Genomic DNA, 57,671 nt, shown 5'->3' on the forward strand with positions numbered 1-57,671 from the left:
ATCGCTCAACGGATAAAAGGTACGCCGGGGATAACAGGCTGATGACTCCCAAGAGTCCATATCGACGGAGTCGTTTGGCACCTCGATGTCGGCTCATCACATCCTGGGGCTGGAGCAGGTCCCAAGGGTTCGGCTGTTCGCCGATTAAAGTGGTACGTGAGCTGGGTTTAGAACGTCGTGAGACAGTTCGGTCCCTATCTGCCGTGGGTGTCGGAGTTTTGCGAGGATCTGTCCCTAGTACGAGAGGACCGGGATGGACATACCTCTGGTGCACCGGTTGTCACGCCAGTGGCATGGCCGGGTAGCTAAGTATGGACGGGATAACCGCTGAAAGCATCTAAGCGGGAAACCCACCTCTAAACCAGAGCTCCCTTGAGAGCCGTGACAGACCATCACGTCGATAGGAGGCATGTGGACGGGCAGCAATGTCTGAAGCTAAGCCTTACTAATCGCTCGATCGGCTTGATCTCGACCCCACATTACCGCGCCATGCGCAGCAGCAAGCCTGCTTGACGCACACACCGCAGTTCGATACATCCTCAATCACTTGCACGACAGCGAACGCGCTTCGGATTAGCGTCGGTCTTGAGCCTTGGTGACCTGGTGGTCATGGCGAGGTGTCAAACACCCGATCCCATCCCGAACTCGGCCGTGAAAAGCCTCCGCGCCAATGGTACTGCGTCTTAAGACGTGGGAGAGTAGGTCGCCGCCAGGTCACTCAGGCTCAAGAGACGCTAAACTCGAAGCACATACGCTGGCATCTTCCCACACATCAGAAACGCCCCGGTTCGCATGAACCGGGGCGTTTCGGTGTTTGAACCGCTTTCTTCAGATTTCCCGCTTGCTCATCCGGTCATCGATGTGGCGCAGAGGCTTCGCGGCTGCCATTCGCCTCGTCGCTACCGCGCAGGCAAAATGATGAATGGCAACATGCCCTAGTGCCGCCGATGCCGGCGCGGGTTGGTGCGTTTTCCGGCGGCTTTCTGTGGCGGTGCCGGGTCTGTGGGTGCAGCAAGGGCGTCGGCCTCTTCGGAGCGCCCGAGCGACCGCAGCGCCAGGGCCAGGGTGTCGCGTGCGGCGGGATGTGCCGGGTCGATGCGGACGGCATGGCGCAGCGGCGCCAGGGCGGCGTCGGTGCGGTTGGTGGCGGCCAGCGCGATGCCCAGGTTCAGAGCCGCCGACAGGAAATCGGGCACCAGCGCCAGGGCGTTGCGGAAGGCGGTCACCGAATCCGCCCGCAGCCCGGCGGCGAACAGGGCGTTACCTAGCAGGAAGGCGATGTCGGCGTCCTGCGGATCGAGGGCCGCGGCGCGGATCAGGTCGGCCAGCGCCGGCGTCACCTGTCCGGTCTCCAGCCGCAGCCGGCCGCGCGCGTGCAGCAAGCCGACTAGCTTCTCCCGTGCCGGGTCCAGCGCCGGCTCGATCCGCAGTGCGCGTTCGAGCAGGTCCGCGGCGATATCGACGGCACCGGCGTCGCCCCGGCCATGGCGGGCGAAGGCGCGGTCGGTCCAGGCCTCCGCGAAATCGGGGCGCAGGGCCAGAGCGCGGCGGTAGCCGGCCTCCGCTTCGTCCAGCCGATCCAGGCCGCGCAGCAGGTTGGCCCGGTTGGCGTGGATGTCCGCCGCCTCGGGGCGCAGGGCGACGGCCTTGTCGATCAGGGGCAGGCCGAAATCGCCGCGGCCGATCTGTCCGGCCAGCACGCCCAGGTAATGCAGCGCGTCCGGCTGCTCCGGCTCGGCATCGAGAATGCGGGTGTACAGCTCCTGCGCTTCGCCGAAGCGGCCGGCGAGATGCAGGTCGAGCGCGAGCGTAAGGGCTTCGAGGATGGTGGCCATGGGAAACGCTTTAGGACGGCGGGCGGCATGGCCGCAAGTCCGCGGAACGGCAACCCCGAAATCCGACACGAATACTCCCGTATTGGGTATTGCCCTTTCGCCAATCGGGTTGGTTTCGCAAACTCAAATAAGAGTAAAGAAAGCCTTTACGCGGTGCCGGGATTACGGTAATTTAATGTCCGATTATCACAGATTCGGATAAGCCGGTCATGAACGTGGCATCCGCCACATCGACGGCCTCACGGCCGTTCGCCTTCATGACGCCCCGCGGCAGCGATGCCGTCGATGGTGGGGCAGGCTCCCGGATTCCGGCCACCACCACCGGCAGGACCAGCGGTGCGGAGGCGGCGGAGCCTCTCGTCAACCGCTTCCCGACCATCGCCTACAGCTACGACACCGATGCTTCGCGGCTGGTGATGCTGTACCGCGACCCGGCGAACGGAAAGACCGTCTCGCAGATCCCGACCGAAGCGGCCTTGAAGCAGTACAAGGAAGCCCAGCAGCAGGAAAAGAACGCGGAACGCGCCGCCCTGCTCAAACTGACGGTCGGTGGAGGCCAAGGCGCCGGATCGCAGGGCGCTGCGGAGAGCGGCGGGGCCGGTGGCAAGGGTTCGGCGGCTTCGGCGACGCCCGGCTTCGGAGGCGCGGGCAGCTCCGTCGGCAGCGGCAAATGGCTCAGCGGCGTCGCCGGGTCGGCGGGCGGCGTTGACGCTTCCGCCGCGTCGGCATCTGTGTCACAGTCGGCGACGGCCACCGTCGTTTCCGCCGGCACGTCCGCCGCGCGGGTCAATGTGGTGATCTAAAGGGCTTCCAGGGGTTTCCGCCATGGGCATGGACATCACCTCTTCGACCGCGGGTGCGGCGATCGCTCTCAAGCAGGCGCAGGGGCAGATGAGTTTCGGCGTCAAGGCGCTGAACCAAGTTGCCGAGCAGCAGCAGGCGACGGTGGAAGCGCTCGTTCAGGGCGGCTCCGGGGGTGGCCCCGGCGGTGGCAACGTCACGGCGACGCGCGGTCAGAACCTGAACATCGCCGTCTGAGCGGTCCTCAGACCTTCGAATCCAGCAGCGATTTCAGCATTTCGTCCTGGGTGCGGACCACGGCGACGTTGGCCCCATAGGCCCGGCTGGCCGCCATCTGGTTGACGCGCTCCCGCGCCAGATCGACGTTCGGCGCCGCGACCATGCCGTCGGCGTTGGCGGCGCTGTCGTCGGGCGCATATTCCTGCAGATAGGCCGGAGTGATCGGCGTGAAGGTCGCCCGCGTGCCGGGATTGGCATCGGTCTGGGCCACCGCCAGCGGCTGGTAGGCAGCGCGTTGGTCGCCCGTCGTTCCATCCGCCGCCGGGACGGCGCCGGTCGAGCGGACATTGGCGACGTTGGATGCGGACGCGTCAAGCCGGCGCGTCTGCGCAGTCATCCCGCTGAGCGCGATGCCGATGCTGCCGACCATGGCGATCCATCCTCCGTCCGACGCCTGTTCCGAGCAACAGTAGCACATCGGTGTCGCAAGACCAGATGGGCGAAACCGGCGGATCGGTCGCCCGGCTGCACAGGTTCCGCAAGCGGACTATCTCCGGGCGCAATCGTTCGGCCCCGCCAATCGCCGCTGTATCTTTTCAAGTGCCTGCGCCATTATCGGGCGAACGGCCGAGCTCCGGTCCCGACGGAGCCGGTCCCAATGAAGCCGGTCCAGGAATTCGATCCACCCCCATGGATCCTGACGTTCGCGAGACGGGAGCCGCCGCCTGAATGCCCAACACCGCCTTTGTCCTGACCGCCGCCGGGCTGACCGACGTCGGGCGCACCCGGTCCCGCAACGAGGATGCCTTCCACGTCGATGCGGCCGGTGAATTCGCGATCGTCTGCGACGGGATGGGCGGCCATGCCGGCGGCGACGTCGCCAGCCGCCGGGCGGTGGAGGAGATTGCCGGCTTCCTGCAGGATAGCATGCGGTCGGAGCCGATCACCGTGGTCGAGCGCGACGACATCGACCGGACCCAGACCGATCCGGCGGTGGCGGAGCCGGCCGTGGGACGCGCCCTGTCGGCGGCGCGGTCGGCGGTGCAGCAGGCCAACCGGTCGATCCACGAGCTTAACCTCGCCCGCGGCTTCGCCCAGGGTCGGGGCATGGGCACCACGGTGGCCGGGCTCTGGCGGGTTCCGGGCACGGCGCAGATGGTGACCTTCCATGCCGGGGACAGCCGCGTCTACCGCCTGCGCGACGGGGAAATGCGCACGCTGACCCGCGACCACAGCCTGTACCAGATCTGGCTCGACAATGGCGGGCGGGGGACGCCGCCGCAGCGGAACATCATCGTCCGGGCGCTCGGCACCGGCGAAGAGGTGGAGCCGGAGGTCGCCGTCCATTCGCTTCTGCCCGACGACGTCGTCATGATCTGTTCCGACGGCCTGAACGGCATGGTGCCGGACGGCATGATCGCCCGCGTCCTGACGCAGGAACGCGACCCGGCGCGTGCCGCCGCCGTCCTGGTCGATGCCGCCAACGCCGCGGGCGGACAAGACAATGTGACGGTGGTGGTCGGGCGTTTCACCGCCGGCCCGTGACGGGCGCGGTCACGGCCCAGTGGTGATGAAGCTGGCGGCGGCCAGCGCAGCCGGCGCGTCATCCGGCACGGCCGCCAGCGCTTCCGCCAGGGCGGACAGATAGTCGGCCGCCGGTTCCTGCTCCGGCCGCGGGGTCGGGAACAGCGGCTCCGCCGTGGCGATGGTCAGAAGCAGTTCGGTGCCGTAGGGCGGGCCGATGGTCCAATGACGCCCGCCGTCCGCCCGGTCCCCCAGCCGGCGCAAATCCCCCGCCGCCAGCGCCGTGCCGCCGTCCGACGGGTTGGGCAGCAGATGGATGACGGTGCCGTCGATGGTGAAGTAATCGACCTGAAGCCGCACCGGCCGCGCCGGGGCCCGGATTTCCAGAAGCAGGGCGTCGTCGGCGTGCAGCAGCGGCAGGCCCCCCTCCGCCGCCGTTTCCATGGCGGTCCCAATGGCCGTCTCAGCTTCCGCCAGGGTCGCCGTCAGCGGTTCGGCCAGTCCGCGGTTGGCGTCCAGCGCCGCGGCGACGCCGGCAAGCGGGGCGCAGAAGCGCGCATCGGCGGTGGCGAGATCGAAGCCGTGGTCCCAGCCGGCCGCCGCCGCGTCCACCGCCTCGCGCACCGCGGTTTCCGCCCGCTCCCCCGCTGCCGTGCCCGAGACGAGCAGGCGCCCGCCGGTTTCCTCCACCGTCACCAGCGCGCAGGGGACCGAGCGCAACGCCTGCGCCACCGCCGCGACCGGCGGCCGCCGCGGCATAGCGGGCTGCGGTACTGCGGGCTGCGGCATAGTGGTTTGTGGTACGGCGGGTGTCTCCGGCGCGGGTTCCGGTTCGGGAGGAGACGGCAGGACCGCCGCCGGAGCGGCCATGGGGGCAGCCGCCGCCGTGGTGGGCGGAGGGAGAGTGGGCGGGGGCGAGGTCGGCGCCGGACGGTTCGTCAGGATCGCCCCCGTCGTCAGCCCTCCCGCCAGCACCATTCCGCCGAGCCACAGCGGCCAGCGGCGCACGGGCCTCGGCTTTGCCGTGGAGACGGGCAGGGGTGTTCCGGTCAGGCCGGCGACGGCGCGCCGAAGCGATGCGGCATCCGGGAAGGAGGTACCGCCGCGCTCCCGCACCTGTTCCAGCAGTGCCGCCACCGCCGGGCAGTCGGCATGGCCGGACAGCAGTCGCTCGATCAACCGGCCGGCGGCGGCGAGATCGTCGTCGGCGCTCGCCCGGGCTGCGGTCAGCGCCGCCCGCCCGAAGCCGGTGACCATGGCGGCGTTCCCGGCAAGGCGGATTGCCTGGGCCGTCAGCCCGCCATGGACGATCCCGGCCCGATGCGCGGCCTCCAGCGCGCCCAGCATGCGGTCCAGCGTCGCGACGCCGTCTTCCAGGCTCAGGGGGCCATCGGCGAGCCGGTCGGCGAGCGTCGGCCCCTCGGCAAGCGCGGTGGCGACGAAGGCGGTGCCGGCATGCTCGCCGGAGGCCAGGACGGCGGGAATGGCGGGGTGGGACAGCCGGGCGGCGGCGGTCGCGGTGCGCCGGAAGCGCTCCAGCGCCGCGGCATCGCCGCACAGCCGCGCCAGCGGGATGGTCCACAGCGCCACCGCCTGCCCGTTGGCGTCCAGCGCCCGGTGCAGCCGGGCGTCGCCGTCACGGTCGATCAGCTCGCCCAGCCGGAAGCGGCCGAGCCGCCGCTCCGCATCGGCCGTCACCGTCGCCGTCCCCCTGCCGCGCTGCATGTCCGCTCCCCTATAGGAAGCGCTGGTATAGCCGCAGTGCGGCGAACCGGCCAAGCCCCCGGACACCCGGCCGCAAGATCCTGTCCGTCCGGCCGACCTGTGCGAAAGGTGCAGCCCTGTGACCACGATCGGCCGGTAACCTTTCGTTAGCCATGGCAGGGGGAAGCTTGGGTGTGGACCGGCCGTAGCCATGCCGGGATCGCCAACCCCGGCGCGGAGCCTGCTGCCTTGACCAACTCCATCACCCTGTCCCAGTCGTCCGGCCCGAACATCTCCTGGCTGAACGGGGCGGCGCTGTACCAGATCTATCCGCTCAGCTTCCGCGACCGCGGCGGCGACGGCTGGGGTGACCTCGACGGCGTGATCGAGGGGCTGGACCATGTCGCCTCCCTGGGGGTGGACGGGGTGTGGATCAGCCCCTTCTACCCGTCGCCGCGCACCGACTTCGGCTATGACGTCGCCGACCACCGGGCGGTCGATCCCCGCATGGGCAACCTCGCCGTCTTCGACCGGCTGGTCGAGCGCGCCCATGGGCTGGGGCTGAAGGTGCTGGTCGATCTGGTCTGCGGCCACACCTCCGACGCCCATCCCTGGTTCGTCGACAGCCGGCGGTCGCGCGACGGGGAGATGGCCGACTGGTATGTCTGGGCCGACGCCAAGCCCGACGGCACCGCGCCCAACAACTGGCTGTCGGTGTTCGGCGGTGCCGCCTGGACCTGGGAACCGCGGCGGCGGCAGTATTACCTGCACCATTTCCTGTCCAGCCAGCCGGCGCTGAACCTGCACCATCCCGCAGTGATGGACGCCCTGTGCGAGACGGCGGAATTCTGGATGGAGCGCGGCGTCGACGGCTTCCGCATCGATGCCGTCGATTTCTTCGCCCATGACCCGCAGCTGCGTTCCAACCCCGCCGCCCTCTGGCGCGAGCCGCTGCCGCCGCTGAAGCCCTTCGCCCTGCAGCAGCATGTCTACGACATGATGCACCCGGCCATCGGCGGCATCCTGGCCCGCCTGCGCGAGACGGTGGAGCGCTATCCCGGCCGCGTCCTGCTGGGCGAACTGTCGAGCCAGCCCGGCGCCGGCCAGCGCATCGCCGCCTACTGCACGTCGCAGGGGCTTCACGCCGCCTACAGCCTGTCGCTGGCCAAGCAGCCCTTCAGCGCCAAGGGCTTCGCCCAGGCCCTGACCGCGGTGCCGCGGCCGGAGTCGATCTGCTGGAGCCTGTCCAACCACGATGTGGAGCGCGCCGCCAGCCGCTGGCTGCCGGAGGGCGCCGATCCGCAGTCCTTCAACGCCCTGCTGGCGGTGCTGGCCGCGACATTGCCCGGCACCGTCTGCCTCTATCAGGGGGAAGAGCTGGGGCTGCCCAACGCCGTGCTGGACCTCCACCAGCTGCGCGATCCCTTCGGCATCACCTACTGGCCCGACTTCCAGGGGCGCGACGGCAGCCGCACCCCCATGCCCTGGCGCGCCGACGAGCCCAACGCCGGCTTCACCGCCGGCGAGCCCTGGCTGCCGGTGCCGGACGCCCATCTGGAACTGGCTGTCGACCGGCAGGAACGGACCGCCGGCAGCCGGCTGGCGGTTTGGCGGGCCGCGCTGTCCCTGCGCCGCGACCTGGAGGCGCTGCGCACCGGTGCGGTGGCGGCGGTGGAGGAGCATGGCGACCTGCTGTCCTTCGAGCGCGTCTCGGGAGGAGAGCGTCTGCTGGCGGTCTTCAACATGGCCGACCGCCCGGCCGAATTCGCCCTGCGCGGCCGCGGCGAGCTGGAAGCCCTGCCGGTGCCGCGCGCGCCGGGCGCCCTGCCGCCGGAGCCGACCGCCGACGGCCGGACGCTGGTGATGCCGCCGCTGTCGGTCTTCCTGGGGCGCCTGCGGCTGCCGTCCTGACCCTGCCGGATCGGCCGTTCGGGGGTGCCGGCCGCACCCTCGAAAGGCAGGCATGCACATTTATGCGATGCGGGGCGCCGCTTCGGATGATTTGTTACACTCTCGCCTAAGCCGCTGAAATTCCCTGATTCACCGCGGGTCACGGAAATTGTCAGCAATAGCAATAATCTTGCGGAGTAGCGGGAGTGGAAAGAAGAGCGTTTCTCACCAAGGCCGGTGTCGGTGCCGTTTCGACCGTCGCCGCCTCGACCCTCGCGGCCCCGGCCATCGCCCAGACCCAGCCGGCCATCCAGTGGCGTCTGGCGTCGAGCTTCCCGAAGAGCACCGACATCCTCCTCGGCACCTCCGAACTGATCGCCAAGCGCGTGTCGGAGGCGACTGACGGGAAGTTCCAGATCCGCGTGCATGCCGCCGGTGAGATCGTGCCCGGCCTGCAGGTTCTGGACGCCGTGCAGAACGGCACCGTCCAGTGCGGCCACACCTGCGGCTATTATTATGTCGGCAAGGATCCGACCTTCGCCTTCGACACCGCGATCCCCTTCGGCCCGAACGCCCGCCAGCAGAATGCCTGGTTCCAGTATGGCGGCGGCCAGGAGGTGATGCGCGCCTTCTTCGCCAAGCACGGCATCGTGCAGTTCCCGGCCGGCAACACCGGCGCCCAGATGGGCGGCTGGTACCGCAAGGAGATCAAGTCGCTGGCCGACTTCAACGGCCTGAAGATCCGCATCGCCGGCATCACCGGCCAGATCATGGCCAAGCTGGGCGCCGCCCCGACCCAGATCGCCGGCAGCGACATCTACCCGGCGCTGGAAAAGGGCACCATCGACGCGGTCGAGTTCGTCGGTCCCTACGACGACGAGAAGCTGGGCTTCGTCCAGGTCGCCAAATACTATTACTATCCGGGCTGGTGGGAAGGCGGGCCGCAGGTCTCGCTCTACATCAACCAGAAGGAATGGGAGGCGCTGCCCAAGTCCTATCAGGCGATCCTGACGGCGGCCTGCGCCGAGGCGAACAGCGCGATGACCGCCCGCTACGACGCGGAGAACGCCAAGGCGCTGAAGCGTCTGGTCGCCAAGGGCGCCCTGCTGCGCCCCTATCCGCGCGACCTGATGGAGGCCGCCCACAAGATCGCCTACGAGCTGTACGACGATCTCGCCAAGACCAACCCGGACTTCAAGGCGGTCTACGACAGCTGGAAGCCCTTCCTGGACGAGGTGCAGCTGTGGTTCCGCGTGGCGGAACTGCCCTACGACAACTTCATGCAGTCGGCCGGCCGTTCGAAGTGACGGTTCCGGAGTTCCGAGGGGAATGGGGGCGGCCAAGTCGGCCGCCCCTTTTCGTTCAGGCCAGATAGTTCAGCAGCGACAGCTTCTGTGTCTGGCCGGCGACGGTGTAGGTCGCCTGCTGCACGTTCATCGCACTGCTCAGCCTTGCGGCCACCTCGGTCTGGTCGATGCCCTCGATCTTGGCGATGCGGTCGGTCAGAGTGGCGACGGACTCGGTGTGCGAGTCCTTGATGTTCTCCAGCGTGGCGCCGTCGGATGCGACCTTGGCATGGATCGAGCGGATCTGATCGGTGGCCTGGGTCAGCATCTCCCGCGCCTGGGTGCTGTACTCGGTCCATTTGCCGGGATTGGCCGCCGCCGTGCGCACCAGTTGCATCGCCTTGACCAGGGTCTGGAACGCCTTGTCGTCGGCGCTGACTCCGTAGGCGATGTTCAGGTTGTCGTCGATGGTCACCTGGGACTTGCGGTAGGCCTCGGCGTTCTTGCCCTTGGTCAGGTATTCGGCGTCGTAGAAGGGCAGGTCGGGCGGATCGGCGTAGGGGACATTGATCAGGCTGTCCTGCTCCGGCGGCAGGGTTCCGACCGTGATGGTGTTCTCCAGCGACCCGTTCGTCACCTTGGCGGAGGTGGAGAACAGCGACGTGCGGTTGGGATGGTTGGGGTCGGCGTTGGCCGTGCTGGTCAGCGCGATGCCGGGGCCGTTGCCCACCGCGTCGATGGTCACCGGCGGTGCCGGGTTCAGCGTGGCGAACTTCTGGCGCAGCCTGTCGGCGACCTGGCCGACATTGTTGACGCCGGCGGCGTAATCGGTGTCGCTGACCGTGTAGCTCACCTTGTAGGTCTGGTAGGGCGGCAGGTCGCGCGGCGCGGTCGGATTCCGGGTGTAGTAGTTCTGGTTGTAGGGATCGTCCGGATCGCCGACCGCGACGGTGAATTCGAAGGTGTCGCCGATATCGACCGCGGCGCCGTTCAGGGTGAAGCGGTCGATCTGCGGCAGGGCGGCCGTCGGCGCCTGGGTGGTGGAGGGCGTGTCGACGCTGTTCTCCACGGTGGCGGAGTTCACGACGCGCGCGGACAGGTCGAATTTCTGGCCCGGATCCTGGCCGACCAGCGTGATGATGCCGTTGGAGGTCGACACCGTCATCGGCAGCGCCGGGTTGGCGGCATTGATCTGGGAGGTCAGGGTCTGGGCGACGAAGGTCAGCGTCTTCGGATCGGCCGCCTGGACCTGATAGCCGAAGGTCTTGCCGCTGACCGTCACCTCGAAGTAATCGTCGGCGTTCACGACCGCGCCGTTCAACGTGATCTTGCTGGTCTGCTTGGTCGCCAGCAGGTCGGTGACCGGCTCCGTCCCGAAGCGCGATCCGGCGAACAGGTAGCGGTCGCCGAAGCGCTGGTTCAGCAGCGCCTGGATGTCGCGCATCGCGCCCTCGGCGCGGTCCTTCACCTGATCGGCCTGCGGGAAGGAGACGTTGAAGCTGCTGCTGGCGGACGCCTTCAGCGTGTCGAAGGTGATGTTCAGCATGGCGCCCTCGCCGGGGCCGCCGGAGATGTTGAAGTTGTAGCCCTTGCCGTCGTTGGGCGGGGTGGTGCCCAGGTTGATGGCGCGGGTGGTCTTGCCGCCCAGCCCGTCGGTCACAGTCACGTCGAAGGTGCCGTTCGGCCCCTGCTGCGACGGCACGGCGGTGACGGTGTATTTGGCGCCCACCGTCAGCTTCGACTTGGCGGGGTCGATCGTCAGCTTCATCCCTTCGGGATTGGTGTTGATCGGCGAGGTGACGCTGGCGGTTCCGGGCTGGAAGGGGAAGGTCGTGCTGGAGGTCCAGCTCGACACGATCGACTCCAGGGAGGTCAGCACCTTGTCCGTCGCCTGGATGCGCGGGGCCGCGGTGTTGATGCTCTGGATGTAGTTGTCCTTCTTCGCCATCTCCGCCCGCAGATCCAGGAGCTTCTGCACCTCCGGACCATAGGCATTGAGATCGACCGACTTCTTGCCCGTGGTCAGCTGTTCGGACAGCCGGTTGATGTCGTTCTGGCCCCCGGACAGGTTCCGGACAAGGCTCAGATATTTCGAGTAGCTGCTGACTCCCGTTATCGAGCTCATCGGACCACCGCCTCCAGCGCATCAAACATTGCATTGGCCACTTGCATGACCCGTGCCGAAGCCTGGTAGGAGGTCTGGAGCTGTTGCAGCTGGGCGATTTCCTCGTCGATGTTGACGCCGGTCTGGGACTGGTAGCGTTCGGTCAGCAGCTGCATCGACGCCCTGTTGGACTCGCTGGCGGTGTTGGCGGTCTTGGCCGCGGCCATCCAGGTGCCGGTGATGGCGCTGCCCATGGCGCTGTAGCTGGTGTCCTTCATCTGCAGGCCGTCGGCGTTGAAGTTGCGGCCGGCGGCGTTGATCGCCGTGACCATGCCCTCGATGGCCGCCTGCTTCACCTTCGCGGTGTTGTCCAGCAGCTTGGCGTTCACGGCGATGGTGAAACGGTCGTTTCCGGTGAAGAACTGGTTGATCTGCTCGCCGTCGGCGGCCGGGGCGGACTCGTCGTAGGCGTCGGCGAAGCTGGTGGGCTCCCCGGGCCGGGTCGGGCCGGTGAAGGCCTTGGCGAACTCGTCCAGCTGCGAGCGCAGCTTGCGGATGATCTCCGTCGTCGGGTCGCCGCTGGCCGGGGTCGGCGGCTCGGTCGTCGAGCCGTCCTTGCGCATCTGGATCAGCGAGCCGAGCTTGCCGGAGGTCAGGTGGTTGTTGATCGAGGTGACTTGATTGCCGACCTGTAGGTTGATGTTGCCGCCGTCATAGGAAAGATTTGCCGGCTGGGCATCGACCAGAGCCACGCCCGACGGGGTGAAGATCGCCAGACGGCCGTCCGGCCGTTCCACGGTGCGCACGGGCATATAGGTGCTCAACTCGCGGATCAGGCCGTCGCGCTTGTCGGCGACGGCGTTGGCGGCCGACCCCTGCCCCAGCAGCGACACCGTGTCGTTGTTGATCTGGTTGATCTGCTTCAACAGGTCGTTGACCGTGTCGACCGACTTGGTGATATCCGTCTTCATGTCGCGGTCGAGCTGTTCCACGCCTTCGGAGACGCGGCGGATCTCGCGCGAGAAATTCTCGGCCGCCTGGACCAGCTGGTACTGCGCGGTCTCGTTTTCCGGCGAGGTGGCGAGCGTCTTCACCGCGGCCTGGAACTTGTCGGCATAGTCGTTCAGCAGGGGCGTGCCGTTCGTCGTCCGCAGCAGGTCGCCCAACTGCTGCATATAGGTCGCCGTCGCCTGCGACCCGCCATCGCGCGCCGTCAGGTCCATCACCTGCGCCATCAGGGCCTTGTCGACTTCCCGGCGATAGGTCGTGCTGATGACCTGGCCGCTGGCGTCCACCGACTGCTGGGCGGTGTGGCGCGTGCGGTTCGGATCGTTGGCCTGCGCGATGTTGTCCGATATCAGCTTGACGTTGGTCTGGACGGTGCGCAGCCCGGCCGTGGCGCTGTTCAAGGCTGCGAAGAGGGACATGGCAGGGGACCTTTCGCGGATCGGAGGATCGGGGCGGTACCGGGATGGCCGCCGCCCCCCATGCGATCAGGGAAATTGGGCGATCGGGGAAACGGACGAAGGATTGAAAGCGGTCAGGACGTCAGAGGGCGGGGGCCGCGGCTTAGCGCTTCAGCCCCAGCACTTCCTGCAGCATCTCGTCGGAGGTGGTGACGATCTTCGCGTTGGCGGAATAGCTCCGCTGGGTGACGATCATCTTGGTAAACTCGTCGGCGATGTCGACGTTGGAGCTTTCCACGCTGTTCGCCACCACCGCACCGGCGCCGTTCGTCTCCGGATCGTTGAAGTTCGGCTTCCCGGCCTCCTCGCTCTCGACGAAGACGCCGCCGGATTCGCGCTGCAGGGCGTTGGGGTTGTTGAAGGTGATGATCGGCACCTTCGCGATCATCTTCGACCGTCCGTTGTCGTAGTTGACCATCACGGTGCCGTTGTCGCCGAAGACCACGTCCTTGAACTGTCCGCGCGGGGCGCCGTTCTGGACCAGCTGGGTGACGTTGATCTCCTCGCCGGCATATTGGGTCAGGCCGCCCGGCTTCTGGTACTTGCCGAGGTTCAGTGTGACCTGCTGCGGGCCGAAGCCGTAATCGACCGTGAAGGTGACGGTGGCGCCGGCACCGGCGGACTGGTTGGCGGAGCTGACCGCCGTTCCGGTCCCGACCAGGGCGGTGGAGATGTTGGTCAGCGTGCCGACCGTCTCAGGCGTCTTGCCGAAGGTCAGCCCGATATGGGCCGGCGTCTGGCCGGCGACCGCGCTCTGGTCCAGGGTAAACTGGGCTGCGGGGGCGTCGGTCACGCTGGTGGTGGCGGCGGCATCGCCGGTCGCCAGAGTGGTACCGGCCGCGTTGACGGTTGCGGTTCCGCCGTCGGCAACGATTTCCGCCGCGAAATAGGCCAGCACCTTGGCCGGAGTGTCATAGGTCCCGTAGTTGGCGTTGGTGATCGCCAGGCTGTAAGGCTGGCCGTTCACCGTCATGCTGTAGGTGTCGCCGACATCGACCGTCGAGCCGCCGAAGGTGAGATTGCCGGCGCCGTCGTTGGTCAGCGTGTTGGGGCCGGACGGGCTGGCGGCGGTCTTGGCGGTGACGGTGATGACGCCGCCCTGCGCGCTGGCGGTTACCGGCAGCGAGGTGTTGGCGTTGATCTTGTTCGCCAGCGCCGCGGTGATGTCCTCCATCGTCATTTCTTCGCCGGTGGTGCTGTAGGTCACCGCCGTGCCGTTGATGCTCAACGTGTATTGCGTGCCGATGTCGCCCGGCGTGCCGGTCAGGGTCACCGTGCGGCTCTGGCGCACGCCGGCCACGCTGGCGACCGACGGCAGCGAACTCATCGTGTTCACCGCGGGAGCGGAGTTGGTGGCGGTCGCGGAGCTGGTGACGTTGGTGTTCGCCGCGTTCGCCTGGATCGACAGGATGTTGCCGGCCGACGAGGCGGTCACGGTCGACCCCAGCTGCTGGTTGATCCTGCCGGCCAGCTGGGACACGACGTCGCTGACCGTCGAGTAGCTCTGATAGGTCGCGGCGGTCACCGTGTAGGTGATCGGCGTGCCGTTCACGTTGATGGTGAAGGAGTCGCCGACCTCGACCTGGGTTTGCGGGAACTGGAACTTGTCGATCTCGCCAGCGGTGGCGGTCGCCGCCGTCGAGGTCTGGGAGACGATGGTGTTCGTGGTGTTGGTGCCGGACGTCACTTCCGTGTTCAGCTTGAACGGCGTGCCGGCGTTGCGTGCGGTCACGCGGATCGTCTGGCCCGACGAGGTGGCGAGCACCGACGCCGCCGGGGAGGCGGAGTTGATCTGGTTCGCCAGGGCGCCGGCCAGGCCCGAATAGGTGCGGATCGACCCGATGTTGTCGGCGGTGATCTTCAGGCTGTAGTTGGTGCCGTCGACCTTCACCGAATAGACGTCGCCGATGCGCAGATTGTCCTGCCCGTTGGTGTTGTTACCGGAGATGGTGATGACGTTCACCTGCGCCACCGCCGTCTGGCCGGGGATGTTCTGGCCGAAGGACACGGTGGCGGGGTTGCCGGTGAAGGTGCCGTCGACCGGCTTGGTGTTGGAACCCGGCGCGTCCAGGACCATGCGCCAGCTGCTGTCCGCCTGCTGCCGCCACTTGAAGTTGACGGTGCGCGGGTTGCCCTGGCTGTCAAAGATCTGGATGCTGCTGTCGGGAACCTTTTCGCCCGGCTTCGGCGTTGCCGGCAGGTTGGCGGACAGGTCGATGGTGCTGGTCGCCACCGGCTTGTCGATCAGCGAGTTCACCTGGATCGGCGCCACCTGATCCTTCTGCAGGACGCCCGTCACCGGATCGACCAGCCAGCCGTTCAGGGCGTAGCCGGCGCTGTTGACCAGATAGCGGCTCTTGTCCAGCTCGAAGTCGCCGGCGCGGGTGTAGAAGGCGGCCGATGACGCCACCGTGCCCGTCTGCGTCTGCACCAGCGTGCTGGACCCCTGGGTCGCCACCTTGGTGACGCTGAAGAAGCCCTGGCCCTGGATGGCGATGTTGGTCGGGCTCTGCACCTGGGTCAGGCTGCCCTGGATGTTGTTCATGAAGACCGGCTGCGCCGTGACCCCGCCCGGCTCGTGCAGGCGCTGGCTGGACTGCAGGACCATCGTCTCGAACGCCGAATCGACGCGCTTGTAGCCGATGGTCGAGCTGTTCGCGATGTTGTCCGAGATATGTCCGAGCGCCTTCGACTGGGCATTCAGGCCGAGAACGGCGGTTGTCATCGAACCGAAGATGCTCATGGCCGGGGTCTCCGAAAGAAAAGGGCAAAGGTCTTCTGCGCCCTTTCTAGCAAGCGGAGTGCCAACTGCAGCGGCTCGGTCAACCCATTGAAATTGCTTGTTATCTTGCGCGACCGGTGTGGCGGTGCCCGAATTTGCCGGGGGTGGGAAAGTTTCGCCTAGTGCCGGCGAGGGCGGGCGGGCAGAAAGCTCCCGCCGGAGTTGCCGGCCGGCCCCGCCGTGCCGCCGCTAACGCCCTGTCGCCCGAGCCGCGCGCAGCGCCTGCGCCTTGAGAACCGCGGCGGCGGTGCCGATCACCGTGGTCCAGTCGCCGGGGCGCGGCTGGCGGAACAGCCGCAGCGACGGGTACCAGGGGCTGTCGGCCCGGTCGAGCAGCCAGCGCCAGTCCGGCACATGGGGAAGCAGGAGCCAGGACGGCACGCCCATCGCCCCGGCCAGATGGACCATGGCGGTGTCCACCGTGATCAGCAGGTCGATGTTGGCGAGGATGGCGGCAGTGTCGGCGAAGTCGCGCACCCGCTCCACCACGTCCCGTACCCCCTCGCCGGGCAGGCGCGGCAGGTCGGCGCGGGCATCGCCCGTCTGCAGGCTGAGGAAGCGCACCCCCGGCACCGCCAGCAGCGGGCGCAGGGCCGCGACCGGGATCGAGCGGTTGCGGTCGTTGCGGTGGCGCGGGTTGCCGGCCCAGACCAGCCCGACGCGCAGGCCCGCCGCGCCGCTCCCGTCGCCTTCCCCATCCTGCTCCGCCAGCCGGTCGCGCCAGCGGGAGATGTCGGCGGGATCCGGGGCGAGGTAGGGGACGGCGGCGGGGATCCCCGCCAGATCGGTGCCGAAGGCGCGGGGCAGGCTCATCAGCGGGCAATGGAGGTCGTGCGGCGGCGGATCCTCCCCCCGCACCAGGACCTGGATGGATTGGCCGAAGGCCCGGTTGAACAGGCGGTAGAGCAGCAGATGCGTCTCCAGCACCACCCGCCCGCCTTCGCGCGCCGCGATCTGCGCCACCAGCGGAGCGTAGCGGACGAACTGCATGGCGTCGCCGAAGCCCTGGTCCATGTGCAGCAGGATGGTGGAAGCGCCCGGCGCCCGCCCGTCCCAGGGCGGGGCGGCGAAGCGGCGCCAGCGATGTTCGAACCCTTCCCAGCCGGCACGCAGGTCGCCGCGCACCAGACGCCCCACCGCGCGGGCGAGATGGGCCTCGGAACGGCCGGGGTTGCGGGCCAGCACGGCATCGAAGCAGGTCTCCGCCTCGTCGAAGCGGCGCAGGTCGCGCAGGACGGTGCCGAGGTTGAGCAGCGTCTCGGCATGGCCGGGCCGCAGCCGGGCCGCGCGTTCCAGCCAGCGCCGCGCCTCCGGATAATGCGCCAGCGCATGCAGCGCCGCGCCCTGCGCCTCCAGCGCGTCGCCATTGGCCGGGTCGAGCGCCAGCGCGCGCCGCAGCACCGGCTCCGCCCGTTCCGGCAGTTCGGCAGCACGAAGGGCGGCACCCAGATGTCCCCAGGGGGAGGCCGCCCCCGGCCGGACCCGGACGGCCCTCCCGATGGAGCGGATGGCGGCGGCGACATCGCCGGTCTGCGCCCGCAGCACGCCGGACAGGTGCAGGGCGTCGGGCTGCGCCGGCTCCGCCGCCAGGATGCGGGCGTAGCCGTCGGCCGCCGCATCGGCTTGGCCGGCCATGTGGTGGTTGACGGCGGCGTTGAGAGCGTCCACGAGTGTCGTCATGGCCTCATCTCTACACCGGCGTGCCGGGCAGGGCGAGTGCCGACATCGCTGTCAGGCGGGGCATGATCCCCGAACAGGAGCCGCAAACGGGAATGGACGACCGTCTTCCGACGCATCTCTGGGTTTCGGCCCATATCCGCGCCGCCGATGCCCAGGGGGTGGCGATGACCGTGGTCCGCAAGGGCGACCCCAGCCGCGGGACGGTGATCCTGAAGCTGAACCGGCTCGACCGCAGCTTCACCGTGCTGGTCCAGACCCGCGAGGGCGACGGCGACCGCCTGTTCTGGGCGCGCGGCACCGGCCCCGATCCGGTGCCGGAGGCCGATGCCGACGCCTACATCGCCCGCCAGACCCGCTACGACCCCGACGTCTGGGTGGTCGAGGTGGAGGACCGCCAGGGCCGCCACTGGTTCGAGGGACCGGTGCGCTGACCGTCCCTCAGCGGGGCGGGCCGAGAATGGACAGCCGCAGGTCCGGCACCTCCTCCGCCGTCGGTGGGCGGGGAGGGCTGTCGTGGGTGATGACACGCAGGCGAAGGACGAGGCGGCCGTCACGCACGGCATCGGCCGGAACCGGAATGGTGAAGGTCCCCGCACCCTGACCCCGCTGGGGGCCGAAGGGAGCCGCCGTGCCGATGGGACGGCCGTCCGCCGTGGTGATCTCCACCGTCTGCCCTCGGGAAATACGGCCCACGGTCACCGCCAGGACGACGGCCTCGCCCTGCCGCAGCGGATGCGGCAGGGCGAGCGTCGTCTCGCCGTTCCCGTCCGGCAGGGAAGGCGTGCGTGCCGGGTCCGCGCCTGCGGGCTGGCCGGCAAGGACCAGCGCCGCGAGCAGGATGGCTCCCGACAGCCTACAGGGTCTGGAGCGAGACTCCCTTGATGGTGGCTGCCGCGGCGGTCGGGCTGTGGGTGGGGACAAGTCGGACCTCCAGCGTGGTCGGAGCCGGCGCTGCGGCCTGCCCGGCGGAGTTCGCCGCCAGGGCGGCGGTGCGCGTCGCCTGCGGCAGCGGCAGGGTGAAGGTCGCGTCGTCCGCCATGCCGTGCATCGCCGGGCCGAAGAAGCCGATGGTGCCGCCGTAATAGGGGCTGTCGGCCTCCACCTTCGTCACGCCGGCCGGTGCGTTGATCAGCAGATCGAAGGTTCGCGGGGCCGACTTGCCGGACGGGCGCGTCACCTTGACCGCCATCACCACCGGGCCCGCCGAAGCGGCCGACAGCTGGACGGAGCCGACATTCTTCGCCACCGTGCCCTTGACCGCGGCGGAAACCGGGGCGGAGGGCTTGGCCGCCGCCACCTGGGCCGTTTCCACGTCGCCGAAGCCGTGCCGGTACTCATACTGGAACCGCTCGGTGCTGAGATAGTCACCGGCCCGGCCGTCGAGCACATAGCTGCCGTCGGCGCGGACGAAGAACAGGAAGGGCTCGCGCGACAGCTGCGACAGTTCCTCCTTGTCGGTCGGCAGGATCGGCAGGCCCAGCCGCTGCTGCTTGCGCGTCCACACGTCCCACAGCCGGTCCATGTTGGCATGGTGCAGGAAGAACACCGGATCGACCGGCGACAGGAAGTTGGTCATGTTGCCGTAGGGACCCGGATCCCAGGGGCCGACGCCGCCGATATAGTTGTGAACGAGGTTGTGCGGCTGGCCTTCCAGGACCGAGAACTGGGTGTCCTTGCCCGGCATGACGTTGTGCGACACCGTCTTGGAGCTGGTGAAGCTGCGCGTCGCGTCCTGATTGTAGTAGTCGACCGGCAGCAGCCCGGTCAGCACCGTGTGCGGCGAGCAGGCCTTGGCCGTCTTGTCGTCCAGCTTCGGATTCTCGCGGGTCAGGTAGCGCGCGCGCTTCGTCGCGGCGAAGGCTTCGTTGCCGGGATCGCAGGTGCCGTGGCTGCAGCCGGTGACATCGTCCCACAGCTTGTCGAAGCTGCTGTAGCCGCGAATGTCCAGCTGCTTGCGCTGCGCCGCGTTCAGCGTGCCCCAATACTTCTTCATCGCCGGCTTGATGTAGGCGGTGAAGGTGTTCAGGTCCTTGGTATAGGGAAGGAAGCTTTCGCTGACCGGCGTCAGCGCGCCGTCGAACATCTCGCCGGGGATCTGCGGCAGCACCGTCCAGTCCCAGTAGGGGAAGGCGAAGCTGTCGGGCCTGTCGCTGTACTTGCGCACCGTCTCTTCGAAATAGCCGACATATCCGCGGTGCCAGACGTAGAACCACCAATTGCCGTGCGGACAGTCCATGAAATGGACGAAGGCGTTGCGGAACCAGTTGTGCGGATGGTCCGGCGGCAGGTCGACCATCCGGCGGACGGCGACGGCGTAGCTGCGGAGCATCGCCTTGCCTTCCTCGCTGGTCGCGCTGTAGCGGATGTATTTGGCCGTGGCGGCCCGCGCCGGGCCGACGGGCAGCATGGAGGCGCCCGCAACGGCAGCGGCGGAGGCCATAAAATCGCGCCGAGTGAAATTCATTTTGGACAAGCTCCCTTATAACGAGAAGAACTCTGGAAGCTTGTATAGGAAACTGACGGTTTGCACGCCTTTTCGGCCGGCGGCCTGGACCGGACGCTCTTCGGTTGCCGGCGGACATGCGCGGGCATGTTCCGGCAGGCCCGCGCGTGCCGCCGGTGTCGGGCCTTTCTCAGGCGGCGTCGATGACTCGGGGGAATCGCAGGGTGAAGCGGGTGCCCTGGCCGGGGTGGCTCTCCACCCCGATGGTGCCGTGCAGGCGGCCGGTCACCAGATTGTAGACGATGTGCAGCCCCAGCCCGCTGCCGCCGCTGCCGCGGCGGGTGGTGAAGAAGGGGTCGAAGATCTTCGGCAGAACCTCCGGCGCGATGCCGTTGCCGTCGTCGGCCACCGTCAGCTCCACCATGTCGCCGGCGCAGGGCCGGGCGGCTATCGCGATGCGGCCGGGCTGTTCCGGGTCCAGCGCATGGATCAGCGCGTTCATGATGAGGTTCGTCAGGATCTGCGACAGCGCGCCCGGATAGCCGTCTAGCTCCAGGTCGACCGGGCAGTCGACGGAAATGCTCAGCGCCGCCCGCGCCTTGTAGGTCGGATGCAGGCTGCGCAGAAGCTCGTCGATATAGTCGCGCAGCAGGAAGGCGCGGCGTTCGTCGCTGGACTGGTCGACGGCGACCAGCTTGAAGCTCTGCACCAGATTGGCGGCGCGGGTGCTGTTGGACAGGATCAGGTTGGCCATCTCCATCCCGTCGCCGAGGAAACGCTGGAAATCCGACTTCTTCAGCGCGCCGGCGGCGTGGCGGTCCGACAGCTCCTCGATCAGCGCCTGCAGCTGCGAAGCGCCGGTGATGGTGATGCCGATGGGGGTGTTCACCTCATGCGCCACACCGGCGACCAGCTGGCCCAGCGACGCCATCTTCTCCGCCTGGATCAGGCTGGCCTGGGTCGCCTTCAGTTCGCAGAGCGCGCGTTCGGCGGCGTCGCGCGACTGGACCAGCGCATTCTCCGCCTCCACCTCGCGGGTGACGTCGACCACCACCGCCTGGATCGCCGGACCGTCCATCCAGTCGACCCGCCGGCCGGTCAACTCCACCCACAGGCTGCCGCCGTCGGGCCGGCAGGCGCGGATGCGGCGGCGCGGGGTGGCCGCTCCGCCGTCGAGAAGCCGGTCGTAATTGTCGATCAGCCCGTTGCGTTCCTCCACCGGCACCAGCGACAGCAGGGACGGCAGGGCCATCACCTCGGCCACCGTCAGCCCCAGCATGGTGGCGAAGCTGTCGTTGGCATAGAGCGGGTGGAAGTCGCGGTGGATGATGATGCCCTGGATCGACCCTTCCACGAGATCGCGGAACCGCCGCTCGTTTTCGGCCAGCGCCCGCTGGCGTCGGTCGATCTCCTCGATGAAATAGCGGATGGAGGCGCCGATGTCGGTGATCTCGTCGTCGCCGTCCACCGGCACCGGCACGGCGCCCTGCGCCGCCGGATCGGGTGCGGCCGCCCCGTCGGTCCGCGGCCGGGCGCCATCCCGCCCGCTTTCCCGCCCGATCTGGCCATGACCGGCCGACAGCCGGGCCAGCACCGCCCGGTTCATCGCCACCAGCCGCGAGGACAGGAAGCGGCGGAAGATGAAGTAGACGCAGACCGCCAGGATGATCGAGGCGCCGGCCAGCATCATCACGGTGCGCGACCGCTCGGCGATCAGCTGGGCCAGGGCGTCTGTGCGCTCGGCCGACCGGTCGCGGATGGAATCGTACAGCGCGCGGGTGGAGCGTTCGACCGTCTCCACCAGGACGCGGGCCTGACCGGTCAGGGCCTGGGCGCGGTTGCGCGCCTGCAGCCGGTCGATGGCGCTGTGGAACAGCCCGCCCGGCGCGATCAGCAGGGAGAACAGCTCCTCCTGCACGGTCGACATCATCTGGCCGGTCGGGTCCGGCACGGTGCCGGACAGAAGGGCCAGTTCGGCCAGCGTGCGTTCGGCCGCCCGCGCCTCGCCCTTCAGGCGGCTGAGATGGTCCAGTTGCGTGGCGCCGGCCGCCCGCGCCATCAGGGCGCCGATGCGGGCGGCCCAGGCGCCGGTGTCGGGCATGGACTCCATGGAGGCGGCCAGCCGGCTCAAGCCCCGCGCCGCCTCGGCCTGGCGGTCGCCATGTTCGATCTGGCGCGTGACCTCGGCATTCAGGTCGGCGACGGTGGCGGCCAGGATCAGCAGGGTGGAGCGGGTCTGCTCCAGCAGGCGGACATTGCCGTCGCGCTCGCCATCCTCGGTTCCGTCCTCCTTCAGCAGTCCGCGCATGCGGGCGACGAGCAGCTGCATCGAATCCAGCTCCGTCACCAGCCCGTCATAGATGGAGCGGCGCTGCGGTGTCGAGGAGGCGGCGGCGAGCTGCGGCAGCTGCGCCACCAGCTTCTGCAGGGAACCGTGCAGGTCGGCGCTGGCGATCACCTCCGGCAGGGTGTTGGTCGAAAGCGCCGTCACCTCCGCCCGGAACAGGCGGAAAGAGGACATCGACACCCCGCCGATCAGCACCACCAGCAGGGCCATCACCGACAGCCCCAGCGTGATGCGCACGGCGATGCCGAAACGGCGCGCCCGGTTCGGCGGCGGGAACTGCGGCGCCGGCCGCATGTCCGCCTGGGCCCCCGGTTGGGCTCCCGGCGGGATCAGGGCGGCGGGCCGCGGCGGGCTCTGCGCGATGGTGGAAGCCATGCCGTCCATCACCGCCTCACCGTCATCCGGCCGTCCAGCCGCGGAACGAATTCCCCGTCGCGGGCGATCTGGCTGATGAGCTGGGTGGACACGAAGTCGGTATTGCGGTCCTCCACCAGCCGCGGCGCGCCGGCCAGCATGCCGTAGCCGTCGCCCCCGGCCGCGAGGAAGCTGCTGGTCGCCAGCCGGTAGCGGGTGGAGAGGCCGACCGGCTTGCCGCCGACCGACAGGCTGCGCAACCTCTGGCCCGGCGGCCGGCCGAGGTCGATCTCGGCGCGGGCGTTGGACAGGTGCGGGAAGCGGCCCTGAAGCTGCTCCACCGCCGAAACGCCGCTTTCCACCGCGTCCCACAGCTGCTGCCCGCTGACGTCCAGCACCACGCCGACATCGTGGTAGGGAAGCTCGGTATAGATGTCGCGGCGGGTCAGCAGGGCGCCGGCCGGATAGCTGCGGTCGCCGCGGATGCCGCCGCCGTTGATCAGCGCCACGTCGGCGTCCATCGCCGCGCGCAGCATGTCGACGACGGCGTTGGCGAAGGCGTTCTCGCCGGTGCGAACCGCCTCCTTGCGGGTGTCGATCGGCCCGGTGAGACGTCCCACCTCCATCTTCAGCAGGGTGTCCAGCCGTGCCGCATAGGCTTTGGCCTGGATGTCGGTTGCGGCGTCGGGCGCCACCGCGGCGGTGTCGATCAGTCGGGGGAGGGCGCCCAGGTCACTTGCGCCTTGCCGTCCGCCTGCGCCGTCCGCTGCACCGTCAGGTCGAGCGCCAGCACCCAGCCCGCCTGCGGACCGACGGTGGCCGACAGGAACCGACCATCGTAATCGACGGCGAAGGGGCGGTTGCGGTCCTGGTACAGCACGATGTCGGCGGGGCGGGCGGCCAGGATGCTGCGGTGGGTGTCGCCGGCATAGCCGGTCATCGCCACCACCAGATCGACCCCTTCCGCCCGCAGTGACGCCGCCTTGGCGGTCAGCGCGGCGACGGGATCGCGGAACTCCGTGCGCTGGGTGCGGGTGGTTTCCCGCGTCAGAACCGGCGTCGCGGCCAGAACGCCGATGCGCAGGGAGCCGGCGGTCAGCACCACCGCGTCCTCCAGGCCGTCCGGCGTGCGGCCGGTCGCGCGGTCCACCGTGTTGGTGGTGACGATGGGGAAGCCGGCCTCGAAGGCACGGGCGCTCAGCTGGTCGTCGCCATGGTGGAACTCGCGGTTCAGCGCGGCCATCGCGTCGATGGACATGCCGTTCAGCAGGTCGATGATGTGCGCGCCCTGGTCGTAGAAGGCCAGAACCGACGGCGCCAGCGTTTGGCCGCCATGCAGGGCCAGCACATGGCGGTGGGCACCCCTTTCCTGGCGGATCGCACCGGCCAGCCGGGCCAGCCCGCCGCGCCCGCCGGTCTGTTCCAGGTCGGTGGTGCCCTGGGCGTAGAGGATGGTCAGCTTGACCGTCCCGCTTTCCCCGTCTGCGGCTTCGCCGCCGGATCAGCCTGCTGGGCGCGCGACGGGGCGGCACCGAACGCGAGGCACAGGGCAAGACCCAGCGCGAGCGGAGCGATCAGGGATGACAATGTCCTGCCGGGCCGGGAGCAAATCCCGCCGGCAGCGCCGCTTCCAATACCGATGTTGTCCATAGCCCGGCGTCACCATTGCCCCCCGTGCCGGATTATGCGCATTTCGGTGCCGCTGTAGAAGCAAAGCCGCGTTACGGGACTGTCATATTGATGACACGCGGGAAGGAAGTGCCCGTTTCAGCCATTCGTACACGCCGATAGTCCGCAGAATTCCAATCAACTTCATGCGCAACGGTGCCGGAACTGCGGCAAAACGTGGCGCCAGCCCGGCCCGCCGAGTCTTGGCGAGCGTGGCACGGCGCGCATAGGCGGCGCGGTGCAGGGTGACGCGCCCGGCGTCGCTGTCGAAACAGGCGAAGCAGGCGCGCTGGTCCGTCCCCCGCGGCTCCCCCACCGTGCCGGGGTTCAGCAGATAGAGCGCATCCGGCCGCAGCGTCGCGCCGCCGTCTATGGGAATGGCCTTTACCGTGCCGTCGCGCCACTCCCACAGCCCGGCGCGGTGGGTGTGGCCGAAGGCGCAGACCCGGACCCCCGACGGATGGGCGGCGAGCGCACCGAGGCTCAGCACGCGCTTGGCGTCGTCGTCCAGCCGCACCAGCTCCTTCCCCACCTCCGGGTGCAGCGCGCCGTGGACCGCGACCAGCGCACCGTCGACCACGGCGGTCAGCGGCAGGGCGGACAGGAAGGCGCGGCTGTCCCCGTCCAGCCGCCGTTGCGTCCAGGCGACGGCGCGCGCCGCCGGGCCGCTGAACCCCTCGGTCCCAATGGCGCCGGTGACCGCCCGGTCATGGTTGCCGGCGATGCAGACCGCACCCGCCTGCCGCAGCAGGGCGATGCAGGCGGCGGCATCGGTGTTGTAGCCGACGATGTCGCCCAGGCAGACGATGCGCTCCACCCCCTCGGCCCGGATGGCGTCCAGCGTCGCCTGCAGGGCCTCCAGGTTGGCATGGATGTCGGAGATCAGGGCGATCTTCATGGCTTTGCAGTCACGGCTTTGCGAGGCGGGGCGGGCGGGCGATGCCGGGAACGCGGGCGAGCAGCCGGTCAAGCTTCGGGCGCAGGAAGGGCATCGGGTCGTCGGGGGTGATCGCCTTCGCCTCGCACCGCGCCACCCAGGCCAGCCAATGCGCCGTGGAGACGCCGCTGTCGCGCGCCGCCAGCCGGTCCTTACTGATATGGCACCAGCAGGCGCCGGGCCGCGCCTTGGCCGGGGCGGGGCGGGGGCGGCCGGTCAGGTCGGCATGGACGATGGCCGGCAGGTTCACCCCGGCGACGGCGCCCAGATGGTGCCACAGGTTGAAGCGCGGGTTGATCTCCAGCAGGTGCAGCCGGCCGTCCGGATCGCGCTTGAAGTCGAACTTGGCGACGCCGGTGAGGCCGATGCGGGCGGCGATCTGCCGCCCCAGCGCTGCGACATCGGCTCCCTCGCCGTCGATGTCGGTGATGGTCAGCGCGGTGCTGTGGCCGTAATCGACGGGGTAGGTCCTGATCTTGCGCCCGGTGAACTCGCCGGCCACCGCACCGCCGGCATCGATGTAGACATGGTGGCTTTCGATCCGCGTTTCCGGTCCGGGGATCAGTTCCTGCGCCAGCAGGTCGATGCCGACCGGGATCAGCCGCGGCCAGAGCGAGCGCAGCTCCTCCGGCCCCTCCAGCCGGATCGCCTTGCCCAGCCCCTCGATCTCGTCCCAGGGCGGGCGGCGGGTCAGCGGCTTGACGATGACGGGATAGCGCAGGTCCAGCTCGGGCGCCTCGCTGCCCGGAAGCGGGCGCAGCCGCCGGGTGCGCGGGACCGGCAGGTCCAGCCGTTCCGCCAGCGCCTGGAAGCGCCCCTTGTCGACCAGCGTCTCTACCAGATCGCCGTCGGCGAGCGCGAAGCGGAAGACCGCGGCCAGCCGGTCGCGATGACGCGACACCATCAGCAGCTGGGCATCCTCCTCCATAAAGAGCACCGGCTTGTCGGGCTGGGCGGCGCCGAAGCGCAGCAGCCGGTCCACCAGCGCTCCGTCGCAACCGCCTTCCCACGGGATCAGCCGCTCGGTGAAGCGGGAATGGGCGGTGGCGCCGCCGGGCGGTCCCACCACGGCGCAGCAGACACCGGCCAGCCCCAGCGGGCGCACCAGATCCATGTCGCCCAGCACGCAGGCGAGAGCCCCGGTCTTCCTCTTGGTCATTCGCACGCCCTCCCCCTTCAGATGCCCTTGGCCGGCGCGGTCCAGCCGCGCAGCGACCGCTTGACCGCATCGACCATCAGTCCGCGCGCCCGCCGGACATGAGCCTCCACCCGCCGGCCGACCCGGTCGGGGCCGAGCGTCAGCCAGTTCATCGGCTGTTCGGCGTTGGACAGCAGCGGCTTGTGCCCGGCCGGGGTCGACATGAAGTCGTAGCAGTCCTCGCCGCGGGCCAGCGCGTCCTCGACCGCCAGCACATGGCTGAGCAATCCCGGCTTCAGCCGGTTGTCCGCCTCGAAAGCGAAGCCGCCCTGGTAGTTCAGGACCCGGTTGCGGTGGACGAAGTTGTAGAGATAGCCGACGGGCTGGCCGCCGGCGCTGATCCGGCACAGGCGCACGGCGCCGCTCGGCACGCCCTGCGCGATCAATTGCTCGTGGAAGGGGCGGAAGGCCGGGTTGGCGAAGGCGCCGGCCTGACCGCGCGCCTGCCATCCGGCCTGGTGCAGCACCTCCAGTCCGGCGAAATCCTCCAGCGCCTCCTCCACCGTCGTGGCGACCCGGTAGTCCAGGCCGCCGCGGGCGCGGTAGAGCCGCTCGCTGCGGTTCACCGCCGCCCGCGTGTTGCGGCCGAGCCCGGCGCGGAAATCGCCGCCGCTCGCCCTCACCGGCGTCAGGTCCACCCATTGCGCGGAATCGGCGATGCGGACCTGCAGCGAATGGCCGGTCCGCGCCGCCACGCGCCGGGCGGCACGTTCCGCCGCCGGGGTCAGCCCGCCCAGCACCAGCTCGTCGTTGGCGGTCAGCCCCTCGCCCAACCAGTGCAGGGCGGCCTCCGTCACCTCGTCGGCGAAGCGGCGGTCGGCGAGGATGCCGTTGTATTCCATGAAGAGCCGGTCATAGCCGCGGTCGCCCGTCTCGTGCAGCATCCAGCAGCGGCCGGGCAGCAGGCCGAGACGCCGCCGCAGGCGCGGGCAGAGCACCGCCAGCCCGACCGGCTCGCCGCCCCGCCGGGCAAGCAGCAGCCGCGGCTCGACGCCCGCCGGCATCTGCGACAGCCAGGGTCCGATCCAGTTCCAGGACAGGAAGAAGGTGGACTCCGCACGCGCCTCCACCTTCGCCCACAACCGCGCCAGTTCCGCCAGGGACGGCAGGGGATGCAGTGCGATGTCGATTGCGCAGGGGTGGGTGGTGAGGGGTAGGGAGGTGTGGGGCTGGGCTTTGATTTGGGTGGCCGTGCCGGTCGCCGGGTCGATGGCGATGCCGTCGGAGTCGGTGCGGGGCCAGATGCTCATCGGCGCGGCGTCTCCGGAAGATATTCCCTACCGAAAACAACACGCTCGTCATACAAACGGTCCCGTCTACGCCGGGGGCACCCGAAAGCCTGTCCGGCGCGAACGGGTGTCGCAAAAGATTGCGACACTATACCAACACGCCGGCCCGGCGGATGGAACCGGGCCGGCTTTGGGGTGGATCAGCGCTTCACCGTCTCGGCGGACTGGCCGAACAGGATCTTCTTGCTCTCGTCGTTCACGGTGGGCGTGCCGCTGGGGTTCACGGCCTGCCCCTTTTCATAGGCGCGCACCACCGCCGGCCGCTCCTTGATCGCGTTGAACCAGCGCTTCAGGTTGGGGAAGCCGTCCAGGTCCTGCTGCTGGCGCTGGTGCGGGACGATCCAGGGATAGCTGGCCATGTCGGCGATGGACAGTTCCGTTCCGCCCAGGAACTCGTTGTCGGCAAGGCGCTTGTCCATCACGCCGTAGAGGCGGCCGGTCTCCTTGACGTAGCGCTCCATCGCGTAGGGGATGCGTTCCGGGGCGTACTGGACGAAATGATGGTTCTGGCCGGCCATCGGGCCGAGGCCGCCGACCTGCCAGAACAGCCATTCCAGCACCGTCTTGCGCCCGCGCACGTCGGTGGGCAGGAACCTGCCGGTCTTCTCGGCCAGATAGACCAGGATGGCGCCGGATTCGAAGACGGTGATCGGCTCGCCGCCGTCGGCCGGGGCGCGGTCGATGATCGCCGGCATGCGGTTGTTGGGCGAGAAGGCCAGGAATTCCGGCTTGAACTGGTCGCCCTTGGAGATGTTCACCGGTTCGAACCGGTAATCCAGCCCGGCTTCCTCCAGAAAGATCGTGATCTTGTGGCCGTTCGGCGTCGGCCAGAAATAAAGGTCGATCATCCCAAACCCTCCAGTGAATTCGGTTTTCAGGCCCATGGTTCTCAGGCAGGCGATTTGCGGCAAAGGTTAACCGCTTCGTCCCGGCTGGCAAGCCCGCAGCGACGCGGAGCAGACCCCCGGACGCCGCGGCCGGGTGGACCCGGAGCGCCGTCCCGGCTTTACTTGGCGCAAAGAAACCGCTGCGCGATGGGACGGGGTCATGGACGTGGACGATCTGCTCGATGGGGAACCGGAATCGGGGTTCCAACGCCTGCTGGGCTATGCCCTGAGTCGCTGGGAGGAGGGGGAGGCGGAGCTGGTGATGACCGTCGACGACCGCCACCTGAACCGGGCCGGCGTGGTGCATGGCGGGGTTCTGGCGACGCTTTTGGACACGGTTTCCGGATTCTCGGCAACATATTGTCCCTTTCCCGGCCGCGTTCGGCGGGTGGTGACGCTGTCGCTGTCGACGAGCTTCCTGGGGCAGGCGCGCACCGGTACGCTGGTCGCCACCGGCCGGCTGCGCGGCGGCGGGCGCAAGATCGTCGGGGCGGCGGCGGAGATCCGCCACCGCGACACCGGCGCCCTGATCGCCACGTCGGAAGGCATGTTCAAATACCGGCCGGGCAGCGAAAACCAGGAGGGAACCGAGTTATGAGCGGACAACTGACCGTCGCGCGCCAGGGCCGCGTGATGGTGCTGACCATGGACGATGCGGCCACCAAGAACGCGCTGGGGCTGGAGATGATGGCCGCCGCGCGCGACGCGCTGATCCGGGCGGCCGGGGATCCGGGTGTGGGCGCCGTCGTGCTGACCGGGGCCGGCGGAACCTTCAGTTCCGGGGGCAACCTGGGCCAGCTGCTCGGCAACGCCAAGGCCGATCCTGCGGTGACCCGCGCCAGCCTGGAGTGCTTCCATGGCTGGACGCGCGCGATGCGGGCCTGCCCGAAGCCGGTGATCGCCGCCGTGGAGGGGGCCGCCGCCGGGGCGGGCTTTTCGGTGGCGCTCGGCTGCGACCTGATCGTCGCGGCGGAGGATGCGGCGTTCACGCTGGCCTATGTGAAGGTCGGGCTGAACCCGGACGGCGGCGCGTCGGCCTTCCTCGCCCGTGCCGCGACGCCGCAGCTGGCGGCGGAGATCATGTTCGAGGGCGGCAGGATCGGCGCCGCGCGGCTGGCCCAGCTCGCCATCGTCAACCGGCTGGTGGCGCCCGGCACCGCTCTCGCCGAGGCGACGGCCTGGGCGGAACGGCTGGCCGAGGGACCGACGCTCGCCATCGGCCGGGCGAAGCGCCTGATCGAGAGCGGTTTCGGTTCGCCCGACGACCAGCTCGACCGCGAGGCCGCCTTCTTCGTCGAGGCTCTGCACGGGGCGGAGGCGGCGGAGGGGATCGCCGCCTTCTTCGGGAAGCGGGCGCCCGACTATCCGCGCGGCTGAGCTTGGCGTCAGGCCGTCAGGCCAGCAGGGACAGGGTGGGATCGGGCGGGGTGGGGGCGGCGTTCTCCAGGGCGAGCGCGACGTCGGACGGCGCGCCCGGCACCCGCAGCGGCTCCGCCCGCCCGGCGAAGTGAAGCTCCGTCCCGCCGTCGGCCGTCTTGCGCAGATAGGCGACGGCAACGGGGTTCACCAGAACGGTATCCCCCGATATCTCGGTCAACTCAACGAATGCCATGGTTTCCTTCCTCTCACGCGTAAGGGTAAAACACCCGGCGATGGTGTATGTTTCCAGGCCGGACGTTCAGTTGGTCCGCCTAATCGGAAGGGGGTACCCCTTCGACCTCTTGAACGGAACGGAACCGCGACAAACATGGGCGGTTCAGTGGATCGAAGCCGAACACGCTTCGAAAACCGGACGGGACGGGCTATAAGCCCGCTCCGTAAATCAAGGGAGCATGCCGTCTTGAAGTTGCTTGTCGTCGAGGACGATCCGCTGATCGGTCCGGCCGTCAAAGCCGTTCTGGAGAATGCGGGCTATACCGTGGTCGGACCGCTGCGCGATGCCGCCAAGGCCGCGCGGGTCGGTGCCCGCGAATGTCCCGACCTGGCGCTGGTCGACGTCAACCTCGCCGGCGGGGAGAACGGTCTCGTTCTGGCCCGGCGGCTGTGGGAGGAGTACGGCGTTCCTTCGCTGCTGATGACCGGTTTCGATCACCATGCGGCGGAAGCGCGCAGCTTCGCCATGGGACTGCTGCGCAAGCCGGTGATGCCGGACGCGCTGGTCCAGGCCATCGGCGCCGCCGGGGAAATCCTGGGTGGCCTGCGCCCCTCGTCCAAGCCGGACGCGCTGGAGATCTTCCACGGTTCCGCCGCCTTCGCCGCCGGCCTTCCCAAGGCGCGCTCGGCCTGACCGGCCCCCGGCCTCTCGTGCATCCGGAAACGCCCGCCCTTCGGCGGGCGTTTTTGTTTCCGGCGCTTTCCGGCCTCTTCCGGCAAGGTGCCGGATACGAAATCGGCGCGATCATTCCGCCCGGCCGCTGTTGGTGGCCTGGAATACGGAATTCGATGTTCCCCAAACCACGGCTGTCCGGCCGCCTGACCGGCGTCGACGGGCAGCACAGCGAAAGGAATCGTCATGAAGAGCCTGATGATCGGCGCCGCCACCGCCCTGGCCCTGATGGCCGCCCCGGCCTTCGCCGCCGACAGCAACTCCATTTCCGGCAGCCCGGCCGCCAAGAGCACCGGTTCGACCACCAACTCCAACCAGGCCAATCCGCCCTGCACCTCCAACAACCAACTGGGCTGCGGCAGCATGGGCGGTATGGACAGCAGCAACTCGGGTTCCAGCGGTTCCAGCGGCTCGACGACGGGCAGCGGTTCGATGACCGGCTCCGGCTCTTCCAGCTCGACCAGCGGCACGGGCGGGAACAGCCTGGGCAACAGCGGCTCGATGGGCACCGGCTCCGACGGACCGATCGGCACGCAGCAGCCGTCCGGTTCGATGGGCGGGTCTTCGTCCGGCACCGGCAGCACAGCCCGCTGATCCAGTCGGCCTGACAGACGGAAAGGGCGCGCGGATCAACCGCGCGCCCTTCTCTTTCTGCATGGGGTGTCGCACAAGGTGCCCTCTCCCGGGACGGAAGAGGGCAATTCTCAACGGCTCACCCCTCCCGCGACAGCAACGCCACCGGCAGGTCGGCGAACAGCGTCGCGGCGAAGACCGCGTCGCCGCCCTCCACCTCCGCCCCGGTCAGGCGGTTGAGCCAGCGGGTGCCGCGGGGCAGCGGGATGGCGGTGTTGCCCCAGTCCGGCGTCTCGCCCAACTGCCCCACCAGCCTGGGAACCGCCACCACCACCGTGTCGTCGCCGGCGCGGCGGGCATAGGCGACCACATGGTCGGCACGCTCGCCGGTGGCCTCCAGCGGCAGATACTCGCCGGTGCCGAAAACCTCCGGCCTTTCCGTCCGCACCGCCAGCGCCTGCCGGGTTACCGCCAGCTTCACCGCGCCGTCGGTCCAGCGCTCCAGCAGGCCGGCGACCGCGTTGCGCTCCACCACGCCCTCGACCTCCTCGAGCAGCCTGCGGCGGGCATCGTAATCCACCGGCAGGCGGTTGTCGGGATCGACGAGGCTGAGGTTCCACAACTCGCAGCCCTGATAGATGTCGGGCACGCCGGGACTGGTCAGCTTCAGCAGGGTCTGGGCGAGGCCGTTGACCATGCCGATGCGGGCCAGCGACGCCTGGAAGGGCAGGAAAGCCTCCAGGAAGGCATTGCGGCGGGTCACGTCCAGCGCATCGTGGATGAAGCTGACGACCGCCCCCTCATACGCCTCGTTGGGCGCCGCCCAGGTCGAATGCACCTTGGCTTCGCGCATCGACTTGGTCATGGCGCCGACGATGCGCTCGGCGAAGGCGGTCATCGCCGACTGGTCGATCTGCTCGACCGTCGCACCGGTCAGCTCCGCCGGCCAGGCGCCGAGAAGCAGCTGGTAGAACAGGTACTCGTCGTTGCGGTCGGGCGGGGCGGTGCCCTCCACGTCGCCGCGGCGGGCGCGCAGCAGGCGGCTCCAGGTCTGGACCTGCCGCTCCCACTCCTCCGGCATCTCCGACAGGGCGTAGAGCCGGGCGCGGGTGTCCTCGCCGCGCTTGGTGTCGTGGGTGGTGCTGGCCAGCATGTTGCCGGGCCAATTGCGGGCGCGGTCCTGGTTGGCGCGGTGGAAGGCGGCGATGCTGACGCCGAAATGGTCGGGATGGCCGCCGACCTCGTTCAGCGCCACCAGCCGGTTGTAGCGGTAGAAGGCGGTGTCCTCCAGCCCCTTCGCCATCACCGGCCCGCTATATTGCTGGAACCGCATGGCGAAGCGGGTGACCTGCCGGTGGCTGTAGCCGCTCTTGGGTGCTGCCACCAGATCGGTGGTCAGCAGCCTTTGCAGGAAATCATAGACCGAGCCGTCCGGCCCCTGTGCCGCCCGCCGAGCCTGGGAGATCGCCCAGTCGATGTCGCGGCGGTCCAGGTCGCTCGGCCGGCCGCCGTCGACATAGGTGCGGTAGACAGGGAAGCGGGCGATGGTCTCCTTCAGCGCCTGATGCAGGATGTTGGCGGTGAAGTCGGCGGTGGCGGGGTTGGAGCGGGCGATGCGCGCCGCCTTGCGCGACAGCACGTTCAGCTCGCTCGCCATCTCGCTTTCCATGATGCGGATCTTGCACTGCCGCACCACCTCTTCGAAATCGTCGCGCCGGCCGATGAAGTCGGCGTAGAGGCGGGTGAAGGACTCCTCCGCCTTGGGATCGACGAACAGTCCACCCATCAGGTTGGCGTATTCGTAGCCGGTGGTGCCGTCGATCGGCCAGTCCTCGCGCAGCCGCTCGTGCCGGGCCAGGATCTTCTCCACCACCAGATAGAAGGGCTTGGAGGACGCCGCGACCAGCCGCTCGCAATAGCCCTTGGGGTCGATCAGCCCGTCGATGTGGTCGATGCGGATGCCGTCGAGCGTGCCGTCCTCCACCATCTTCAGAACCATGCGGTGGGCGACGTCGAACAGCTCCGGCTCGTCCATGCGCAGGCCGGCCAGCTCGTTGATGTTGAAGAAGCGGCGATAGTTGATGTCGTCGGCCGCCACCTTGAAATAGGCGACGCGCCAGTTCTGGCAGCCGATCAGTTCATGCAGGTGGCCCCAGCTGTCGATCTCCCCCTGATAGCCGCGGAAGACGGACAGCCGCTGGTTGATCGCGTCCGCCACGTCCGGCCGGGTCGCCACAAGCGTCGCCAATTCGGCCTTCTGAACGCCGGCCCGCGCGATCTGATGGGGCCGGGCATAGGCTAGATGGGCAAACGCATCGCCGATGCGCTCCAGATCCGGGTGGTCGCTGCCCAGGATGGTGCCGTAATCCTGCGGCCGAACCGGCAGCTTATGGCTGCCATAGGCCCACACGGCGAAGCTGCCCGTCTCGTTGTCGAAGCGCAGTTCCAGCCCGCCCGACACCAGCACCGCGCCATACTGGTCGCCCAGGAAGGGCACCAGCACCTTGCCCTGCAGATAGCGGTAATCGGATTCCCATTCGATGTCGAAATACCCGGCATACGGGCTTTCAGGCCCCCACTCCAGCACGTTCAACCACCATTCGTTGTCGGAGCCGCCGACCCCCATGTGGTTGGGCACGAAGTCCAGGATCTGGCCGAGCTTGTTGCGCTTCAGCGCCTCCACCAGATCGCGGAAGTCGTTCTGGTCGCCGACCTCCGGGTTCAGTTCGTTGTGGTTGACGATGTCATAGCCGTGGGTGCTGCCCGGCCGCGCCTTCATGTAGGGTGAGGCGTAGAGATGGCTGACGCCCAGCCGGGCGATATAGTCGGCGATGGCGGCGGTGCGGTCGAAGCCGAACTCGCCATTCAGTTGGACCCGGTACGTCGCACGAGGGATCGGCTTGCCGGCGGCGGGGGCCATGGGTGTGTGCTCCTCGGAGTATGGAGTGGTTTTCTTGGATCAACGGCGGGCGGGGGAGAGGACGGGCGTGCAGCGGCCAGGATGGCGGCGACCGCCGCCGGTTCCGGCGCGTCGGCCAACTCCTCCAGCGTCATCGAGAGCTTGCGGCGCCAGTTGGGATACTGGTCGGTGGTGCCCGGCAGGTTGACCTGATCGCGCTCGCGGGTCAGGTCGTCCAGCTGCGCCACCGCCAGCGCCGCGTTGGTGCGGGCGAGGAAGGCATGCACCGCATGGTCCAGCGTGTCGTCATAGGGGCTGTCGGCGCCGAAGCCGGCGGGCAGCGCGATATCGGCGGCGCGCAGGGCATCGACCAGGGCGCCGCGGTCGGCCGACCGGCGGATCTTCTGCTTTTCCTCCTCGTCATCCGCCGGGTAGAGGCCCTTGTCGGCCTTCAGCGCGATGTCGTCGCCCTCCCACCAGCCGCGCAGCGTGGCGAGGTCGTGGCTGCCGACGGTGGCGAGCGCCAGATCCGGGTACTCGTCCGGTCCCTTGAAGGCGCCGTCCTCGGTCCATTCGAAGAAAACGACGCGGTAGCTCAGCACCCCGGCCTCGGTCATCCGCTCGCGGAAGCCTTCCGGCACGGTGCCCAGATCCTCGCCGACGACGAGGCAGCGCTGGCGCTGGCTCTCCAGCGCCAGGATGCCCAGCAGATCCTCCATCGGATAGCCGACATAGGCACCCTCGCCCGGCGGATTGCCGTCAGGAATCCAATAGACATGCTGGAGCGCCATCGCGTGGTCGATGCGCAGCGCGCCGGCATGGCGCATGTTGGCGCGGACCAGATCGATGAAGGGCTGGTAGCCGGCATCGCGCAGCGCCCGCGGGTGGAAGGGCGGCAGGCCCCAATCCTGCCCGGCGGGATTGAACAGGTCGGGCGGGGCGCCGACATGGGCGGCGTCCACCACCGCCTGCGGCGTCATCCAGGTTTCCGCCCCGGCGGCATCGGCACCGACCGCGAGGTCGCGGTAGAAGCCGATGGTCATGCCCAGCTCGGCCGCCCGCTCCGCCGCCGCGCGCAGTTGGTCGTCCGCCACCCATTGCAGCCAGGCGAAATAGGCGACGCGGTCGGACTGTTCCTTGGCGAACCGCTCCACCGCCGGTGCGGCTGCGTCGTGGAACTCCGTCGGCCACCGGTGCCAGTCGGCCTTGCCCTCGCCCGCGAAGCGTTCGCGCAGGGCCTGGAAGGTCGCGAAGCGCTCCAGCCCGCTGCCGCCCTCGGCCCGGAAGGCGTCGAAGGCGGCGCGGCGTTCCGGCCTTGCGGATGTTTGGAAGGCGGCGAACAGCTTCTCCAGGATCGGCAGCTTCAGCTGGGACACCGCGGTGTAATCGACGTTGGCGGAAGCGCGGGCGGTGTCCAGCGCCTGCCGGAACTCGGGCGAGGCCACCTGCCGGCGCAGGTCGGCATCATCGATGAATTCCGGCACGGCGGTGACGTCGATGTAGAGCGGGTTCAGGAACAGCCGACTGGCCGGGGAATAGGGGCTGGCATGTTCCGGGTTGTCGAGGAACATGGCATGCAGCGGGTTCAGCCCGACCACCGCCGCCCCGCGCGACGCCGCGATGTCGGCCAGCGTCCGCAAATCGCCGAAGTCGCCGATGCCCCAGTCATGGTCGCTGCGCAGGGTGTAGAGCTGTGCCGACAGGCCCCACAGCCTCTCCCCCACCAGCATCGGCGTCGGCAAATGGCAGCGGGCGGGCGCCAGGATCAGGCGGGTTTCAACCACGCCATGCTCCGTCTCCACCCGCAGCGTGTGGTAGCCGGCCTCGTCCAGCTTGCCCAGCGGCAGGCGCCGCTCGGCATAGGTCACGTCGCCGACGGTGATGCAGCGGCAGCGCGGCAGGCTGCCGAAGCCGACGACACCGCTCTGCGTCTCCCCGCTTTCCAGCGTCAGGGTGTAGCGCAGGGTTCGGGTGCCGTGGGGCAGGGTGACGGGCGCCGTCACCGCCTCCCCGGCGCGGCGGACCACCACCGGGGGCAGGGCGCGGCCGTATTCCTCCTCGTCCAGCCGGTCGAGAAGGGCAAGGGCGGCGGCCTCGTCCCCCGCCTCGACCCCCATCGCCGATAACAGGGCGCGGATCGTATCCTCGCTGGCCGTCACCGTCTCCCCGGCTGCGTTGTCGAAGGACCGTTCGATGCCCATGCGGTCGGCCAGCCGGTCGAGCGCCGAGGCTTCCTCCAGCCACAGCACCACCGACCAGGGGCCGAGCGTGTCGCCGGTCAGCCCGTCGCCCTCCGTCCACAGCACGCGGCCCGTGGCCTCGGGGAAGCCGGACGCCGGCGTGTCGGCCAGATTGGCGAAGGCATGCAGCCGGCTGCCGTCGCCCAGTTTCCAGCAGACGGTCAGGCCGGACTTGCCGACCACGCCATGGCTGGACGCCCCGCCGGGAACGCCGTCCAGACGCGGCACGATCTCCGCCCGGCGCAATGCCAGGGCGCGGCGATACCAGTCGAGCCAGTCCGCATGGTCCGCCTGCCCGCGGGCCTCCCAGTCCAGCTTGGCCGACTCCGCCGTCTCCGGCGCGGTGGGGTCGGGGATGCGGGCGCGGGCTTCCGGATCCTGGAATTCGGGGAACTTGGCGAACTCCTCCGCCCGGCCCTTACGCACGGCCTCCGCCAACTCCTCGCCGAAGTCGCAGAAGAAGGGGAAGGGTTTGGCCGACGCCCATTCCTCGCCCATGAACAGCATGGGGATGCCGGGACCCAGCAGATAGAGGATGGTCGCGGCACGCACCGCGTCCGCCTTGGCGATGTGGGAGATGCGCTCGCCGAAGGCGCGGTTGCCGATCTGGTCGTGGTTCTGGATGAAGGTGACGAAGGCGGTGGGCGGCAGATGCGCCGACGGCTCCCCGCGCAGCTCGCCGTCGCGGTAGGCCGACGGGTCGCCCTGGAAGGCGAAGCCCTCCGCCAGGGCGCGGCCCCATTTGGCCGGATCATGGGCGTAGTCGGCGTAATAGCCGCCGTCCTCGCCGGTCGCCGCACTGTGCAGGCAGTGGTGCAGGTCGTCGTTCCACTGGGCGGAGTGCCAGCGTGGATCGCCCTCGCGGTGGCGGGCCAGGAAACGCGCCTGGTTGGCGTCGTTCTCCAGCACCAGATGGACGTGGCGCTGGTTCTGGAAATGGCTGTGCACCCGCTCCGCCAGTTCCTCCAGAACATGGCGGTCGCTGTCGTCGATGATGGCGTGGACCGCGTCGAGGCGCAGGCCGTCGAGGTGGTATTCCTCCAGCCAATAGAGCGCATTGTGGATGAAGAAGTCGCGCACCGGCCCGCTGCGCTCGCCATCCACGTTGATCGCGGCGCCCCAGGGCGTCTTGTGGCGGTCGGTGAAGAAGCTGCCGGCGAAGGCGTGGAGGTAGTTCCCCTCCGGCCCGAAATGGTTGTAGACGACGTCGAGGAAGACCATCAGCCCGCGGGCATGCGCCTCCTGCACCAGGGTCTTCAGATCCTCCGGCCGGCCATAGGCGCTGTCGGGGGCGAAGGGCAGGACGCCGTCATAGCCCCAGTTGCGCGTGCCGGGGAAATCGGCCACCGGCATCAGTTCGATCGCGGTGACGCCCAGCTCGACCAGATCGTCCAGCCGCTCGATGGCCGACAGGAAGGTGCCCTCGGGCGTGAAGGTGCCGACATGCAGCTCGTAGAGAACCGTCTCGTGCCAGGGCCGGCCGGTCCAGGCAGCGTCGGTCCAGGCGTGGACGCCGGGGTCGATCACCTCCGACAGGCCATGCACGTCGTCCGGCTGGTAGCGCGACGCCGGGTCCGGCACCGCCAGCCCGTCCGGCAGGACGAAGCGGTAGCGGCTGCCCGCCTGCGCTCGCGCGGTGGTCAGGGTGAACCAGCCGTTGCCCTGGTCCTCCATCGCCACCGGCTGGCCGCCGTCATCGAGCGACAGCAGCACCGACGCCACCGACGGCGCCCAGATGGAGAAGCGGACGGAACCGTCGGCCTGTACCTCCGCGCCGAAGGGCATCGAATGGCTGCGGCGGCGCTCGTCCACCGGCGCGATGCGGTCACGGTCGCGGCTGGCGATTTCCGGCCCGGCATCGGCGCGGATGATGGCGGTGACGCCGGCCAGCGGGATCGCCACCCAGTCCGGCCGGTTGGCCAGCTCGTATCCAACCTCGTACAGCGCCTTTTCCAGCAGGAACAGCTTCAGCAGGGCAGGGGCCGCCTGCGGGTCGCGCGGGAAGCCGGGGCAGTCGCCGATGGCGTTGCGGTAGCCGTCGAGGAAGGCGGCCGACGCCGCCCCCTCCCACCAGGACAGCCACGCGGTTCGGGCGGCGCGGGACGGGGCGTCGAGATCGGCCGGCATCGCGTCGCGTGCCATGGCGGCGGCATAGGCGATGGAGCGCAGCATGCCGGCGACGTCGCGCAGGATGCAGTGCTTGGCCCGCCGCTCGGCGAGCGGGCGCATCGGCTCGCCTTCGAAATCGACGATCTGCACGTCGCCGCGCGACACCAGAACCTGCCCCAGGTGATAGTCGCTGTGCAGGCGCATGGCGCTGAGGTCGGCCGCCGCGGGGATCAGCGCGTCGATCTGCGCCATCATCGCCGCCTCGCTGGCGGCCAGGGCGTTGGCCTGCGTGGCGATTGCCGGATCCAGCGTGGATGTGGCCGCGCGCAGCCGTTCCAGCACCCGCTTCGCCAGGGCGCGCACGCCGCCCGCCCATTCCTTCAGCCGCTCCGCCGTCGCCGGTTCCGGCGTGAAGGCGTCGCCGCCGCCGGGGGTGGCCAGCGCCCGGTGCAGTTCCGCCGTGCGCTGCCCGAGCAGGCGCAGGAAACCGACGCTGTCGGCATCGGCGGCCTGGGAGGCATCGCCGTCGGCGAACCGGGCAACGCGGTCGTTCAGGTATCCGGTGACGTGGCTCCAGGCGTCCTTCGCCTCCGGCACCAGTTCCTGCATCACGCACAGGGTGGTGGAGCCGGAGCTGTTGGACCGTTCCACCCAGCCCAGCAGGGCGGGGGTGTTGGGGAACTGCGCCACCTCGGTCAGGAAGCGGCTGACCTCCAGTTCCGGATGGGTGCCGGGCTCCAGCTTGCGCAGGCCCTTCAGGATCGCGACGTCGCCGATGCGGATGGAGGTGTTGGACTGCTCCGCCGTCATCCGGTGCAGCGGCGCCCCGACATCCAGCCGGCGCGCCAGCGCCTGGCAGGCGCGGGTCCGGCCGGCGTTCAGGCCGGGCGACAGCGCCGTCTCGCCTTCCTGCGGATCGCCTTTCAGAATGGCCGCCAGCAGCGCCCTCACCACCCCGTCATCGGCATAGCCGTCGCGCAGGCGTCCGGCGAACGGCAGATCCCCGGTTCCCTCGATCACCGACGGATCATCGCCCTTGCCATGGTCGAGGATCAGGGGAAGCTGATAGAGATGCGGCTCCCGCCCCGGCGGCTCGACCCGCAGCAGGCAGAGCTGGGCCTGCGAACCGTTCGGCAGCGGCAGCGGCAGCGCATCGACGATGCGCACGGCCGGCCGGCCGGCATCCTTGGCCGCGTACCAGCGGCGGGTCAGCAGATGGTCCGGCAGCAGGGAGTCCTGGAGACGCGTCAGGATCTCGCCTTCCAGAGGGCTCGCCAGGACATTCGAATGGGCGTGTGGCTGCGGCGCGGTGGGCACGAGGGCTCCTCCCCTGTTGAGCGCTGGGTGGCACGTCGCTCAAACAGAATGGAGGGGCAGCACGGAGGGAGGGAGTACCCGCACCCGCAAAGCCGCTTCCACGAACGACCGCGCCCTTCTCCCGAAAGAGTGGTCAGACAGTCCGCGGGTGGTGCGGCAGATGGGCGAGGCGGCCGATCCGCTCGGCCACTTGCAGAGCCTCGACGACGTCGTCGAGCCGCCCGTCGCGCATCAGGTTGTGCGCGTGGGTGTTGAGCGCGGCGACGACGGCCCGTTCATCGGACACCCCGCGGGCCGGCTGACCGTCCGGATCGAGCACGGTGGCGCCCAGCGCCGCCATCGCCTCCGCGGTCAGGTTCACGGCCTCCGACAGGGCCTCTTCGTCGTCTTCCGCTGCGGTCAGGATCGGTTCCAGAAGCTCCGCAAGGAGACGGGGGTCATGGTGCTAATCCTCGGTGACATTCTCAGGCCGTCCCCTTCGACGTCGATGCTGCGTGTTCTTCCGATACAACAGCCGGAACGAAGGAAAGGTCCGTCCCGCCGCTCCACCCGCGGCGGCTGCCGGACGGGTGGGGACGGCACATGGGAACCGAAGAAACCCCTGGCAAGCGTGAGCGCCCGTCAACTGCCCCGATGGGAGAGTTGCAGTAGGGGACGGCCTGGCGGTCAATCGCCCGTTTCGTCAGGTGGGCGATACCGAGAACCAATTGGCCGAGACTTGCCACTGCCTCATATTGTCGAGCGAGAGCGTGAAGACGCTGTTGGTGTAGCTCGGCAACTGCAACCCCAACTCGGCGGTGGTGAAACTGGCGACCACCCCCGTCCCGTCGCTGCGATCCTGGAAGCGCGCCATGACGTCGGACAGGCTGAGCGAGGTGTGGCGGAAGCTCAGCACATCGACGCCGGGCTGGAAATCGGTGACGGTCGTCACCCCGGTGCCGTTCCAGAAGATCGAGGAATAGCCGTCGCTGGGACTGGGGTTGGCGGTCCAGGCCTTCGGATCCTGCCAGAGCACGTTCGGGGCGGAGCCGAGATCGACGAGAATGGTGTCGGCGCCGGCACCGCCGGTCAGGCGGTCGTCGCCGGACCAGGCCACCATCGTGTCGTCGCCATCGCCGCCGATCAGCGTGTCGCTGCCCGACTGGAGGTAGGACCAGACGCGGGCGTTGGTCGTGGCCGCCGCCAGCAGATAGTCATTGCCGGCTCCGCCCTCGACAAGCGCGCCGCTGCCCCTGCCATAGCCGCCGTTCAGCGTGTCGTTGCCGTCGCCGCCGAGGATGCGAAGGGGGTGTTCGTTCTGCCGGCACCGATCCAGTCGTCTCCGACGCTGCCGGTAATGGTCAGCATCGGCACCGGATTGTCTGCCTCAACAACCGGCCGCAGCCGCTCGACATTGGCCGGCATCGCATAGTCGAAATAGCCGCTGATGCTGTCTTCCATCAGGACGACTTCATCGGTGCCCGCATTGGTCCCTTCGGTCACCAGAACGCCGGAGGAATGAATGATGTAGGTATCGTTTCCGCTTCCGCCGTTCAGCGTGTCGTTCTGCGCACCATACAACGTGTCGTTGCCGGTTTCGCCGAACAGCTGGTCGCTGTAGTCGCTGTAGCCACCGATCATCGTCCCGGCGACGGTGCCGTAGACATCGATGCCGTCCAGGATGTCGTCGCCGGAGCCGCCGTTCATGATCCGGACATGACCCGGCGCGCCGTCGAAGCTGATCCAATGGTCGTTGCCGGCCAATGCCGCCATATCGCTGGGCATGCGGCCTTCCCGCTTGCCGAAGACCTCATAGTGGGTGCGGGCGGTCATCCAGCCGGCGTTCACCGCATCGCGCACGTCCGGATAGGCCTGGAGATACCACGCCTCGTCGAAATCGCCCGACGGGGCAGGGGGAAGCGCCGGAGTGGGCCTGACATAATAGGCCACCCCCTCATAGCGATAACTCGGCAGCGTCGCGATCACCCCGTCCCGCTCGTTCTCCGAGGCGGTGAAGAAATGGCTGCCGGTCGCCGTGTCCAGAAACCGGTAGACCGCCTGCGAATACTCCGACGTCTGGATTTCCGAGACGTTGAAGGCATAGGCATCCTCCAGGCGGTAAGCGTTCGACATGTTCTGCCGGATGTAATCCCGCTCCGTGGCGCTGGCGGTGTAGAAATGCTCCCCGGTGTCCAGCCGCAGGAAACGGGCCACCGGCACCGTCGACCCCCAGCCGCCCGACAGGAAGGCGACGCCCTCATATGTCATGTCGGCCATTCCGGCGATGATGCCGTTCCGTTCGGCAGTGCTCCCCGTATAGAAATGCTCCCCAGTCCTACGATTGAAGAAGCGGAAGGCTCTGCGCGTGACGTAATCCGTGTCCATGACCTTAGCCACTGGGCTGTTGATCAACCGTCGGTAGATTGGCGCAATGAATCTCCGACCTCAACAAATTTTATTTTGCGCTGGTGTCGGAAAGTTTCATTCCCAAACCGGTTCAATGGCGGAAGAGGGGGTGGCGATCCAGGCCGCCTTCAGTCCAGGAAATCGTCGCGGCTCAGCCCGTAGCGTTTCAACTTGTCATAGAAGGTCTTGCGCGGGATGTTCAGCGCCTCGATGGCCGCCTTGACGCTGCCGCGCTGCCGGGCGAGTTCGGACTGGATAAGCCCCTTCTCGAACAGGTCGACCTGCTCGGCGAGCGACAGGGTGGACGGTGCGGCCGCCGGTGCCGGCGCCATCTCCTCCAGCCCCAGCACGAAGCGGCCGGCGGCGTTGCGCAGTTCGCGGACATTGCCCGGCCAGTCCTGGCCCATCAGGTGCTGCATCCGGTCGCGGCCCGGCACCCGCGGCTCGCGGTTGTAGCGGGCGGCGGCCTGGGCGACGAAATGCTGGAACAGCAGCGGGATGTCGTCGCGCCGCTCACGTAGCGGCGGGATGGTCAGCACGACCACGTTCAGCCGGTAATAGAGGTCGGCGCGGAAGGTCCCGGCATCCGCCGCCTGCCGCAGGTCTGCCTTGGTGGCGGCGACCACCCGCAGGTCGACCGGCACCTGTTCGTTCGATCCCAGCGGCTCGACCACCCGTTCCTGGATCACCCGCAGCAGCTTGACCTGCAGCGACAGCGGCATGCTTTCGATCTCGTCCAGGAACAGGGTGCCGCCGCTGGCATGCTCGATCCGGCCGACGCGGCGCTTGGCGGCACCGGTGAAGGCGCCGGCCTCGTGCCCGAACAGCTCGCTCTCGAAGATCGATTCCGGCATGGCGCCGCAGTTGAGCGCGACGAAGGGGCTCTTGCGCCGTCCGCTCGCCTCGTGAAGCGCGCGGGCCACCATCTCCTTGCCGGTGCCGGTCTCGCCGAACACCAGCACGTCGGCATCGGTGTCGGCGACCGCGGCGATGGTGGTGCGCAGCCGCTCGATGCCTGGGGTGCGGCCGACGATGGTTCCGGCGGGATCGGCCCCGCCGGCGATCTGCGCCCGCAGCCTGCGGTTCTCCAGGACCAGCCGGCGCTTCTCCACCGCGCGGCGGGCGATCTCGGTCAGCCGGTCGGACGGGAAGGGCTTTTCCAGGAAATCATAGGCGCCGTTGCGCATCGCCTCCACCGCCATCGGCACGTCGCCATGCCCGGTGATGAGGATGACCGGCAGGTCGGGGTCGATCTCCCGCACCCGCGCCAGCAGCGCCAGCCCGTCCATCTGCGGCATGCGCACGTCGGTGACGAGGCAGCCCGGCCAGTCGCGGCCGAGATGGCGCAGGGCCCGCTCCGCCCCGTCGCAGGCCGTCACCTCGAACCCCGCCAGTTCCAGCGCCTGCTGCCCGGCCAGCCTCACCGCGCGCTCATCGTCGACGAACAGGACGCTGCCGGCGTCGTCAGGGTCGGTATCTTCCGAGAGGGTCCGGGTCATGCGGGTGTTTCCGTGGTCTTGAGCCGCAGGGTGAAGACGGCGCCCTGGCCGGGCTTGCCGTTGCGGTTGGCGGCGGTCAGGCTGCCGCCGAAATCCTCGACGATGCCGTGGCTGATCGACAGGCCGAGCCCCAGCCCCTCGCCGGCCTCCTTGGTGGTGAAGAAGGGGACGAACAGCCGCGGCAGGTCCGCCTCGGCGATGCCATGGCCGGTGTCGGCGACATTCAGCAGCGCCTCGCCCTCGGCCGACATTAGACCGATGCGCAGGCGGCGCACGGGGCAGCCGCGCATGGCGTCCGCCGCGTTGCCGATCAGGTTGACCAGCACCTGCTGCAGCCGCACATCCTCCCCCACCACCCAAACCGGCCGGTCGGGCAGATCGACCTCGACCGTGATGTCCTCCCGCCGCAGCTTCGATTCCAGCAGCGCCAGGGCCTGCCCGACCGCGGCATGGACCGACACCGGCCCCAGCGTGCCGGAGGCACGGCGGGCGAAGCCCTTCAACTGCCGGGTGATGGCCGCCATGCGGTCGGTCAGCTCCGCGATCTCCGCCAGATTGCCGCGCACCGCGTCGGTCCGCCCGCGCTCCAGCAGGACCACCGCATTGTCGGCGAAGCTGCGCATGGCGGCCAGCGGCTGGTTGATCTCGTGCGCGATGCCCGCCGACATCTGGCCCAGCGCCGCCAGCTTCGCCGCCTGGGTCAGTTCGTTCTCCGCCGCGCGCAGGTCGGCGGTGGCCGCGGCGACCCGGCGCTCCAGCTCCGCCCGCGATTCCTCCTGCAGGGCGATCCGCTCCACCAGCGCGACCCGGCGCAGCGCCACGGCATAGGCGCTGAGCGCCGCCATCGCCACCGCAGCAGCCGCCAGCAGCCCGGCAACCCACGACCGCGCGGTCACCGGATCCAGGCTGGTCAGGCTGTGCAGGGTCCAATCGCCGCCGGGCATGGCGACGGAGGACAGCAGGTAATGCCGAAGCCCGCCCTTCTCCTCCAGCGCGATGCGGTCGGAGGCGCCGCCGAAGATCCAGGGCAGCACGTCCAGCCCCTCGCTGGTTCCCTGCGGGACGATGGGCAGGCTGATCGGCAGGCGGCGGGGCAGGGCGTGATACCGCCAGGACGGCATGTTGGTGATGAAGACCACGCCGTCGCGGTCGGTCACCAGCAGCTTCTCCTGCCCCGGCGCCCAGGCCCGTTCCAGCCGGTCGAAGCCCAGCTTCAGCACCACCGCGCCCACTGTGCGGTTTTCCGCCACCACCCGGTTGGCGGTGTAGAAGCCCGGCACCAGGGAGGTGGTGCCGCGGGCGAAATGGTGTCCCTCGCCCTGGTCGATGGCCATGCGGAAATAGGGCCGGTAGGAGAAGTTTTCGCCCACGAAGCTGGCGGCGTCCTTCCAGTTGCTGGCCGCCACCGTGGTGCCCTTAGCGTCCATCACATAGAGCGCCAGCGCGTCCAGCGCCCGCGCGATGTCCTCCAGCTTGCGGTTCAGCCGGTCCATCGCCGCCGGCGAGGGATAGGCCAGCAGGGCGCGGACCTCCGCATCCTGGGCCAGCGCCAGCGGAACGGCGGCATGCCGCTCCAGCTCCGCCCGCAGGTTGGCGTTGTAGAGCGCCAGCTGCGCTCTGGCACTCTCCCGCAGATCGTCGTGAGCCTGCGACGATACCCAGCCGGCCGCCAGCGCAGCCGCCACCGGCACGCCCAGCAGCAACGCCGCCATCAGCAGCCGGCGCGGCCGTTCGAGCGCGCGGGCCACCATCCGCGCCGCGCGCGCCGGCTGCGGCACGGAGGGATGGGCGGTCGAATCTGTCGCCGGGTCGGTCGGGTGGCTAAGCAACGGCGTCTTTCGTCATGTTGCGCCGCAACAAAGATGCCGCAGCGCTGTGAAGTGTGCGGATTTTCGCACATCCGCGATGCCCATGTCGTGCGGATTCTCGCCCTCGCGCTTCCGCCAAATGCTTGATGTTGCTGGATTCAGCAATTGGCCCACCGCTTGCTTTCACTGGCAATCAGTTGGGGGCCGCCCGCCCAGCCGGCGCCAATGCCGGACGAAAGAACGGGCGCCCCGTCAGGAACGCCGTTCTGAGGAACGCCACGAGGAGAGCAGCATGAGCGCAGACGCCATCGCCGGCCGGCCGGGCACGGTGAAGAAGCCCTTCTACACCAACCTGACCTTCCAGGTTCTGACCGCCATCACCATCGGCATCCTGCTGGGCCATTTCTATCCGTCCGTCGCGGTGCAGATGAAGCCGCTGGGCGACCTGTTCATCAAGATGGTCAAGATGGTGATCGGCCCGATCGTCTTCCTGACGGTGGTGACCGGCATCTCCTCGATCGGCAACCTGAAGAAGGTCGGCAAGGTCGGCGGCAAGGCGCTGCTGTATTTCGAGGTTGTGACCACCTTCGCGCTTGGCATCGGCCTGCTGGTCGTCAACCTCGTGCGTCCGGGCGCCGGCATGAACATCGTTCCGGGCCAGCTCCAGGCCGATTCGGTGCAGAAATACGCCACCACCGCCAAGGAACACGGCTTCATCGACTTCGTCGTCGGCATCGTGCCGGACAATGTCGTCGGGGCCTTCGTCCAGGGCGACATGCTGCAGATCCTGTTCTTCGCCGTGGTGTTCGGCGTCGCGCTGTCCGCCATGGGCCAGAAGGGCAAGGTGGTCGAGGACATCTTCGACAAGATCGGCCATGCCCTTTTCGGCGTGATCGGCATCCTGATGCGCGTCGCCCCGGTCGGTGCCTTCGGCGCCATGTCCTTCACCATCGGCAAGTACGGCATCTCCTCGCTGACCGCGCTGGGCCAACTGATGGCGTCGGTCTACATCACCATGGCGATCTTCGTGTTCGTCGTGCTGGGCGGCATCGCCAAGGCCTACGGCTTCAGCATCTGGAACTTCATCCGCTACATCCGCCAGGAACTGCTGATCGTGCTCGGCACCTCCTCCTCCGAATCCGTGCTGCCGCGGATGATGGAGAAGATGCAGAAGTTCGGCTGCTCCAAGCATGTCGTCGGTCTCGTCATCCCGACCGGTTATTCCTTCAACCTGGACGGCACCTCCATCTACCTGTCGATGGCCGCAATCTTCATCGCCCAGGCCTTCAACGTCGACCTGACGATCTGGCAGCAGCTCTACATCCTGGTCATCCTGATGCTGACCTCCAAGGGTGCGGCGGCGGTGACCGGCGGCGGCTTCGTGACGCTGGCCGCCACCCTGTCGGCCACCGGCGTCCTGCCGATCGAGGGGCTGGCCCTGCTGCTGGGCGTCGACCGCTTCATGTCGGAAGCCCGCGCCCTGACCAACCTGGTCGGCAACGGCGTCGCCACCGTCGTCGTCGCCAAGATGGAAGGCGAGTTCGACGAGACCAAGGCTGTCGCCGAGTATCAGCAGCACTTCAAGGAGCCGGCGCTGGCGCGGCTGTGACGATACGCAAAAGACACGCGTCACGCATGCGGGGCCGGATTTGGAAATTCCAAAGATGATCCATCCGGCCCGTCCAAGGATCCTGTAAGGTAAGGGGGACGGTTCGATTTGGTTCGAATCGTCCCCTTACCGTTTGCCGGGGATGGTTGGCGCCTCAGTCCGAATGGGCTATAACCGCCGATCAGGTGACGCGAACGCAAAGAATTAACTGAAATCTCGTTAACCGGAGGAAGAGACCCGATGTCCGGCGATTTTGAAGCAATGGCGCTTGAGTATCACCGCAACCCGCGGCCCGGTAAGCTGGCGATCGTCGCGACCAAGCCCATGGCCAACCAGCGCGATCTGGCGCTGGCTTACTCGCCGGGCGTTGCCCATGCCTGCACCGCCATCGCCGAGGACCAGTCGAAGGCGGCGGAGCTGACCTCCCGCGCCAATCTGGTCGCCGTGGTCACCAACGGCACCGCCGTGCTGGGCCTGGGCAACATCGGTCCCCATGCCGCCAAGCCGGTGATGGAGGGCAAGGCCGTCCTCTTCAAGAAGTTCGCGGGCATCGACTGCTTCGACATCGAGCTGAACGAGCTGGACGTCGATGCGCTGGTCGACACCATCGTCCGTCTGGAGCCGACCTTCGGCGCCATCAACCTGGAAGACATCGCCGCCCCCGCCTGCTTCGAGATCGAGCGCCGCTGCCGCGAGCGCATGAAGATTCCGGTGTTCCACGACGACCAGCACGGCACCGCCATCGTGGTGGGCGCCGCCGTCCTGAACGGTCTGGCGCTGGTCGGCAAGGACATCTCCAAGGTCAAGGTCGTCTCCACCGGCGGCGGTGCCGCCGGCATCGCCTGCCTGGACCTGATGCTGTCGCTGGGCGTCCGGCGCGAGAATGTCTGGCTGGTCGACCGCATCGGCGTGGTCCACAAGGGCCGCAACGAGGAGATGAACGAGTACAAGGAAGCCTACGCCCAGGCGACCGACGCCCGCGTGCTGGCCGACGTCATCGACGGCGCCGACATCTTCCTCGGCCTGTCGGGGGCCAAGGTGCTGAAGCCGGAGCTGCTGGCCCGCATGGCCGACAAGCCGCTGATCCTGGCGCTCGCCAACCCGGAACCGGAGATCATGCCGGATCTGGCCCGCGAAGCCCGTCCGGACGCCATCATCGCCACCGGCCGCTCCGACTTTCCCAATCAGGTCAACAACGTCCTGTGCTTCCCCTTCATCTTCCGAGGTGCGCTGGACGTCGGCGCCACCACGGTGAACGAGGAGATGAAGATCGCGGCGACCCACGCCATGGCCAACCTCGCCCGTGCCGAGCCGTCGGACGTGGTGGCGGCGGCCTATGTCGGTGAATCGCTGCGCTTCGGCCCGGACTACATCCTGCCCAAGCCCTTCGACCCCCGCCTGATCGTGGAGGTGTCGTCGGCCGTCGCCAAGGCCGCCATGGAATCCGGCGTCGCCACCCGGCCGATTCCCGATTTCCGTGCTTACCGCGACCAGCTGAACCAGTATGTCATCCGCTCCGGCCTGTTCATGAAGCCGGTCATCACCAAGGCCAAGACCGCGCCCAAGCGCGTCGTCTATGCCGAGGGCGAGGATCCGCGCGTCATCCGCTGCGCCCAGGTGGTGGTGGACGACGGCATCGCCCAGCCGGTGCTGATCGGCCGCCGCGAGGTGATCGAGCGGGTGATCTCCGAGATGGGCCTGCGCCTGAAGATCGGCCAGGACGTGGAGGTCATCGAGATCATCCGCGACCCGCGCTATCACAACTTCACCGAACATTACCGCAAGCTGATGGGCCGCCGCGGCGTGTCGCCCAGCCATGCCGCCAATGTGGTGCGCACCCAGCCGACCGTCTTCGGTGCGCTGATGGTCCGCCGCGGCGAGGCCGACGCGCTGGTTTGCGGCACCACCGGCCGCTTCAACGAGCATTGGGCCCACATCTGCGGCCTGATCGGCCTGCGTGAAGGCGTGAAGGTCGCCGCGACGATGAACGCCCTGATCTCGCAGAAGGGCGTCCACTTCATAACCGACACCTACGTCAACCCCGACCCGACCGCCGAACAGGTGGCCGAGATCGCCCGGCTGGCGGCGGATGAGGTGAAGCGCTTCGGCATCGAGCCGAAAGTGGCCCTGCTGTCCCACTCCAACTTCGGCAGCGCCGACACGCCGTCCGCCCGCAAGATGCGCGCCGCGGTGGAACTGGCGTCCGAACAGATGCCGGATGTGGAGATCGACGGCGAGATGCACGCCGACGCCGCTCTCGCCCCGGCCCTGCGCAAGGAACTGCTGCCCGACAGCCGCCTGAAGGGCGAGGCGAACCTGCTGGTGATGCCGACCCTGGACGCCGCCAACATCGCCTTCAACATGATGAAGATCCTGGGCGAGGCGCAGAATGTCGGCCCGATCCTGTTGGGCGTCCAGCGGCCGGTCCACATCGTCACCCCGTCGGTCACCACCCGCGGTCTGGTCAACATGACCGCCGTCGCCGTGGTCGACGCCCAGCTTGCCGACCCGGTCAACGCCGCCCCGACCCCGCCGCTGGGCGTGGCGTAAGGCGGAGACTCAGGCGCGAATGCCCTCTCCTGCCCCCTCTCCCGCGAAGCGGGGAGGGATGGGGAGGGGGCAACCGCAAGGGCAGCGCCACGCCCCATTCCCCTGCGCTGAATTCGTGCTATCCCTTACCCGTAGCCAACGGGAACGGCAGGGGCATGAACCGCAACCAGCGCAAATCCGGCAATGGCGCCAGCAACGCCGCCGCCACCGCCGCGGCGCTGGTCGGCCAAGCCGTGCCGCTGCACCAATCCGGCCGTCTGGCGGAGGCGGAAGCCCTTTACCGTCAGGCAATCGGCATCCAGCCGCGCCAGCCCGATGCGCTCCACCTGCTGGGCATGATCGCCTGCCAGACCGGCCGCTTTGCCGAGGCCGCCGACCTGATCGGCCAAGCGGTGGCGGCCAAGCGCGACGTGCCCGATTACCATGCCAACCTCGCCTACGCCCTGCAGGCCCTGGGCCGGCCGGGGGAGGCGGAGCGGGCGGCGCGCAACGCGCTGCGTCTGCGCAACCCGTTCCCCGAAGCGGCCAACACGCTGGGCAATGCCCTGAACGCCCAAGGCAAGGCGGAGGAGGCGGCCACCGCCTACCGCGCGGCCCTGCGCGCCCGTCCCGACTATGCGGAGGCGGAGGGCAATCTCGGCACCGTGCTGCGCAGCCTGGGCCGGTCGGCGGAGGCGGAGCCGCTGCTGCGGCGTGCCCTGGTCGCCAACCCGGCCCTGACCGAAGCGCGCGCCGCGCTGGGGCTCGCCCTGCTCGACCTCGGGCGTGCCAAAGAGGGGGAGGCGGCCTTGCGCGCCGCCCTGGCCCGCCGGCCCGACCATGCCGCCGCCCTGCTGGCGCTGGCCGGCTCCCTGCAGCGCCGTGGCGAGGATGCCGAGCCCGCCTACCGCCGCTATCTGGTGCTGGAGCCGGCGGATGCCGAGGCGTGGAACGCCTTCGGTCTTGCCCTGCAGGCCGCCGACCGCATCGACCCCGCGGCACTGGCCTTCGCCCGCGCGCAACGGCTGGCTCCGGCGATGGCGGAGGCGATGACCAACCTCGGCACCATCCGCCGCCTGCAGGGCCGCACCGCGGAGTCCGCCGACCTTCAGCGCCGCGCCCTGGACCTGCGTCCCGGCTATGCCGCCGCCCACACCAATCTGGCGCTCGCCCTCCAGGAGTTGGGCGAGGAGGATCGGGCGGAGCAGGAGTTCACCCGCGCGCTCGACGCCGATCCGGCGCAGGCGCTCGCCCGCTTCAACCGCGCCATCCTGCGCCTGCGCCAGGGCCGGCTGGCCGAGGGGTGGGAGGATTACGCCGCCCGCTTCGAGTCCGGCCGGCTGCGGCCCCGACGGCCGTTCGACATCCCGGAATGGGAGGGGGACGACCTTGCCGGCCGCCGGCTTCTGCTGTGGGCGGAGCAGGGGCTGGGCGACGAGTTCATGTTCGGCGCCCTGCTGCCGCAAGCCATTGCCCGCTTTCCCGACGCGATCGTCGAATGCGAGCCGCGGCTGGTCTCGCTGTGCCAGCGATCCTTCCCCGGTACGATCGTTCGGGCGCCGACACGCCGGCCGGCCGACGCCGATTGCCATTTGCCCTTCGGGTCGCTGCCGCGGCTGCTGTGGGGGACGGCGCCCGTCCCGATGCCGCCCGCCGGCTGGCTGAAACCGGACCCGGACCGGGTGGCGGCATGGCGGCAGCGGCTGGATGCGCTCGGCCCCGGCCTGGCGGTCGGCATCGCCTGGACCAGCCGGCGCCTCACCACCGAACGCCGCCGCTCCTACACCGAGCTTGAGGACTGGCTTCCCTTGCTGCGCCTTCCGGGCCTGCATCCGGTCAGCCTGCAATATGACGGACGGGAGGAGGAGATCGCGGCTGTCGAGCGGCGTTTCGGCCTGCGCATCCACCGCTGGCCGGACCTGGACCAGATCGGCGATCTGGAGAGCACGGCGGCCCTGATGGCGAACCTGGATCTGGCGGTCACCGTGGCGTCTTCCGCCGGGGAGATGGCGGCGGCGCTCGGCATACCGGTCTGGCGGCTCGGCCGGCGTGACTGGACCCAGCTCGGCACCGCGGTGCGTCCCTGGTTCCCGACCATGCGCTGCATCCATCCCCTGGACGGCGCCGGCATCGCCGACGCGATTCCCCAGGCAGCACAGATGGTTGCTCGACTTTCCGAAGGTGGCCTGTGAGCATTGCCGACTGGTTCGCGGAAGCGCTGCGCCACCATCAGGCCGGCGCCCTGGCGGATGCCGAGCCGCTGTATCGGCGGGTTCTGGATGCGGAGCCGCGTCACGCCGACACCCTGCACCTGCTTGGCGTTCTCTGTCATCAGCTCAACAGAAACGAACAAGCCATTGGCCTGATTGATAAAGCTGTCGAACTTGCGCCGGATGTGGCGGACTATCACGCCAACCGCGGCATCGTTCTGCAGCGGCTGGGAAGGCTGGACGAGGCGGAGGCGGCACAGCGGCAGGCGTTGGGCCGCGATCCCGGCCATGTCGGCGCCCATTTCAATCTCGGGCTGGTGCTGGCGGGACAGGAACGCTTGGCGGAGGCGGCCGTCCAATATGCCGAGGCCGCCCGCCTGTCTCCCGGTCTGGCCGACGCCCACCTGAATCTCGGTGCCGCCCTGCAAGGGCTCGGCCGGGCGGAAGACGCGCTGGAGGCGCATGGGAAGGCGGCGGAACTGCTGCCCGGCGACCCGCGCCCCTGGACAAACCTTGCGGTCAGCCTGCGCCATCTCGGCAGACTGGCGGAGGCCGCCGACGCTTTGCGCATGGCCGCGACGCTCGGCGGCGGCGTTGCCGATCCGACGGCGCTGTCCGCCCTGGCCGCCGCGCTCCATGCCGCCGGGCAGACGGCGGAAGCGGCGGAACGCTATGCCGATGTGTTGCGGATTGACCCAAGAAATTCGTTCTGCCTCAATGGCCTGGGGCTTTGCCTTAAAGCTCTTGGTCAGCTTGAGGATGCCGCCACCTGTTTCGATGCGGCGACGGCCATCGAGCCCGGCTATGCGGAGGCGCTGGACAATCTCGGCAGCATCCGCCACGCCCAAGGCCGCCATGCCGAGGCCGAGGCGCTGCACCGGCAGGCAATCGGCCACCGTCCCGATTTCGCCGGGGCCTGGAACAATCTGGGCAATGCCCGCCACGCTGCCGGCCGCACGGCGGAGGCATGGCGGCCTTGGTATACGGCCCTGGCGCTTGATCCGGCCCTGGCAGAAACCCACACCAACCTCGGCAACGCCCTGCGCAATGCCGAACGCTTCGATGAGGCCGTACGGTCGCAGCGCCGCGCCATCCTCACGGCTCCGCTGGAGGCCCCGGCCCGCAACAATCTGGGCCACCTGCGCCAGGGCCGGCACGACCATGCCGGAGCGGCGGACTGCTATCGCAGCGCGCTGGCGCTGGATCCCGCCTATGGCGAGGCCTGGAGCAATCTGGGTCTGGCGCGCCAGCGGCTCGGCGATCCGGCGGGGGCGGAGCGCTGCTATGACCGCGCCCTGTGTCTGCGTCCGGACCTGTCGCTGTCCCATTTCAACAAGGGCCTGCTGCGGCTGGAGGCCGGCGACCTCGACCACGGCTGGCCCGGCTATGCCTGGCGCTTCGGGTCGGGGCAGGTCGGGCAGGGACGCCAGCCCCGCGCCCAGCCCTGGCGCGGCGAGGAGCTGACCGGCCGGCGCCTGATGGTCTGGGGGGAGCAGGGGGTGGGCGACGTCATCCTGTTCTCCGCCCTCTGCGCCGAACTGGCCGGTCGCGCCGTCTCCACCATCCTGGAGGTCGATTCCCGGCTGGTGCCGCTGTTCGCCCGCTCCTTCCCGGGCATCCGGGTCAGGGCGCAGGCGGTCGACGGGCAGGGGCGGGAGGTCATGCCGATCCCGGATTATGATCGCCATGTGCCGATGGGCTCCCTGCCGCGGGTCCTGCGCCGTCGGCTGGCCGATTTCCCGCCGCGCCCGTCCTGGCTGGTCCCCGACGCCGCCCTGGTGGAGCGATGGCGCGGACGCCTGGAGGCGCTCGGCCCCGGCCTGCGGGTGGGCATCGGCTGGCGCAGCCAGATGATGACGGCGGAGCGCAGCACGGCCTATCTGCCGCTCGATGCCTGGGCGCCGCTGTTCGCGCTGCCGGGCATCCACTGGGTGGTGCTGCAGTATGGCGATGTCGAGGAGGAGGTCCGGCAGGCCGAGCGGCGCTTCGGCATACGCCTGCATCGCTGGGACGACCTGGACCGCAAGGACGATTTCGACGGCGTGGCGGCACTGATCGCCGGGCTGGACCTCGTCATCTCGCCGGCGATGTCGGTGGGCGAGTTGGCCGGCGCGCTGGGCGCCCCGGTCTGGCGCTTCGGCGGTCGCGACTGGACGCAACTGGGGACGGGGGTGCGCCCCTGGTATCCGTCGATGCGCCTGTTCCAGCCCCGGCCCGGCGAGCCCCTGTCGGCGACGCTGGACGACATGGCCCGCAGCCTGACGGCGCTCGCCTCAAAGACCGGCCCATCTTCAGGCGGCGGTTCGGAATTATCGAGCAAGGCATTGGCCGAGCAGGCGGTTTCCCTGCATCGGCAGGGCCGGCTTGCCGAGGCCGCCGACCTTCACCGCAGGGCCATTGCGGCCGATCCGCTGCATCCGCCGGCCTGGACCAACGGCGGCCTCACCCTGCTCAGGTCGGGCAGGACGGGGGCCGCCATCCATTGGCATCGGCAGGCGCTTGCGCTGAATCCGGCCTTCACCGAGGCGATGGGCAATCTCGGCGTCGCCCTCCAAACGGCCAGTGCATCGGGGCAGGCTGCCGCCCTGCATCGCCGCGCCCTCCGGCTGCGCCCGGCGCTGGCCGAGAGCTGGGGCAACCTCGCCGCAGCCCTGCTCGCCGACCGGCGCCATGCCGAGGCGGAGGCCGCCTGCGCCCGTGCGGCGGCACTGTCGCCGGCCCTCGCCGGGGTGCCGACAACCGCCGCCGCGGCGCAGAAGGGGCTGGGGCGCTTCGAGGAGGCCGTTCGTCAGAGCCGCAGGGCCCTGCACCTCGCGCCGGCCTCGCCCAAGGGCTGGTCGAACCTGGGGATGGCCCTGGCCGGGCTGGGGCGGTGGAGCGAAGCCGGGCATGCCCACCGCCGGGCGCTGGCGCTCGCCCCCGGCCTGCCGGACATCCTGCTCAACCAGGGCCATACGGCGCTGATGCGGGGAGAGCGCGGACTGGCCCGCGCCTGTGCCGAACGGACCCTGAGGCTCGCACCCGGCCGGGGCGAGGCGCACATGAACCGCGCCCTGCTGCGGCTGGCGGACGGCGATATCGCCGGCGGTTGGGAGGATTACGCCCACCGTTTCGCCGCCGGCGATGCGTTTGCCCGCCGCCTCGGCATTCCCGAATGGCGGGGAGAGGATTTGACCGGACGCAGCATCCTGGTGTGGGGCGAGCAGGGGCTTGGCGACGAGATCCTGTTCGGAACCGTACTGCCCGATCTGGTCGGCCGCGCCGGGCGGGTGATCGTCGAATGCGATGCGCGTCTGACCCGCCTGTTCGCCCGCGCCCTGCCCGGTGCCGATGTGCGGGCGCCGACGCCGGATCACCGGATCGGCGCTGCGGACGCCGATTTCCATGCGCCGATGGGCGGCATCGCCGCCCGGCTGCGGCCCGGCCTGCGGCATTTCCCGGCAACCGGCCCGTTCCTGGCGCCCGACCGGACGCTGGCCGCGGCGTGGTGTGCGCGGCTGGCGGCCCTCGGCCCAGGCCTGCGGGTGGGCATCTGCTGGCGCAGCAGCCGCATGACGGCGGACCGGGCCGGCGCCTACAGCCGCATCGGCCAATGGGGACCGGTCCTCGCCGTGCCGGGCATCGCCTTCGTCAGCCTGCAGTATGACGAGCATGCGGCGGAACGGGCGGAGGCGCTGCGGCGCTTCGGCGCGACCCTGCACCACTGGCCCGACCTCGACCAGCGCAACGACCTGGAGGGGGTGGCGGCGCTGATGGCCGGCCTCGACCTCGTCGTCACGGCCCCCACGGCGGTGGGGGAACTCGCCGCCGCGCTGGGCGTTCCCGTCTGGCGGATCGGCAGGGGCGTGGGCGACTGGACGTGCCTTGGAACGGCCGTCCGGCCCTGGTTCCCCTCCATGGCAGTGGTCGGCGATCCGGCCGGGCATGACGCCGCTTTGTCCAAGGTGGCACGACGCCTTCACCGTCTGGCTGATGCCCATGGCGCAGCGCCCTGACCATCCGAGCGGAAGCGTCAGCGCGATTCCGCATTGCGATTCCCGTGCGCGCCCATTATCGACTATGCCCGCCGGGACCCGCGCAGGGTGGATGACCCGGCGCCCGCGCCGTCGTAAGCTGCATCGTCGGCCGGTCGGCACAAGCGGGCTTTGAGGGAAAGGACGGTCGGTGCGGTCTGAGGACGCTCTTGCCAACATAGACGTCGCGGTGCTCGCCGGCGGGCTGGGCACGCGCATCCGGGGCGTTCTGGGCGACACGCCGAAGGTCCTGGCCCCCATCGCGGGCCGCGCCTTCCTCGGCCATCTGCTCGACTATTTGTCCACATACGGCTCCCGCCGCGTCGTGCTGTGCCTGGGCCATCTGGCCGACCGGGTGACCGCCTGGCTCGCCCGCGGCGATTCGGCCGGCACCATCGACGTGGTCTGCCAGATCGAGCCGCGTCCGCTTGGCACTGCCGGGGCGCTCGGCTATGTGCGCAAGGAACTGCGCAGCAGCACCATCCTGGTGGTGAACGGCGACACTTTCCTGGATGCCGATCTGCGCGCCTTCGTCGCCTCGCACCGGCTGTCGGGGGCGGAGGCGTCGGTCCTGTGCGTGACGGTGGAGGATGCCTCCCGCTTCGTCAGGGTGGAGATCGGGCCTGACAGCCGCATCCGCAGCTTTCCGGCGAAGGCCGCCGGGGCCGGCACCATCAATGCCGGGGTCTATCTATTCTCCGCCGCCTTCCTCGACCGCTTCGTCGCGGCGGGTGCGGTCTCGCTGGAACGCGACGTGCTGGAGAAGCTGCCGCCCGGCACGCTGAACGCCCATGTCGCCAAGGCTCGCTTCCTCGACATCGGCACGCCGGAAAGCCTCGCCACCGCCGCCAGCGTGATCGCCGGCCGGGAGTCCTGAAGGAGCGTCCCGACGGCTTGTCCTGAAGGCCGCAATTTGCCCCTGCGCGCGCCGCGGTCTGTCGCTGGACAGACGCAAGGTGCCGGGCCAAGATGCTGGCCGACTCGATCCCGCGCGCCGTGGCAGGACAGCCACGCCGTATCTTCCGGACCAGTGCCATGGCCGTCATCCTCATCCGAGCCGACGCTTCGCCGACCATCGGCACCGGCCATGTCATGCGCTGCCTCGCCGTTGCCGAGGCCCTGCGCGACCAGGGGCACGAGACGCTGTTCGCCGCCGTGGAATCCACCCCCGCCATCGACCGTCGGCTTTCGGCGGACGGCTTCCGCCACGTCTCCATCGCCGGCCCGGTGGGGGAGGCGGCGGATCTGGCCGCCACCCGCTCGCTGCTGCGGCGGGAGCATGGCAGCGCCGTGATGCTGGACGGCTACCGCTTCGGCGAAGCCTATCGCGCCGGGCTGCAGGCGGCGGGCGCGCGGGTGCTGGCCTGGGACGACCTGGGCGACGGCACCCCGCTGCATGCCGACCTCGTCGTCAATGCGGCACCGCAGGCGGCCGCACTCCCCTATGGGGCGATGGCGCCCGGCGCCCTGCTGCTGCTGGGGCCCGGCTACGCCCCGCTGCGGCGGGAGGTGCGCCTTGCGGCCCGCGAGCCGCGGCGGAGCGTCGCGGAACGATCCGTCCTGCTGGTGACCTTCGGCGGCTCCGACCCGCTGGGCCTGACCGGTCCGGTGGTGGAGGCGCTCGCCGCCGCCCGGCCCGACGGCTGCCGCATCGTCGCGGTCGTCGGCGGCAGCAACCCGCGCGCTGCGGAACTGGCGGCGCTTGCCGGGCGTCTCGGCCCCGACGTGACGGTGGAGATC

At 69.2% G+C, this 57,671-nt stretch carries 40 protein-coding genes and 2 rRNA genes (2 of these 42 only partly in view); 18 read left to right on the forward strand and 24 right to left on the reverse strand.

Annotation, left to right across the window (positions count from 1 at the left end; all coding sequences use genetic code 11):
* Window positions 1–470, forward strand: a 23S ribosomal RNA gene (locus AB8P05_RS21210) (it extends 2,275 nt beyond the left edge of the window).
* 129 nt (window positions 471–599) lie between these two features.
* Window positions 600–715: ribosomal RNA gene (gene rrf, locus AB8P05_RS21215) — 5S ribosomal RNA — on the forward strand.
* A gap of 220 nt (window positions 716–935) precedes the next feature.
* Here the strand turns inward: rrf and AB8P05_RS21220 are convergent.
* The gene (locus tag AB8P05_RS21220) at window positions 936–1,835 is read right to left on the reverse strand and encodes a tetratricopeptide repeat protein (RefSeq protein WP_472760237.1); all 900 of its coding nucleotides are present in this window, start codon (window positions 1,833–1,835) and stop codon (window positions 936–938) included.
* Window positions 1,836–2,044: 209 nt separating this feature from the next.
* On the opposite strand from AB8P05_RS21220, the gene AB8P05_RS21225 reads away from it, so the two are divergent.
* Together AB8P05_RS21225 and AB8P05_RS21230 are read left to right on the forward strand one after the other, a co-directional pair.
* Window positions 2,045–2,638: a hypothetical protein gene (locus AB8P05_RS21225; RefSeq protein WP_472760238.1), complete on the forward strand. Its 594-nt coding sequence runs from the start codon at window positions 2,045–2,047 to the stop codon at window positions 2,636–2,638.
* A 22-nt stretch (window positions 2,639–2,660) separates the two neighbouring features.
* Complete coding sequence (locus tag AB8P05_RS21230; protein WP_472760239.1) at window positions 2,661–2,873, forward strand: hypothetical protein; 213 nt, start codon at window positions 2,661–2,663, stop codon at window positions 2,871–2,873.
* Window positions 2,874–2,880: 7 nt separating this feature from the next.
* On the opposite strand, the gene AB8P05_RS21235 is transcribed toward AB8P05_RS21230, so the two are convergent.
* Window positions 2,881–3,285 (reverse strand): flagellar basal body rod protein FlgC, encoded by a 405-nt coding sequence (locus tag AB8P05_RS21235; RefSeq protein WP_472760240.1) that lies wholly within the window; start codon window positions 3,283–3,285, stop codon window positions 2,881–2,883.
* Window positions 3,286–3,584: 299 nt separating this feature from the next.
* On the opposite strand from AB8P05_RS21235, the gene AB8P05_RS21240 reads away from it, so the two are divergent.
* Window positions 3,585–4,400, forward strand: coding sequence for a PP2C family protein-serine/threonine phosphatase (locus tag AB8P05_RS21240; RefSeq protein WP_472760241.1), 816 nt, complete (start codon window positions 3,585–3,587; stop codon window positions 4,398–4,400).
* A gap of 9 nt (window positions 4,401–4,409) precedes the next feature.
* Here the strand turns inward: AB8P05_RS21240 and AB8P05_RS21245 are convergent, their stop codons facing one another.
* Window positions 4,410–6,104 carry a serine/threonine protein kinase gene (locus tag AB8P05_RS21245; protein ID WP_472760242.1) on the reverse strand — a complete coding sequence of 565 codons (1,695 nt, stop codon included), beginning with the start codon at window positions 6,102–6,104 and terminating at the stop codon, window positions 4,410–4,412.
* A gap of 228 nt (window positions 6,105–6,332) precedes the next feature.
* On the opposite strand from AB8P05_RS21245, the gene AB8P05_RS21250 reads away from it, so the two are divergent.
* Both AB8P05_RS21250 and AB8P05_RS21255 read left to right on the forward strand, forming a co-directional pair.
* Window positions 6,333–7,994: an alpha-amylase family glycosyl hydrolase gene (locus AB8P05_RS21250; protein WP_472760243.1), complete on the forward strand. Its 1,662-nt coding sequence runs from the start codon at window positions 6,333–6,335 to the stop codon at window positions 7,992–7,994.
* Window positions 7,995–8,179: 185 nt separating this feature from the next.
* A complete protein-coding gene (locus AB8P05_RS21255) occupies window positions 8,180–9,280 on the forward strand; it encodes a TRAP transporter substrate-binding protein (RefSeq protein WP_472760244.1) in 1,101 nt (366 codons plus the stop codon).
* Between the two features lie 55 nt (window positions 9,281–9,335).
* Here the strand turns inward: AB8P05_RS21255 and AB8P05_RS21260 are convergent, their stop codons facing one another.
* The 4 genes from AB8P05_RS21260 to AB8P05_RS21275 all read right to left on the reverse strand — a co-directional run bounded on the left by AB8P05_RS21260 (window position 9,336) and on the right by AB8P05_RS21275 (window position 17,291).
* Window positions 9,336–11,384, reverse strand: coding sequence for a hypothetical protein (locus tag AB8P05_RS21260; protein ID WP_472760245.1), 2,049 nt, complete (start codon window positions 11,382–11,384; stop codon window positions 9,336–9,338).
* Window positions 11,381–12,790, reverse strand: a complete 1,410-nt coding sequence (flgK, locus tag AB8P05_RS21265; protein WP_472760246.1) for a flagellar hook-associated protein FlgK — start codon at window positions 12,788–12,790, stop codon at window positions 11,381–11,383. Before flgK ends, AB8P05_RS21260 begins: the two co-directional genes overlap by 4 nt.
* A 142-nt stretch (window positions 12,791–12,932) precedes the next feature.
* The gene (locus AB8P05_RS21270) at window positions 12,933–15,572 is read right to left on the reverse strand and encodes a flagellar hook-basal body complex protein (protein ID WP_472760247.1); all 2,640 of its coding nucleotides are present in this window, start codon (window positions 15,570–15,572) and stop codon (window positions 12,933–12,935) included.
* Window positions 15,573–15,800: 228 nt separating this feature from the next.
* Complete coding sequence (locus tag AB8P05_RS21275; protein ID WP_472760248.1) at window positions 15,801–17,291, reverse strand: tetratricopeptide repeat protein; 1,491 nt, start codon at window positions 17,289–17,291, stop codon at window positions 15,801–15,803.
* A 92-nt stretch (window positions 17,292–17,383) separates the two neighbouring features.
* On the opposite strand from AB8P05_RS21275, the gene AB8P05_RS21280 reads away from it, so the two are divergent.
* Window positions 17,384–17,722, forward strand: coding sequence for a DUF1491 family protein (locus AB8P05_RS21280; RefSeq protein WP_149228134.1), 339 nt, complete (start codon window positions 17,384–17,386; stop codon window positions 17,720–17,722).
* A gap of 7 nt (window positions 17,723–17,729) precedes the next feature.
* On the opposite strand, the gene AB8P05_RS21285 is transcribed toward AB8P05_RS21280, so the two are convergent.
* The 9 genes from AB8P05_RS21285 to AB8P05_RS21325 form a co-directional block, all read right to left on the reverse strand.
* Complete coding sequence (locus AB8P05_RS21285) at window positions 17,730–17,957, reverse strand: hypothetical protein (protein WP_455174369.1); 228 nt, start codon at window positions 17,955–17,957, stop codon at window positions 17,730–17,732.
* 187 nt (window positions 17,958–18,144) lie between these two features.
* Window positions 18,145–19,731, reverse strand: a complete 1,587-nt coding sequence (locus AB8P05_RS21290; protein WP_472760249.1) for a tyrosinase family protein — start codon at window positions 19,729–19,731, stop codon at window positions 18,145–18,147.
* Between the two features lie 193 nt (window positions 19,732–19,924).
* Window positions 19,925–22,456 (reverse strand): ATP-binding protein, encoded by a 2,532-nt coding sequence (locus AB8P05_RS21295; RefSeq protein ID WP_472760250.1) that lies wholly within the window; start codon window positions 22,454–22,456, stop codon window positions 19,925–19,927.
* Between the two features lie 8 nt (window positions 22,457–22,464).
* Entirely contained in the window at window positions 22,465–23,130 is a 666-nt protein-coding gene (locus AB8P05_RS21300) for a 5'-nucleotidase C-terminal domain-containing protein (protein WP_472760251.1), read from the reverse strand.
* Window positions 23,131–23,144: 14 nt separating this feature from the next.
* Window positions 23,145–23,783, reverse strand: coding sequence for a hypothetical protein (locus tag AB8P05_RS21305; RefSeq protein WP_472760252.1), 639 nt, complete (start codon window positions 23,781–23,783; stop codon window positions 23,145–23,147).
* A gap of 384 nt (window positions 23,784–24,167) precedes the next feature.
* Entirely contained in the window at window positions 24,168–25,001 is an 834-nt protein-coding gene (locus AB8P05_RS21310) for a metallophosphoesterase family protein (RefSeq protein WP_472760253.1), read from the reverse strand.
* Window positions 25,002–25,011: 10 nt separating this feature from the next.
* A complete protein-coding gene (locus AB8P05_RS21315) occupies window positions 25,012–26,199 on the reverse strand; it encodes a carboxylate--amine ligase (RefSeq protein WP_472760254.1) in 1,188 nt (395 codons plus the stop codon).
* Window positions 26,200–26,216: 17 nt separating this feature from the next.
* On the reverse strand, window positions 26,217–27,488 hold the full coding sequence (locus AB8P05_RS21320; protein WP_472760255.1) for a GNAT family N-acetyltransferase: 1,272 nt from the start codon (window positions 27,486–27,488) through the stop codon (window positions 26,217–26,219).
* Between the two features lie 179 nt (window positions 27,489–27,667).
* Complete coding sequence (locus tag AB8P05_RS21325; RefSeq protein ID WP_472760256.1) at window positions 27,668–28,375, reverse strand: glutathione binding-like protein; 708 nt, start codon at window positions 28,373–28,375, stop codon at window positions 27,668–27,670.
* A gap of 199 nt (window positions 28,376–28,574) precedes the next feature.
* Between AB8P05_RS21325 and AB8P05_RS21330 the strand changes: the two genes are divergently transcribed.
* Window positions 28,575–29,012, forward strand: coding sequence for a PaaI family thioesterase (locus AB8P05_RS21330; protein WP_472760257.1), 438 nt, complete (start codon window positions 28,575–28,577; stop codon window positions 29,010–29,012).
* Window positions 29,009–29,791: an oxepin-CoA hydrolase, alternative type gene (locus tag AB8P05_RS21335; protein ID WP_455174360.1), complete on the forward strand. Its 783-nt coding sequence runs from the start codon at window positions 29,009–29,011 to the stop codon at window positions 29,789–29,791. The genes AB8P05_RS21330 and AB8P05_RS21335 overlap by 4 nt, the downstream gene beginning before the upstream one ends.
* A gap of 16 nt (window positions 29,792–29,807) precedes the next feature.
* Here AB8P05_RS21335 and AB8P05_RS21340 read toward each other — a convergent pair whose 3' ends face one another.
* Window positions 29,808–30,026 carry a hypothetical protein gene (locus tag AB8P05_RS21340; RefSeq protein WP_455174359.1) on the reverse strand — a complete coding sequence of 73 codons (219 nt, stop codon included), beginning with the start codon at window positions 30,024–30,026 and terminating at the stop codon, window positions 29,808–29,810.
* Window positions 30,027–30,254: 228 nt separating this feature from the next.
* Here AB8P05_RS21340 and AB8P05_RS21345 point away from each other — a divergent pair, with 228 nt between their 5' ends.
* Both AB8P05_RS21345 and AB8P05_RS21350 read left to right on the forward strand, forming a co-directional pair.
* Window positions 30,255–30,701: a response regulator gene (locus AB8P05_RS21345; protein WP_472760258.1), complete on the forward strand. Its 447-nt coding sequence runs from the start codon at window positions 30,255–30,257 to the stop codon at window positions 30,699–30,701.
* 225 nt (window positions 30,702–30,926) lie between these two features.
* On the forward strand, window positions 30,927–31,334 hold the full coding sequence (locus AB8P05_RS21350) for a hypothetical protein (protein ID WP_472760259.1): 408 nt from the start codon (window positions 30,927–30,929) through the stop codon (window positions 31,332–31,334).
* Window positions 31,335–31,452: 118 nt separating this feature from the next.
* Here AB8P05_RS21350 and treY read toward each other — a convergent pair whose 3' ends face one another.
* From treY to AB8P05_RS21385, 7 genes are all read right to left on the reverse strand, one after another.
* Window positions 31,453–34,233 carry a malto-oligosyltrehalose synthase gene (treY, locus tag AB8P05_RS21355; protein ID WP_472760260.1) on the reverse strand — a complete coding sequence of 927 codons (2,781 nt, stop codon included), beginning with the start codon at window positions 34,231–34,233 and terminating at the stop codon, window positions 31,453–31,455.
* Window positions 34,179–39,878, reverse strand: coding sequence for a malto-oligosyltrehalose trehalohydrolase (gene treZ / locus AB8P05_RS21360; RefSeq protein WP_472760261.1), 5,700 nt, complete (start codon window positions 39,876–39,878; stop codon window positions 34,179–34,181). The genes treY and treZ overlap by 55 nt, the downstream gene beginning before the upstream one ends.
* Before the next feature lie 133 nt (window positions 39,879–40,011).
* Window positions 40,012–40,239: a hypothetical protein gene (locus tag AB8P05_RS21365; protein WP_472760262.1), complete on the reverse strand. Its 228-nt coding sequence runs from the start codon at window positions 40,237–40,239 to the stop codon at window positions 40,012–40,014.
* A 321-nt stretch (window positions 40,240–40,560) separates the two neighbouring features.
* A complete protein-coding gene (locus tag AB8P05_RS21370; RefSeq protein ID WP_472760684.1) occupies window positions 40,561–41,193 on the reverse strand; it encodes a calcium-binding protein in 633 nt (210 codons plus the stop codon).
* The gene (locus tag AB8P05_RS21375; RefSeq protein WP_472760263.1) at window positions 41,127–42,242 is read right to left on the reverse strand and encodes a hypothetical protein; all 1,116 of its coding nucleotides are present in this window, start codon (window positions 42,240–42,242) and stop codon (window positions 41,127–41,129) included. Before AB8P05_RS21375 ends, AB8P05_RS21370 begins: the two co-directional genes overlap by 67 nt.
* 149 nt (window positions 42,243–42,391) lie before the next feature.
* On the reverse strand, window positions 42,392–43,762 hold the full coding sequence (locus AB8P05_RS21380; RefSeq protein WP_472760264.1) for a sigma-54-dependent transcriptional regulator: 1,371 nt from the start codon (window positions 43,760–43,762) through the stop codon (window positions 42,392–42,394).
* Window positions 43,759–45,591, reverse strand: a complete 1,833-nt coding sequence (locus AB8P05_RS21385) for an ATP-binding protein (protein ID WP_472760265.1) — start codon at window positions 45,589–45,591, stop codon at window positions 43,759–43,761. Before AB8P05_RS21385 ends, AB8P05_RS21380 begins: the two co-directional genes overlap by 4 nt.
* A 307-nt stretch (window positions 45,592–45,898) precedes the next feature.
* Here AB8P05_RS21385 and AB8P05_RS21390 point away from each other — a divergent pair, with 307 nt between their 5' ends.
* The 6 genes from AB8P05_RS21390 to pseG all read left to right on the forward strand — a co-directional run.
* On the forward strand, window positions 45,899–47,179 hold the full coding sequence (locus AB8P05_RS21390) for a dicarboxylate/amino acid:cation symporter (protein ID WP_472760685.1): 1,281 nt from the start codon (window positions 45,899–45,901) through the stop codon (window positions 47,177–47,179).
* A 240-nt stretch (window positions 47,180–47,419) separates the two neighbouring features.
* Complete coding sequence (locus tag AB8P05_RS21395; protein ID WP_472760266.1) at window positions 47,420–49,729, forward strand: NADP-dependent malic enzyme; 2,310 nt, start codon at window positions 47,420–47,422, stop codon at window positions 49,727–49,729.
* 155 nt (window positions 49,730–49,884) lie between these two features.
* The gene (locus AB8P05_RS21400) at window positions 49,885–51,900 is read left to right on the forward strand and encodes a tetratricopeptide repeat protein (RefSeq protein ID WP_472760267.1); all 2,016 of its coding nucleotides are present in this window, start codon (window positions 49,885–49,887) and stop codon (window positions 51,898–51,900) included.
* A complete protein-coding gene (locus tag AB8P05_RS21405; RefSeq protein ID WP_472760268.1) occupies window positions 51,897–55,913 on the forward strand; it encodes a tetratricopeptide repeat protein in 4,017 nt (1,338 codons plus the stop codon). The genes AB8P05_RS21400 and AB8P05_RS21405 overlap by 4 nt, the downstream gene beginning before the upstream one ends.
* Before the next feature lie 169 nt (window positions 55,914–56,082).
* Window positions 56,083–56,808 (forward strand): nucleotidyltransferase family protein, encoded by a 726-nt coding sequence (locus AB8P05_RS21410; protein WP_455174347.1) that lies wholly within the window; start codon window positions 56,083–56,085, stop codon window positions 56,806–56,808.
* 158 nt (window positions 56,809–56,966) lie between these two features.
* Window positions 56,967–57,671: the 5' portion of a UDP-2,4-diacetamido-2,4,6-trideoxy-beta-L-altropyranose hydrolase gene (gene pseG, locus AB8P05_RS21415; RefSeq protein ID WP_472760269.1), read on the forward strand. Its footprint extends 393 nt past the window's final position; 705 of the gene's 1,098 nt are visible here — the first part of the coding sequence; its start codon is at window positions 56,967–56,969; its stop codon lies beyond the right edge, outside the window.

The organism is Azospirillum sp. VT-I1, from assembly GCF_055698305.1.

What these genes read in the sequence shown, in the direction of transcription:
- treY (WP_472760260.1), bottom strand. Translation starts at nt 34,233, where the DNA reads ATGGCCCCCGCCGCCGGCAAGCCGATCCCTCGTGCGACGTACCGGGTC.
- AB8P05_RS21330 (WP_472760257.1), top strand. Translation starts at nt 28,575, where the DNA reads ATGGACGTGGACGATCTGCTCGATGGGGAACCGGAATCGGGGTTCCAA.
- AB8P05_RS21235 (WP_472760240.1), bottom strand. Translation starts at nt 3,285, where the DNA reads ATGGTCGGCAGCATCGGCATCGCGCTCAGCGGGATGACTGCGCAGACG.
- AB8P05_RS21220 (WP_472760237.1), bottom strand. Translation starts at nt 1,835, where the DNA reads ATGGCCACCATCCTCGAAGCCCTTACGCTCGCGCTCGACCTGCATCTC.
- flgK (WP_472760246.1), bottom strand. Translation starts at nt 12,790, where the DNA reads ATGTCCCTCTTCGCAGCCTTGAACAGCGCCACGGCCGGGCTGCGCACC.
- AB8P05_RS21225 (WP_472760238.1), top strand. Translation starts at nt 2,045, where the DNA reads ATGAACGTGGCATCCGCCACATCGACGGCCTCACGGCCGTTCGCCTTC.
- AB8P05_RS21395 (WP_472760266.1), top strand. Translation starts at nt 47,420, where the DNA reads ATGTCCGGCGATTTTGAAGCAATGGCGCTTGAGTATCACCGCAACCCG.
- AB8P05_RS21320 (WP_472760255.1), bottom strand. Translation starts at nt 27,488, where the DNA reads ATGAGCATCTGGCCCCGCACCGACTCCGACGGCATCGCCATCGACCCG.
- AB8P05_RS21290 (WP_472760249.1), bottom strand. Translation starts at nt 19,731, where the DNA reads ATGGCCTCCGCCGCTGCCGTTGCGGGCGCCTCCATGCTGCCCGTCGGC.
- AB8P05_RS21400 (WP_472760267.1), top strand. Translation starts at nt 49,885, where the DNA reads ATGAACCGCAACCAGCGCAAATCCGGCAATGGCGCCAGCAACGCCGCC.
- AB8P05_RS21280 (WP_149228134.1), top strand. Translation starts at nt 17,384, where the DNA reads ATGGACGACCGTCTTCCGACGCATCTCTGGGTTTCGGCCCATATCCGC.
- AB8P05_RS21340 (WP_455174359.1), bottom strand. Translation starts at nt 30,026, where the DNA reads ATGGCATTCGTTGAGTTGACCGAGATATCGGGGGATACCGTTCTGGTG.
- AB8P05_RS21270 (WP_472760247.1), bottom strand. Translation starts at nt 15,572, where the DNA reads ATGAGCATCTTCGGTTCGATGACAACCGCCGTTCTCGGCCTGAATGCC.
- AB8P05_RS21375 (WP_472760263.1), bottom strand. Translation starts at nt 42,242, where the DNA reads ATGGACACGGATTACGTCACGCGCAGAGCCTTCCGCTTCTTCAATCGT.
- AB8P05_RS21240 (WP_472760241.1), top strand. Translation starts at nt 3,585, where the DNA reads ATGCCCAACACCGCCTTTGTCCTGACCGCCGCCGGGCTGACCGACGTC.
- AB8P05_RS21260 (WP_472760245.1), bottom strand. Translation starts at nt 11,384, where the DNA reads ATGAGCTCGATAACGGGAGTCAGCAGCTACTCGAAATATCTGAGCCTT.
- AB8P05_RS21245 (WP_472760242.1), bottom strand. Translation starts at nt 6,104, where the DNA reads ATGCAGCGCGGCAGGGGGACGGCGACGGTGACGGCCGATGCGGAGCGG.
- AB8P05_RS21350 (WP_472760259.1), top strand. Translation starts at nt 30,927, where the DNA reads ATGAAGAGCCTGATGATCGGCGCCGCCACCGCCCTGGCCCTGATGGCC.
- AB8P05_RS21325 (WP_472760256.1), bottom strand. Translation starts at nt 28,375, where the DNA reads ATGATCGACCTTTATTTCTGGCCGACGCCGAACGGCCACAAGATCACG.
- AB8P05_RS21310 (WP_472760253.1), bottom strand. Translation starts at nt 25,001, where the DNA reads ATGAAGATCGCCCTGATCTCCGACATCCATGCCAACCTGGAGGCCCTG.
- AB8P05_RS21315 (WP_472760254.1), bottom strand. Translation starts at nt 26,199, where the DNA reads ATGACCAAGAGGAAGACCGGGGCTCTCGCCTGCGTGCTGGGCGACATG.
- AB8P05_RS21380 (WP_472760264.1), bottom strand. Translation starts at nt 43,762, where the DNA reads ATGACCCGGACCCTCTCGGAAGATACCGACCCTGACGACGCCGGCAGC.
- AB8P05_RS21335 (WP_455174360.1), top strand. Translation starts at nt 29,009, where the DNA reads ATGAGCGGACAACTGACCGTCGCGCGCCAGGGCCGCGTGATGGTGCTG.
- AB8P05_RS21230 (WP_472760239.1), top strand. Translation starts at nt 2,661, where the DNA reads ATGGGCATGGACATCACCTCTTCGACCGCGGGTGCGGCGATCGCTCTC.
- AB8P05_RS21275 (WP_472760248.1), bottom strand. Translation starts at nt 17,291, where the DNA reads ATGACGACACTCGTGGACGCTCTCAACGCCGCCGTCAACCACCACATG.
- AB8P05_RS21295 (WP_472760250.1), bottom strand. Translation starts at nt 22,456, where the DNA reads ATGGCTTCCACCATCGCGCAGAGCCCGCCGCGGCCCGCCGCCCTGATC.